This is a genomic window from Pseudomonas bharatica, assembly GCF_048586865.1.
Lineage (GTDB): Bacteria > Pseudomonadota > Gammaproteobacteria > Pseudomonadales > Pseudomonadaceae > Aquipseudomonas > Aquipseudomonas bharatica.
The window spans coordinates 1-56,750 of record NZ_JBMAWR010000004.1 but is presented as its reverse complement, the minus strand read 5'-3'; the positions used below and the strand labels follow the sequence as shown (position 1 = coordinate 56,750).

The following is a 56,750-nucleotide window of genomic DNA, read 5'->3' as shown; positions in this document are numbered from 1 at the left end:
ATTGTGAACTCACTACCGCAATCGCGGGTGAACCTGCTCCCACAGGGTACGCAACGTCCTGGCTTTTACTTCTTGTGCTTGCGGAACGCCGCCTCCAGCGCTTCGTTGATGGTGCGCAGCACCTTCACCCGCGCCCAGCGCTTGTCGTTGGCCTCGACCAGGGTCCAGGCCGCGATCTCGGTGCTGGTGCGGTCGACCATATCCCCCACCGCCTGGGCATACAGGTCCCATTTGTCGCGGTTGCGCCAGTCTTCCTCGGTGATCTTGAAGCGCTTGAAGGGAATGTTCTCGCGCTCCTGGAAACGCTCAAGCTGGGTCTGCTGGTCGATCGCCAGCCAGAACTTGACCACCACCACCCCGGCGTTGCTGATCTGCTCCTCGAAATCATTGATCTCGCCGTAGGCACGCATCCAGTCGGCCTGGCTGCAGAAGCCCTCGACCCGCTCCACCAGCACCCGGCCATACCAGGAGCGGTCGAAGATGGTGAACTTGCCGAACGCCGGCAGGTGTCGCCAGAACCGCCACAGGTACGGGTGCGCCCGCTCTTCCTCGGTGGGTGCGGCGATCGGCACGATGTTGTACTGGCGCGGGTCCAGTGCTGCCGCCACCCGGCGGATCGCCCCGCCCTTACCCGCCGCGTCGTTGCCTTCGAAAACGGCCACCAGCGAGTGATGCTTCATGCGCTTGTCGCGCAGCAAACCGGCCAGGCGCGCCTGTTCGGTCAGCAGTTGTTCCTGGTAGTCGTTCTTGTCGAGGTGGACGCTGAGGTCGAGGCTTTCCAGCAGGCTGCGGTCGTCGATGCTGGCCCCCAGCGGGGCGATCGGCGTCGGCTCCTTGAGGGTCTTGGCCTTCAAGGCATTCTGCAGCCCTTCCAGAAGCAGCTTGCCCACGGCCAGGCTGCGGTAATGCGGATCGAACCCTTCGATGATGTGCCAGGGCGCGTACTCGCGGCTGGTGCGGCGGATCACCCGCTCGCCGAAGCGCACGAAGCGGTCGTAGGTTTCCGATTGCTGCCAGTCCAGCGGGCTGATGCGCCAGCGGTGCACCGGGTCATCCTTGAGCGCCTTGAGCCGCGCCTTCATCTGCTTCTTGGACAGGTGGAACCAGAACTTGAAGATCAGCGCGCCTTCATCGCAGAGCATCTGCTCCAGGCGCTCGGCGCCGCTGATGGCCTGGTCCAGCACGGCGTCCTTGAAATGCCCGTGGACCCGGCCCTGGAGCATCTGGCTGTACCAGTTACCGAAGAACACGCCCATCCGCCCCTTGGCCGGCAACGCCCGCCAATAGCGCCAGGCCGGCGGACGCGCCAGTTCTTCGTCGGTCTGCTGGTCGAAGGTGCGTACTTCGATCAGCCGCGGGTCCATCCATTCGTTCAGCAGCTTGACCGTCTCGCCCTTGCCGGCACCTTCGATGCCGTTGATCAGCACGATCACCGGGAAGCGTGCCTGCTGCTTGAGTTCGAACTGGGCTTCGAGCAAGGCTTCACGTAGCGCGGGCACTTCGGCGTCGTAGGTTTCTTTGTCGATCGAGTGACCGATTTCAGCGGATTCGAACATACCAGGCTCCCTTCATGGATAAGCAAGACTAGCGGATCGCCACGGGTTTTGTCCGGGATCAAACAGCGTTTCGGCGATCGGCTAGAATGCCGGTTCCGCTGTTGCCGAGCCCTTTCATGACCGACTCACCTGCTCCACGCCATGCCCAGATCGACTGGGATGAACTGGGCCGCCCCCATTCGCGGCAGTACGACGACATCTATTTCTCCAAGGACCAGAGCCTGGAGGAAACCCACCACGTGTTCATCGAGCAGAACGACCTGCGCCAGCGCTTCGCCGCGCTGGCTGCCGGCGAGTGCCTGGTGATCGGCGAGACCGGGTTCGGTACCGGGATGAATTTCCTCTGCGCCTGGCAGTTGTTCGACAAGCACGCCCGGACCGGCGCCCGCCTGCACTTCATCAGCGCCGAGAAGTTTCCCCTGACCCGCAGCGACCTGGCCCGTGCCCTGGCCCTGTGGCCGCAATTGGCAAGCCAGGGCCAGGCACTGCTGGAGCGCTATGTGGCGGTGCACGAGGGCTACCAGCAGTTCCTGTTCGAGGATGGCCGGATCAGCCTGACGCTGATGATCGGCGACGCCCGGGAGCAGTTCGAAAAGCTCGACGGGCGCATCGACGCCTGGTTCCTCGACGGTTTCGCGCCAGCGAAGAACCCGGACATGTGGACCCCGGAACTGTTCGCCCAACTGGGCCGGCTGTCGGTGCCGGGGACCACCCTAGGCACCTTCACCAGCACCGGCTGGGTACGCCGCGCCCTGATCGCGGTGGGTTTCACCATGAAGCGGATCCCGGGGATCGGCAAGAAATGGGAGATCCTGCGCGGCCTGTACAGCGCCGGCCCGGAACAACAGGCGCTGCCAGCGGCAGTGCCGCCCTGGTATCGACGCCCTGCGCCGCCAGGCGGTCCTCGTCATGCACTGGTGGTCGGTGCCGGGCTGGCCGGTTGTGCCAGCGCCGCCAGCCTCGCTGCGCGGGGTTGGCAGGTCAGCCTGCTTGAGCGCCACGGGCAACCGGCCAGCGAGGCCTCGGGCAACCCCCAGGGCGTGCTTTACCTCAAGCTTTCCGCCCATGGCACGCTGTTGTCGCAATTGATCGTCAGCGGTTTCGGCCATACCCGGCGCCTGCTCGAACGCCTGCAGCGGGGCACCGACTGGGACGCTTGCGGTGTACTGCAACTGGCGTTCGATGACCAGGAAGACCAGCGCCAGGCACAGCTGGCCGGGGCGTTCAGCGATGAGTTGCTGCAACGGCTGGATCGCCAGCAGGCCGAAGCCATTGCCGGCGTCGCCCTGCCCGCCGGCGGCTTGTTCTATCCCGAAGGCGGCTGGGTGCATCCTCCGGCGCTGTGTCGCTGGCAGGCGGAACAGGCCAAGGTGAAGCTGCTGCCCCATCACAACGTGCTGCAACTGCGCCGGGTCGATGGCTTGTGGCAGGCGCTGGACGGCGAGCGAGTGCTGGCCGAAGCGCCGGTGGTAGTGCTGGCCGGGGCGGCGGAGATTCGGCAGTTCGAAGCCTGTGCCGGCCTGCCGCTCAAGCGCATTCGCGGGCAGATCAGCAAATTGCCGGCGACTGCCGCCAGCCGGGCCTTGCATACGGTGGTGTGCGCCGACGGCTATGTGGCGCCGCCGCGCCAGGGGGAACACACCCTGGGCGCCAGCTTCGATTTCCACAGTAGCGATACCGTGCCGACCGTCGAGGAACACCGCAGCAATCTCGAGTTGCTGCGGGAAATCTCGCCGGACCTGGACCAACGGCTGGAGATCGACCGGCTGGATACGCAGCACCTGGAAGGCCGGGCGGCGTTTCGCTGCACCAGCCCGGATTACCTGCCGCTGGTCGGGCCACTGGCGGATGCCGCGGCCTTTGCCGAGACCTACGCGGCACTGGCGAAGAATGCGCGGCAGGTGCCCGATGAACCCTGCCCGTGGCTGGAGGGGCTCTATATCAACAGCGGGCATGGCTCGCGGGGCCTGATCACCGCACCGCTGTGCGGCGAGCTGCTGGCCGCCTGGGTCAATGGCGACGCCCTGCCGGTGCCGCGGGAGATCGCGGAGGCCTGTCACCCGAACCGCTTCATGTTGCGTGAGCTGAAGCGCAACAAATCCTGAAGCTGATTCGGCCCCTGTGGGAGCGGGTTCACCCGCGATTGCGTAGGTGAATTCACTACCGCAATCGCGGGTGAACCCGCTCCCACAGAGGCCGAGTCGCTCCGGCCGTCGACCTCCCTTATTCCATATCGATCTAAAACTCCCACAACCTCACCCGGTCAGTTTCTGAGTGCCCCCTATTCGGGCACTTTCCCCAACGGCAAAACCGGTAAGGACTTATGTGCGGATTAGCTGGAGAGTTTCGTTTCACCCCTGTAGCAACCCCCTCGCGCCCGGCAGACCTCGCCGCGGTCGAGCGGATCACCCATCACCTGGCCCCTCGCGGCCCCGATGCCTGGGGCTTCCATAGCCAGGGCCCGATCGCCCTCGGCCACCGTCGCCTGAAGATCATGGACCTGTCCGACGGCTCGGCCCAGCCCATGGTCGACCCGCAACTCGGTCTGTCCCTGGCCTTCAACGGCGCCATCTACAACTTCCCGGAACTGCGCGCCGAGCTGGAAAGCCTCGGCTACAGCTTCTATTCCGGCGGCGACACCGAAGTGCTGCTCAAGGGCTATCACGCCTGGGGCGAGCAATTGCTGCCACGCCTGAACGGCATGTTCGCCCTGGCCATCTGGGAACGCGACAAGCAGCAGTTGTTCCTCGCCCGCGACCGCCTCGGCGTCAAGCCGCTGTACCTGTCGCGTACCAACGAGCGCCTGCGCTTCGCCTCGACCCTCCCGGCCCTGCTCAAGGGCGGTGACATCGATCCGGTGCTGGATCCGGTGGCCCTCAATCACTACCTGAATTTCCATGCCGTGGTCCCCGCGCCACGCACCCTGCTGGCCAACATTGAAAAGCTGCCGCCCGCCACCTGGATGCGCATCGACGCCCAGGGCCGCAGCCAGCAGCAGCAATGGTGGAGCCTGCACTACGGGCCACGCACCGATGAACAGGACCTGACCCTGGAGGACTGGCGCGACCGCGTGCTCGACAGCACCCGCGAAGCCGTGGCCATCCGCCAGCGAGCAGCGGTCGATGTCGGTGTGCTGCTGTCCGGCGGCGTCGATTCCAGTTTGCTGGTCGGCCTGCTGCGCGAGGTCGGTGTGGAAGACCTGTCGACCTTCTCCATCGGTTTCGAAGATGCCGGCGGCGAGCGCGGCGACGAGTTCCAGTACTCCGATCTCATCGCCCGGCACTACGGCACCCGCCACCACCAGTTGCGCATCGACGAACGCGAGATCATCACCCGGTTGCCGGCAGCCTTCCGTGCCATGAGCGAGCCGATGGTCAGCCACGACTGCATCGCCTTCTACCTGCTGTCGCGGGAAGTGGCCAAGCACTGCAAAGTGGTGCAGAGCGGCCAGGGCGCCGACGAGCTGTTCGCCGGCTACCACTGGTACCCGCAGGTGGATGGCGCCGCCGACCCGGTGGCGGCGTATCGCGCGGCATTCTTCGACCGCAGTTTCGAGGAATACCGCGACACCGTGCAGTTGCCATGGCTGGTGGACAGCGACGTGGCCGGCGACTTCGTCCGCCAGCACTTCGCCCAGCCGGGCGCCCGCGAAGCCGTGGACAAGGCGCTGCGCCTGGACAGCACGGTGATGCTGGTGGACGACCCGGTCAAGCGCGTCGACAACATGACCATGGCCTGGGGCCTGGAGGCGCGCACGCCGTTCCTCGATTACCGCCTGGTGGAGCTGTCGGCACGCATTCCGGCGCGCTTCAAGCTGCCGGACGGCGGCAAGCAGGTGTTGAAGGAAGCGGCGCGACTGGTCATTCCCAACGAGGTGATCGATCGCAAGAAGGGCTACTTCCCGGTACCCGGCCTCAAGCACCTGCAAGGCGCGACCCTGGATTGGGTGCGCGAACTGCTGCTGGACCCCAGCCAGGACCGCGGTCTGTTCAACCCGGCAATGCTCGACCGCCTGCTGAGCGACCCGCACGGCCAGCTCACGCCGTTGCGCGGTTCGAAACTGTGGCAACTGGCGGCCCTGAACCTGTGGCTCAGCGAACAAGGAATCTGACCGATGAAAGCCCATGCATCCACCTATGGCCAGCGCCTGCTGCGCGGCCAGGTGCCGTCCTATGAACGCCTGCAGGCGCGCCTGGCCGATGAAGGCAGCGAGCCCCATGAAGAGCCGCGTTCGCTGCACTGCGGCTGGGGACGCCTGCTGATCGGCCATACCTATGCCGAGCCTGGCCAACTGGCCCGGGCGCTGCTGGAGGAACAACCGGGCGAGCGGGATATCGCCTTGTATGTCGCCGCACCACAGCAGGTCCTGGCCCAGGCCCCGCAGCAGTTGTTCCTCGATCCTTCCGACACCCTGCGCCTGTGGTTCAGCGATTACCGCCCGGCCAGCCGGGTGTTTCGCGGCTTCCGCATCCGCCGGGCGCAAAGCGACGAGGACTGGCAGGCGATCAATACCCTGTACCAGACCCGCGGCATGCTGCCGGTCAAGACCGAGCTGCTGACGCCGCGCCATCTGGGCGGTCCGGTGTATTGGCTGGCGGAGGACGAGGACACTGGCGCGGTGATCGGCAGCGTGATGGGCCTGAACCACCTCAAGGCCTTCGAAGACCCCGAGGGCGGCAGCAGCCTCTGGTGCCTGGCGGTGGACCCCAACACCACCCGGCCTGGCGTGGGCGAGGTGCTGGTGCGCCATCTGGTGGAGCATTTCATGAGTCGCGGCCTCAACTACCTCGACCTCTCTGTGCTGCATGACAACCGCCAGGCCAAGCGGCTCTATACCAAGCTCGGCTTCCGCAACCTGCCAACCTTCGCGGTCAAGCGCAAGAACGGCATCAACCAGCCACTGTTCCTCGGCCCGGGGCCGCAGGACGGGCTCAACCCGTATGCGCGGATCATCGTCGAGGAAGCCTACCGGCGCGGAATCGACGTTCAGGTGGACGATGCCGACAGCGGCCTGTTCACCCTCAGCCATGGCGGACGCCGGGTGCGCTGCCGCGAGTCGCTGAGCGACCTGACCACGGCCGTGAGCATGACCCTGTGCCAGGACAAACGCCTGACCCAGCGCACCCTCGCCGCTGCCGGGCTTAACGTGCCGGCGCAGCAATTGGCGGGCAATGCCGACGACAACCTGGCCTTTCTCGAGGACCACGGCGCAGTGGTGGTCAAGCCGGTGGATGGCGAACAGGGCCATGGCGTGGCGGTCAACCTCACCACCCTGGACGAGGTCACCCAGGCCATCGAGCAGGCTCGGCGCTTCGACAGCCGGGTGTTGCTAGAGAGCTTCCACGAAGGCCATGACCTGCGCATCCTGGTGATCGGCTTCGAAGTGGTGGCGGCGGCGATCCGGCATCCGGCCCAGGTGATCGGTGATGGCCAGCACAGCATCGGGCGCCTGATCGACGCGCAAAGCCGGCGCCGGCAGGCGGCCACCGGCGGGGAAAGCCGGATTCCCAAGGATGAGGAAACCCTGCGCACGCTCCAGGCCGCCGGCTTCGATTACGACAGCATCCTCCCCGCCGGCCAGCGCCTGGCGGTGCGGCGTACTGCCAACCTGCATACGGGCGGCTGCCTGGAAGACGTCACCGCGCGCCTGCACCCGACCCTGGCCGAGGCCGCGATCCAGGCCGCCCGCGCCCTGGATATCCCGGTGGTCGGCCTCGACCTGATGGTGCGCGCCGCCGACCAGCCGGAGTATGTGTTCATCGAGGCCAACGAACGCGCCGGCCTGGCCAACCATGAACCGCAACCCGTTGCCGAACGTTTCGTCGACCTGCTGTTTCCCCTGAGCCGGACGACGAACTGATCCAAACCGTGCACCAGGAGTATCCATGACTGCCCCGCTACCCGAACCGGACCTGACATACCTGCAGAAAGTCCTTCTGGAAATGCTGGCGATCCCGAGTCCCACCGGCTTTACCGACACCATCGTGCGCTATGTCGCCGAACGCCTGGAGGAACTGGGCATCCCCTTCGAACTGACCCGGCGCGGCACCATCCGCGCCACCCTCAAGGGCCGCAAGAATTCACCCGATCGCGCCGTCTCAGCGCACCTCGACACCATCGGTGCCAGCGTCCGCGCCCTGCAGGACAATGGCCGCCTGGGGCTGGCGGCGGTGGGTTGCTGGTCGAGCCGTTTTGCCGAGGGCAGCCGGGTCAGCGTGTTCACCGACAACGGCGTGCTGCGCGGCAGTGTGTTGCCGCTGATGGCCAGCGGTCATGCATTCAATACCGCCATCGACCAGATGCCGGTGAGCTGGGAACACATCGAGGTGCGCCTGGACGCCTATTGCGCGACGCGGGCCGACTGCGAATCGCTGGGGATCAATATCGGTGACTTCGTCGCGTTCGATCCGTTGCCCGAGTTCACCGAAAGCGGGCATATCAGCGCCCGCCACCTGGACGACAAGGCCGGCGTGGCCGCGCTGCTGGCGGCGCTCAAGGCGGTGGTGGAAAGCGGCCGGACGCCGGAGATCGACTGTCATCCGCTGTTCACCATCACCGAGGAAACCGGCTCCGGCGCGGCAGGTGCCCTGCCCTGGGATGTCAGCGAATTCGTCGGCATCGATATCGCCCCGGTCGCGCCGGGGCAGCATTCCAGCGAGCACGCGGTCAGCGTGGCGATGCAGGACTCGTCCGGGCCCTATGACTACCATCTGTCGCGCCACCTGCTGCATCTGGCCAACGAGCACAACCTGCCGGTGCGGCGCGACCTGTTCCGCTATTACTTCAGCGATGCGCACTCGGCGATCACCGCCGGGCACGATATCCGCACCGCGTTGCTGGCATTCGGCTGCGACGCGACCCATGGCTACGAGCGGACCCATATCGATAGCCTGGCGGCATTGAGTCGCCTGCTCGGCGCCTACCTGCTGAGCCCGCCTGTATTCGCGGCGGATTCGCACCCGGCGGGGAGCTCGCTGGAGAGGTTCAGTCATCAGCTTGAGCATGATGCTCAGATGGAGAGTGATACCCGGGTGCCGACGGTGGATGAGGTGCTTGGTCGAAGAGATTGATCTAAGAGCGCCGCGGACCCTGTGGGAGCGGGTTCACCCGCGATTACGATGGTGAATTCACCACGGCAATCGCGGGTGAACCCGCTCCCACAGGGTCCGCGGTGATCCGCAAAAGCAGGTAGCATATGCCATCAATTCAAAGCAGACCCAGCCCCATGCTCATCCCCTACGACCAGCTCGAAGCCGACACCCTGACCCGCCTGATCGAGGACTTCGTCACCCGCGACGGCACCGACAACGGCGACGATACCCCGCTGGAAACCCGCGTCCTGCGGGTACGCCAGGCATTGGCCAAGGGACAGGCGTTCATCCTCTTCGATATGGACAGCCAGCAATGCCAATTGCTGGCCAGGCACGATATCCCCAAGGAGCTGTTCGACTGATCAGCCCGCCTTCTGCTTCTGCGCTTCCTCCGCCAGGCGCCGATAGATTTCGGCGCGGTGAATTTCCACGTCGCGCGGCGCACTGATGCCGAAGCGCACCGTACCGCCGTCCACGGCGATCACCTTGAGCTTGATGTCGTTACCGATGTTGATGACCTCGCCAATCTCGCGTCCTATGACCAGCATCGCCAAATCCTCCATATCCGGGTGAATCTGGAGACTGTCTGTCGGCGTAGTCCGCTTCAATGGTCTGGCAGACAAATAGAGTTGCCCTACAACAGCGCAGGAAGTGACCTACTGAAATTTCCTACAAAATCAGCCTGCGCTCTGCAACCGCGGGCCCAGCAGGATGACCGTCGCGCCTAGCACGCAGAGCGCTGCACCGAGCCAGTCGCTGGTCAAGGGGCGGCCTTTCTCGACGAAGGCCAGCCACAGCAGCGAGGTGACGATATAGATTCCGCCGTAGGCGGCATAGGCGCGACCGGCGTAGGCGGCCTCGACCCGGGTCAGCAGCAGGGCGAACAGGGTCAGGCTGAACAGTGCCGGGGCGATCCACCAGGCGCTCTTGGCGAGCCGCAGCCACATGTAGAAGGCGTAGCACCCGGCGATCTCGAACACGGCGGCGAGGAAAAACAGCAGGTAATTGATCACAGGTATCCCCGGAGCTGGCAAAACGCCGAGGATACCTGATGGTGCGGCTCAGGATTGGCTCGAACGGCCCTTGGCGCGCATTTTCTCGGCCATGCTGGCCATCTCGTCGTAGAGCGCCTGCGGGTCATGCTGCTTGAGGTGCCAGGCCATGCGCCCCTGTTCGTGGGGCAGGATCATGAACTGGCCAGCGGCGACCTGCCGGAAGATGTAATCGGCGATATCCGCCGCGCTGATCGGCGAGCTTTCCAGCAGTTTGCCGACCTGGGCCTTCATTGCCGGCGTCGGGCCGCGGAAGGAGTCGAGCAGGTTGGTCTGGAAGAACGACGGGCAGACCACATGTACGTCGACTTCGAGCTGGCGCAGTTCCACCAGCAGGCTTTCCGAAAGCGCCACCACCCCGGCCTTGGCCACGTTGTAGTTGCTCATGGCCGGGCCCTGCATCAAGGCGGCCATGGAGGCAATGTTGATGATCCTTCCCTTGCTCCGCTCCAGCAGCGGCAGGAAGGCCTTGCAGCCCTTGACCACGCCCATCAGGTTGATTGCGATCTGCCAGTCCCAGTCTTCCAGCGACAGCTCGGCGAAGAAGCCGCCGGAAGCGACGCCTGCGTTGTTGACGATCACATCGACGCCGCCCAGGTGTTCCTCGCAGGCCTGGGCCAAGGCGATCAGCTGGCTGTAGTCGCGCACATCGCAGCGTTGGGTGAAGCCGTCGCCGCCGGCTTCACGAACCAGGGCCAGGGTCTGTTTCAGGCCCTCCTCGTTAACGTCGCTCAATGCCAGTTGCCAGCCTTCGCGCGCCCAGCGCAGGGCGATCTCGCGCCCCAGTCCGGAGCCCGCGCCGGTGATCATCATGCGGTTCTGCATAGCGCCTGCCTTGTGTGTTTCGTGATGGTGACGGGCAGTGTAGCGAAGGGTTTGCGGGGGCCGGAGGGGTATCAGGTTGCTGAATGGTGGTGACCTCGCGGGCGCTATCGCTGGCCAGCTCCCACAGCCCCCTGTGGGAGCTGGCCAGCGATAGCGCCCGCGAGAGCGACCCGATTAAACTTTCTGCCCAGGCCCGCAATCACACTAAGTAAGCGGACCTGACCAGCAGGTCTGCCCATCCGACCGAAACCAGAGGAATCCGTCATGGGCACAATTCTCATCATCATCCTGATCCTGCTGCTGATCGGCGGCCTGCCGGTCTTCCCGCACTCCAGGAGCTGGGGCTACGGGCCATCCGGCGTCATCGGGACCGTGTTGATCGTGCTGCTGATCCTGCTATTGCTCGGCTACATATGACCCGCGACTGAATCGCAGGCAAAAAAAAATGGCCCTTCATCGAAGGGCCGTTTTTTTTTGACGCTCAGGACTCAGTGGGAAACCGCACCACTGGCGCCCAGGCCGGTCTGCGAACGCACGAACTGCGGGAAGAACAGCGCACGCTCGTCTTCGGCGGCCTTGGACTTGTCGGTGATCGAGAAGAACCAGATACCGATGAAGGCAATGATCATCGAGAACAGCGCCGGGTATTCGTACGGGTAGATCGGCTTCTCGTGATGCAGGATCTGCACCCAGATGGTCGGGCCGAGGATCATCAGCGCGACCGCACTGATCAGGCCCATCCAGCCGCCGATCATGGCGCCGCGGGTGGTCAGCTTCTTCCAGTACATCGAGAGCAGCAGTACCGGGAAGTTGCAGCTCGCCGCGATGGAGAACGCCAGGCCGACCATGAAGGCGATGTTCTGGCTTTCGAAGAGAATGCCCAGGCCGATGGCCAGCACGGCCAGGGCGATGGTGGTGATCTTCGAAACGCGGATCTCGTCCTTCTCGTTGGCCTTGCCCTTGCGCCAGACGCTGGCGTACAGGTCGTGGGATACCGCCGAGGCACCGGCCAGGGTCAGGCCTGCTACCACCGCGAGGATGGTGGCGAAGGCCACGGCCGAGATGAAGCCGAGGAAGACGCTGCCGCCTACTGCGTCGGCCAGGTGCACCGCCGCCATGTTGTTGCCGCCGATCAGGGCGCCGGCAGCGTCCTTGAAGGCAGGGTTGGTGCTGACCAGCAGGATCGCGCCGAAGCCGATGATGAAGGTCAGGATGTAGAAGTAACCGATGAAGCCAGTGGCGTAGAACACCGACTTGCGTGCTTCCTTGGCGTCGCTCACGGTGAAGAAGCGCATCAGGATGTGCGGCAGGCCGGCGGTACCGAACATCAGCGCCAGGCCCAGGGAGAAGGCCGAGATCGGGTCCTTCACCAGGCCGCCGGGGCTCATGATCGCCTCGCCTTTCGGGTGCACGGCGATGGCCTGGGAGAACAGCTGGCTGAAGTCGAAGTTGACGTGCTTCATCACCATCAACGCCATGAAGCTGGCACCGGAGAGCAGCAGCACTGCCTTGATGATCTGTACCCAGGTGGTCGCCAGCATGCCGCCGAACAGCACGTACAGGCACATCAGGATACCGACCAGGATCACCGCGATGTGGTAGTCGAGGCCGAACAGCAGCTGGATCAGCTTGCCGGCACCGACCATCTGGGCGATCAGGTAGAAGGCCACCACCACCAGCGAGCCGGAGGCGGACAGGGTACGGATTTCCTTCTGGCCAAGGCGGTAGGAAGCCACGTCGGCGAAGGTGTATTTACCCAGGTTGCGCAGGCGTTCGGCGATCAGGAAGAGGATGATCGGCCAGCCGACGAGGAAGCCGATCGAGTAGATCAGGCCGTCGTAGCCGGAGGTGAACACCAGGGCGGAAATCCCCAGGAAGGACGCTGCGGACATGTAGTCGCCGGCGATCGCCAGGCCGTTCTGGAAGCCGGTGATCTTGCCGCCGGCGGCGTAGTAGTCGGACGCCGAGTTATTTTTCTTCGAGGCCCAGTAGGTGATGCACAGGGTGGCACCGACGAAGGCGACGAACATCAGGATCGCCGCTACGTTCAGCGGTTGTTTCTGCACCTCGCCGGTGAGGGCGTCGGCGGCCCAGACGGCGGGTGCGAACGCGCCGATGGCCAGGGTTGCCAGTACACGCCGGATCATTGCTGAACCTCCTTGAGGATTGCGTTGTTCAGCTCGTCGAACTCACCGTTGGCACGACGTACGTAGATGCCGGTGAGAATGAAAGCCGACAGGATCAGGCCGACGCCGAGGGGAATACCCCAGGTGATCGACGAGCCGGGACTGATCTTGGCGCCCAGTACTTGCGGGCCATAGGCAATCAGGAGAATGAAAGCAGAGTAGAGACCGAGCATGATCACCGAGAGAATCCAGGCGAATCGTTCCCGTTTTGACACCAGCTCCTTGAACCGCGGGCTGTTTTGTATCGATAGGTAAATGCTGTCGTTCATTGTTTTTGTCCTCGCAGCACAGATTAGGTAGAACCCGTCACCACTTTATGCTGCCCATGAACGCGCTCCAGACGACCTTAGTCTTAGATGTAAAAGGCTTTTGCGAAATGGGTAACAACCCGGAAATGCAAAGGCCGCCCACCGGAAAAACCGGGGGCGGCCCTGGCGAGGCTCAGGATAGAGGCATCAAGCCATCATGCTGGCCTTATTTACCGGTCCATTCGGCGACGCGCTCGGGGTGCTTGGCAACCCAGTCCTTGGCGGCGGCGTCGGGTTTTGCACCCTCTTGAATGGCCAACATGACCTCGCCGATCTCGTCTTTCGACTGCCAGGAGAACTTCTTCAGGAACTCGGCCACTTCCGGCGCCTTGGTCGCCAGTTCCTTGCTGCCGATGCTGTTGACGGTCTCGGCGGCGCCGTACACGCCTTTCGGGTCTTCGAGGAAGCGCAGTTTCCACTTGGCGAACATCCAGTGCGGTACCCAGCCGGTCACCGCGATGGATTGCTGCTTGGCATAGGCGCGGCCCAGTTCGGCGGTCATCGCCGCGCCGGAGCTGGCCTGCAGCTTGTAGCCGTCCAGCGCGTAGTCCTTGATCGCCTGGTCGGTCTTGAGCATCACCCCGGAGCCGGCGTCGATACCCACGATCTTTTTCTTGAAGCTGTCATCGGTCTTGAGATCGGCGATCGATTGCGCCTTCACGTATTCCGGCACGATCAGGCCGATCTTGGCGTCCTTGAAGTTGGGGCCGTAATCGACGACCTCATCCTTGTTCTTGGCCCAGTACTCACCGTGGGTGACCGGCAGCCAGGCGGAAAGCATGGCGTCCAGCTTGCCGGTGGCCACGCCCTGCCACATGATCCCGGTCGCCACGGGCATCAGCTTCACGTCATAGCCCAGTTTCTGTTTGATGACCTCGGCCGCCACATGAGTGGTCGCCACACTGTCGGACCAGCCATCGACATAGCCGATGCTCACTTCCTTGGCCATCGCCTGCCCGGCGCTCATCGCCAATACCAGGGCGGCACCCGCCCCCAGGAGTCGTCGCATTTTCATCAAGCTTCCCCTTGTCGCTTAAACGGATAGTCACTTCACGGGACATCACGTGCCCGACATAGATCGGGCCATGTCTTGTTCTGGTGCAAGGCGCCCCCTTCACGCCTGGATTCTCTACAGCAGGAACGGGACCGGAATCGCATCAGCGGAGCACTGATGGCTGTCATCATCAACCCCGGACCGCCACGATCCTGTTTTGTCTGCGACCTTGAAACACCGAGAAACGACATCAGCTGGCCAGCAGTGCCCCGGCCTGCCGGGCTTGCGGGAAAACCCGCCCGAACTTTGCATGCCAAGGAAAAATCCCCGGGCGTTTGCAGGTAGTATTGGCGGCTTTGTTTCCTCAGCCGGATCGTTCCATGTCCTCGACTGCCCGCTTTGCGCTGCCGCCCTACCTGTTCGCTTGCCTGCTCGGCCTGCTCGCCCTCGCCGGGCTCTGGTACGGGCTCGGCAAGCCGGTGCTGCTGCCTGACGCCGCCAGCGCCACGCATAAATTGCAATGCGCTTCCTATACGCCGTTCGACAAGGACCAGTCGCCGTTCGACCAGCCTTTCACCCTGCGTCCGGAGCGTATCGATGCCGACCTGGCGCTGCTTTCGAAGCGTTTCGAGTGCATTCGCACCTATTCCATGACCGGGCTTGAAGACATCCCGGCCATTGCTCGCAAACATGGGTTGAAAGTCATGCTCGGGGCCTGGGTCAACGGCAATCCGGTGGATACCGACAAGGAAGTCCGCGCCCTGATCGCCTCGGCCAACGCCAACCCGGACGTGGTCCGCGCGGTGATCGTCGGCAACGAGACCCTGCTGCGCAAGGAAGTCACCGGCGACCGCCTGGCTGCGTTGATCGGCCAGGTGAAAAGCCAGGTGCAGGTACCGGTGACCTATGCTGACGTCTGGGAGTTCTGGCTGCAGCATCCGCAGATCGCCCCGGCCGTGGACTTCCTGACCATCCACCTGCTGCCGTACTGGGAAGATGATCCGCGCGGCATCGACGATGCCCTGGCCCATGTCGGCGAGATCCGCCAGGTGTTCGGCAACACATTCGCCCCCAAGGACATCCTGATCGGCGAGACCGGCTGGCCCAGCGAAGGCCGCCAGCGCGAAACCGCAGTGCCGAGCCGGGTCAACGAGGCGCGCTTCATTCGCGGCTTCGTGGCCATGGCCGAGGAGCATGGCTGGCATTACAACCTGATCGAAGCCTTCGACCAGCCGTGGAAGCGTGCCAGCGAAGGGGCCGTTGGCGGTTACTGGGGCCTGTATGACGCCGATCGCCAGGACAAGGGCGTGCTGGAAGGCCCGGTGAGCAACCTGCCGTTCTGGCCGCAGTGGCTGGTCGCCAGTGGTGTGCTGTTCTTCGCCACCTTGTTGGTGGCCGGGCCGGTGCGTACCACGCGCAATGCGCTGGCCTTGCCGCTGCTGGCGGCGATCGGCGCGGCGAGCATCGGCTTGTGGGGCGAACTGGCGCGGACCAACGCACGTTTCGTCGGCGAGTGGACCTGGGTGGTGTTGCTGACGTGCTTGAACCTGATCGTTCTCGCCCATGGCGCACTGGCCCTGGCGGCACGGGACGGCTGGCGCCAGCGGGCGTTCGCCTGGCTGGAGGCACGCGGCGCCTGGTGGGTGATCGCGGCAGGCTTCGCGGCAGCGGTAAGCATGCTGGCGCTGGTGTTCGATCCGCGCTACCGGAGCTTCCCGAGTGCAGCGTTCGTGGTGCCGGCGCTGGCTTACCTGGTGCGGCCGGTCAGGGTGGCGCGGGCCGAGGTGGCGTTGTTGACCCTGATCGTGGGTGCAGGGATTGCGCCGCAGTTGTATCGCGAAGGGCTGGTCAGTCAGCAGGCGTGGATCTGGGCGGGGGTCAGTGTGGTGATGACTGCTGCCTTGTGGCGCTGCCTGAGAACCCGCTAACGCTTCCGGGCCTCATCGCCGGCAACGCCGGCTCCCACAGGTATTGTATGCACCGCAGAACCTTGTGGGAGCCGGCGTTGCCGGCGATGAGGGCCTAAAGTTCACCGCAGAGACCGGCGAACCAGCCGCAACCCCGCCAGCACCACCGTAAACACCGCAATACTCGCGGTGTACAGCACCAAGGCCGGTATCCCCGCCACCAGCGCCAGCACCGCCAGCCACCAGCCAGCCTTGCGTGGTATCACGGTCGCCAGCAGCGCCAGCCCCAGGCCGATCCAGGCCAGGATCCGGAAGTGAATGGTCAGCCCCAGCATCGAGCGCACCGAACACTCCCACACCTGCACCTGCGCCGAGCACACCCCGACCCACTGCGGGTCCTCCATGAAGCCGTAGCGCACGGCATAACTGGCAGCCAGCCACGCCGGAATGAACAGCAGCAGTGCGATCAACGGCAAACGCTGGGACATCAGGAACTCCAAAGTTAGAAAATCGCCGGCCAGCATAATCCCTCGGACCGTGGGCGCAAGGCGAAAGCGCGGCCCTGGGCTACTTTTATCCTCAGGATAAATGGAACCAATTGTTGCAACGACCAAAGCAGGCGCGGCAACATTCGAAGCAACAAAGACAGTGGCACTTGGCAACTTCTTTCGTCATGCAAGTGTCCTAGGCTGCATCGTGCTTTAGCCTTTTTTCCGGGGACCCGTCATGTTTCGACCTCTGCGCCTTGCTGCCTTGCTGGGTGGCCTTTTGCTGTGTGCGGCCGCGTCGGCGGCGGATATCGATGCCGCCAGCTATGGCTACCCGCTGACCAACCCCTTCGAGGCGACCATCGCCACCACGCCGCCGGACCTGCGTCCCGAGCTGCCCACCGACGAGGACATCACCCAGAGCGACTACACCCTGAACATGCGTCCGGAACGGGAGTTCATCCTGCCGGACAATTTCTGGCCGGTGAAGAAACTCACCTACCGCCTGGCCCGGCAGGACCACGAGGCACCGTTGATCTTCCTGATCGCCGGTACCGGTGCCCCCTTCAACTCGAGCATCAACGAATACCTCAAGCGCCTGTACTACAAGGCCGGCTTCCATGTCGTGCTACTGTCCTCGCCGACCAGCTACGACTTCATGAGCGCCGCCTCGCGCTTCGCCACGCCGGGCGTCAGCAGCGAGGACGCCGAGGATCTGTACCGGGTCATGCAGGGTGTGCGCGCCCAGCATCCGCGCCTGGCGGTCAAGGAGTTCTACCTCAGCGGCTACAGCCTCGGCGCCCTCGACGCGGCGTTCGTCGCCCACCTCGACGAGACCCGGCGCAGCTTCAATTTCAAGCGTGTGCTGCTGCTCAACCCGCCGGTGAACCTGTACACCTCGATCACCAACCTCGACCGCCTGGTGCAGACCGAGGTCAAGGGGGTGACCAGCCATACCACCTTCTACGAGTTGATCCTCGCCAAGCTGACCCGCTACTTCCAGCAGAAAGGCTATATCGACCTCAACGACGCCCTGCTCTACGACTTCCAGCAATCGCGCCAGCACCTGAGCAACGAGCAGATGGCCATGCTGATCGGCAGTTCGTTCCGCTTCTCCGCCGCCGATATCGCCTTTACTTCGGACCTGATCAACCGCCGCGGCCTGATAATCCCGCCGAAATTCCCGATCACCGAAAGCAGCAGCCTGACGCCCTTCTTCAAGCGCGCCCTGCAATGCGACTTCGACTGCTACCTGACCGAGCAGGTGATCCCGATGTGGCGCGCCCGCACCGATGGCGGCAGCCTGCTGCAATTGATCGACCAGGTCAGCCTCTACGCGCTGAAGGACTACCTGAGCCAGTCGCCGAAGATCGCCGTGATGCACAACGCCGACGACCTGATACTCGGCCCTGGCGATATCGGTTTCCTGCGCAAGACCTTTGGCGACCGGCTGACCCTGTACCCCCATGGCGGCCATTGCGGCAACATCAATTACCGCGTCAACAGCGACGCCATGCTGGAGTTCTTCCGTGGTTAAACGTCTGCTGATCACCGCCCTGCTGCTGTCCGCCGCCCCGGCCTTCGCCGACGAAACCGCGCCTGCGGCCAGTGCCCTGGATACCGACGGCTTCACCGAGCCGTTGAAGGAGCTGAAATTCAACCCAGGGCTGGACCAGCGCGAATTCGAGCGCGCCACCCTCGACGCCCTGGAGGTCTACGACCCGATGGAGTCGTGGAACCGCCGCGTCTACCACTTCAACTACCGCTTCGACCAATGGGTGTTCCTGCCGGTGGTCAACGGTTATCGCTATATCACCCCGCAATTCGTGCGCAGCGGGGTCAGCAACTTCTTCAGCAACCTCGGCGACGTGCCGAACCTGCTCAACAGCCTGCTGCAGTTCAAGGGCAAGCGTTCGCTGGACATCACCGCGCGGCTGCTGGTGAACACCACCATCGGCGTCTTCGGCCTGTGGGACCCGGCAACCATGATGGGCGTGCCCAAGCAGAACGAGGATTTCGGCCAGACCCTGGGCGTCTGGGGCGTGCCGAGCGGGCCGTACGTGGTGTTGCCGATTCTCGGCCCGTCGAACCTGCGCGATACCGGCGGGCTGGTAGTGGACTATGGCGCGGAAAACCAGATCAACTTCCTCAATGTCGCGGAAGTCAGCAGCGATCACCCGGAAATCTGGGTGCTGCGGGCCGTGGACAAGCGCTATACCACCAACTTCCGTTACGGGCAGATGAACTCGCCGTTCGAGTACGAGAAGGTGCGGTATGTGTATACGGAGTCGCGCAAGCTTCAGATAGCCGAGTGATCAAAGCACGACACAGTCACCTGTGGGAGCGGGTTTACCCGCGATTGCGATGGTGGATTCACTGACGCAATCGCGGGTAAACCCGCTCCCACAGAGACCGCGTCCGCTTGTTACGGGTGATTTCCAGACAACCCCAGGAAACCGCAAAGCTGCGCCCGCTTGGCCAGCGCATCCCGCCGCCCCAGTTCGATCAGCTCGCTGCAATACCCTGCCTCGAACAGCAGGTAGCTGAGCACCCCTGCCCCACTGGTTTTGGTCGCCCCCGGCCCGCGCAGGAACATGCGCAAGGCCGGCGGCAGTTCACGGCGATGGCGCGCGGCGATCTCGTCCAGCGGCTGGCTGGGCGCTACCACCAGCACCTCGACCGGCGCCAGGCCGAGGCGCTGGGGATGATCCTGGGGCGGCACCAGGTGGCTGAGGTGGTTGAGTCGCTGGAGCAGCTCCAGGTCATCTTCCAGGCTGTCGATGAAAGTGCTGTTGAGCAGATGTCCGCCGATCTGCGCCAGGCTGGGCGGCTGGCCGCTGTAGACCCGGGCATGCGGCATGGTGTCCGCCGGCCCGCGCGGATTGCCGCTGACGCCCACCACCAGGATGCGGTTGGCTCCCAGGTGCAGCGCCGGGCTGATCGGCGCCGACTGGCGCACCGCACCGTCACCGTAGTACTCGTGGCCCAGCTTGACCGGCGCGAACAGCAGCGGGATCGCCGAGCTGGCCAGCAGGTGTTCGATGCTCAGGCGGGTCGGCAAGCCGATACGACGATGGCGCAACCACGGATCGATGGCGCCGCGCCCCTGGTAGAAGGTCACCGCCTGGCCCGACTCATAGCCGAAGGCTGTCACTGCCACCGCCCGCAGGTGGCGCTGCTCGATGGCATGGCCGATGCCGCTCAGGTCCAGATGCTCGGAAAGCAGCCCGCGCAAAGGGGAACTGTCGAGCAGGGCCACCGGCACCTGGCGCCCCAGGCCAAGCAGGCTGTGGCCGACGAAACGACTGGCCTGGCGCACTACCCCGGGCCAGTCGCTGCGCAATACATGGTGGCTGCGAAAGCCCTGCCAGAAGCCAGTGAGACGGCGTATCGCCTCGGCGAAATGCAGGGCGCCGCTGGCCAGGGTGACGGCATTGATCGCACCGGCCGAGGTGCCGACGATCACCGGAAAGGGATTGGCCGCGCCTTGCGGCAGCAGGTCGGCAATGCCCGCCAAAACCCCCACCTGGTAGGCGGCACGGGCGCCGCCGCCGGAAAGGATCAAGCCGGTGACCGGTTCTGCTGCCATGCACGCACTCCCTGGAATGACGGAAAAAGCGGGTTACTTCTTGTACAGCTTCGGTTCGCCCGGCGGCCGCGACTTGAAGCGCCGGTGCGCCCACAGGTACTGCTCGGGACACTCGCGCAGGGCCTGCTCGATCCACTGGTTGATGCGCAGGCAGTCGGCTTCCTCGGTCTCGCCCGGGAAGTCTTCGAGCGGCGGATGGATCACCAGGCGATAGCCACTGCCATCGGCCAGGCGCTCCTGGGTGAACGGAATGACCCGGGCGCGGCCCAGGCGGGCGAACTTGGTGGTGGCGGTGACCGTCGCCGCCGGAATACCGAACAGCGGCACGAACAGGCTCTGCTTGGCACCGTAGTCCTGGTCCGGTGCGTACCAGATGGCGCGTCCGGCGCGCAGCAGCTTGAGCATGCCGCGCACGTCCTCGCGTTCCACCGCCAAGGAATCGAGGTTATGCCGCTCGCGGCCACGGCGCTGGACGAAGTCGAACAGGGCGTTCTTGTGTTCGCGGTACATGCCGTCGATGGTGTGGACCTGGCCGAGCAGCGCGGCGCCGATTTCCAAGGTGGTGAAATGCAGGGCCATCAGGATGGCACCCTGGCCATCACGCTGCGCCGCCTGCAGATGCTCCAGCCCCTCGATGTGCGCCAAGCGCGCCAAACGGGCCTTTGGCCACCACCAGCTCATGGCCATTTCGAAGAACGCGATACCGGTGGAAGCGAAATTTTCCTTGAGCAGGCGGGTTCGCTCGACGGACGGCAAGTGCGGGAAGCACAGCTCCAGGTTGCGTGCGGCGATCGCCCGGCGCGCTCCGGCCACGCGGTACATCACCGCCCCCAGGGCACGGCCGATCCCCAGCAAAACCGGGTACGGCAGCTGAACGATCAGCCAGAGCAGGCCGAGCCCCAGCCACAGCGGCCAGAAACGCGGGTGCAGGAAGTACGGACGAAAACGCGGGCGATCCATTCAAGATTCCGGAAAGAAAAAGGCCGGGCATTCTACAACGGTTCGGCGCGGGTTGCGGCTAACCGGCGTTCTCGTTATAAGTCTGGGCACTTTTCGCAACGAAAGCCGCTTCGACGCAGACCATGAGCCAAAGCCAGACGCCAGACCCAGCCCCCGTGTTCCAGCTCAAGGGCAGCATGCTCGCCATCACGGTGCTCGAGCTTGCCCGCAACGACCTCGATGGTCTCGACCGGCAGTTGGCGGCCAAGGTCGCCCAAGCGCCGAACTTCTTCAGCAACACGCCGCTGGTGCTGGCGCTGGACAAGCTGCCGGCCAACGAAGGCAGCGTCGACCTGCCGGGGATGATGCGCATTTGCCGCCAGCACGGCCTGCGCACCCTGGCGATCCGTGCCAGCCGCATCGAGGACATCGCCGCCGCCATCGCCATCGACCTGCCGGTGCTGCCGCCGTCCGGCGCCCGCGAGCGCCCGGTGGACCCGGTGGAAATCGAGCCGGCGAAAAAAGCCGAACCCGCCCCGGCGCCACCGCCTCCGCCACCGGAGCCGACGGTACGCCCGACCAGGATCATCACCACGCCTGTACGCGGCGGCCAACAGATCTATGCTCAGGGGGGCGACCTGGTCGTGGTGTCGGCGGTCAGCCCGGGTGCGGAACTTCTCGCCGATGGCAATATCCATGTGTACGGGCCAATGCGCGGTCGCGCCCTCGCCGGTATCAAGGGCAACACCAAGGCACGGATCTTCTGCCAGCAGATGACCGCCGAACTGGTTTCGATCGCCGGACAGTACAAGGTCTCCGAAGACCTGCGCCGCGATCCGCTGTGGGGGGCCGGCGTGCAGGTCAGCCTGTCCGGGGACGTGTTGAACATCACCCGCCTTTAACGGATACTGCCGCCATTTTCCGTGCAACTTTAGTCAGTTAGTTGCCGTTTTTGCATTTAGGGACCGCACGTCCTTTTTCATCATTTTTAGGGGTGATACACCTTGGCCAAGATTCTCGTGGTGACTTCCGGCAAGGGTGGTGTGGGCAAGACCACCACCAGTGCCGCCATCGGTACCGGCCTCGCGCTGCGCGGGCACAAGACAGTGATCGTCGACTTCGACGTCGGCCTGCGTAACCTCGACCTGATCATGGGCTGCGAGCGCCGCGTGGTGTACGACTTCGTCAACGTCGTCAACAACGAGGCCAACCTGCAGCAGGCCCTGATCAAGGACAAGCGCCTGGAGAACCTCTACGTGCTGGCCGCCAGCCAGACCCGGGACAAGGACGCGCTGACCCAGGAAGGCGTGGAGAAGGTCCTGATGGAGCTGAAGGAGAACTTCGACTACGTGGTCTGCGATTCCCCGGCCGGCATCGAGAAGGGCGCGCACCTGGCGATGTACTTCGCCGACGAAGCCATCGTCGTGACCAACCCTGAAGTGTCCTCGGTACGCGACTCCGACCGCATGCTCGGCCTGCTGGCCAGCAAGTCGCGCCGCGCCGAACGCAACGAAGACCCGATCAAGGAACACCTGCTGATCACCCGTTACCACCCCGAGCGCGTGAGCAAGGGCGAGATGCTGGGCGTCGAAGACGTCAAGGAAATCCTCTCCGTCGCGCTGCTGGGTGTCATCCCCGAATCCCAGGCCGTGCTCAAGGCCTCCAACCAGGGCGTCCCGGTCATCCTCGACGACCAGAGCGATGCCGGCCAGGCGTACAGCGACACTGTCGACCGCCTGCTGGGCAAAACCGTGGAACACCGGTTCCTCGACGTACAGAAGAAGGGATTCTTCGAGCGCCTGTTTGGAGGCAATTGAACCATGAACCTTTTTGACTTCTTTCGTGCCAGCAAAAAACAGAGTTCCGCGTCGGTTGCGAAAGAGCGTCTACAGATCATCGTGGCGCACGAGCGCGGACAGCGCAGCACCCCGGACTACCTGCCGGCCCTGCAGAAAGAACTGCTGGAAGTGATCCGCAAGTACGTCAACATCGGCAACGATGACGTGCAGGTGGCGCTGGAGAACCAGGGCAGTTGCTCGATACTCGAACTCAACATCACCCTGCCCGAACGCCCCTGAGCGTCTGCGGGTAACCTGCCACGGCGACGGCCGGGCCCGGGCTGCACATGCCCGGGCCCGACCGTCGCCGTTGGCGTTTGCAGAGAACACGCAATGCCGCTGTCCAACGTCGAGATCCTCCACCAGGATGCCGCCATCCTGGTGGTCAACAAGCCAACCCTGCTGCTCTCCGTGCCTGGCCGGGCCGAGGACAACAAGGACTGCCTGATCACCCGCCTGCAGGAAAACGGCTACCCCGATGCGCTGATCGTCCACCGACTGGATTGGGAAACCTCGGGGATCATCCTGCTTGCCCGCGACGCCGACAGCCACCGCGAACTGTCCCGGCAATTCCACGACCGCGAGACCGAGAAAGCCTATACCGCCCTGTGCTGGGGCCAGCCGGAGCGCGACAGTGGCAGCATCGACCTGCCGCTGCGCTACGACCCGCCCACCAAGCCGCGGCACGTGGTGGACCACGAACAGGGCAAGCATGCCCTGACCTTCTGGCGCATCGTCGAGCGCTGCGGCGACTGGTGCCGGGTCGAACTGACGCCGATCACCGGGCGCTCGCACCAGTTGCGCGTGCACATGCTGTCGATCGGTCATCCATTGCTGGGTGACCGGCTGTATGCCAATCCCGAGGCACTGGCAGCCCATGAGCGGCTGTGCCTGCACGCCTCGATGCTGAGCTTCACCCACCCGGTGACGGGCGAGCGCCATACGTTCGAGTGTCCGGCGCCGTTCTGACGGGCCTCATCGCCGGCAACGCCGGCTCCCACAAGGATCGTGTGCACCGCGCCCCTGTGGGAGCCGGCGTTGCCGGCGATGGACCGCAAAGCGGTCCCAACGAGCGCAACATCTGCGCTAAACTCGCGCCCACTGCTGTCTGGAGTGACTTATGCGCGATGCCCTGAACCAAGGCCTGATTGATTTCCTCAAAGCCTCTCCCACGCCCTTCCATGCCACCGCCAGCCTGGCCCAGCGCCTCGAGGCGGCCGGCTACCAGCGCCTGGACGAGCGCGACAGCTGGGCCACGGTGCCTGGCGGTCGCTATTACCTGACCCGCAACGACTCCTCGATCATCGCCATCAAGCTCGGCCGCCATTCGCCGCTGCTGGACGGCATCCGCCTGGTCGGCGCCCATACCGACAGCCCGTGCCTGCGGGTCAAGCCGCAACCCGAGCTGCAGCGCCACGGTTTCTGGCAACTGGGGGTGGAGGTCTACGGCGGCGCCCTGCTCGCGCCCTGGTTCGACCGCGACCTGTCGCTGGCCGGCCGCGTCACCTTCCGCCGCGACGGCAAGGTGGAAAGCGCGCTGGTGGACTTCAAGCTGCCCATCGCGGTGATCCCCAACCTGGCGATCCACCTCAACCGTACCGCCAACGAAGGCTGGGCGATCAACCCGCAGACCGAGCTGCCGCCGATCCTGGCCCAGGTGGCCGGTGACGAGCGCGTCGATTTCCGCGCCCTGCTCACCGAGCAACTGGCCCGCGAACACGGCCTCAACGCCGATGTGGTGCTGGATTACGAACTGAGCTTCTACGACACCCAGGACGCCGCCCTGGTCGGCCTGCACGGCGAGTTCATCGCCGGCGCGCGCCTCGACAACCTGCTGTCCTGCTACGCCGGCCTGCGTGCCCTGCTCGACGCCGACAGCGACGAAACCTGCGTGCTGGTGTGCAACGACCACGAGGAAGTCGGCTCCTGCTCGGCCTGCGGTGCCGACGGCCCGATGCTGGAACAGACCCTGCGCCGCCTGCTGCCGGACGGCGACGAGTTCGTCCGCACCATCCAGCGCTCGCTGCTGGTCTCGGCGGACAACGCCCACGGCGTGCACCCCAACTATGCCGAGAAGCACGACGGCAACCACGGTCCCAAGCTCAACGCCGGCCCGGTGATCAAGGTCAACAACAACCAGCGCTACGCCACCAACAGCGAAACCGCCGGGTTCTTCCGCCACCTGTGCATGGCCGAGGAAGTCCCGGTGCAGAGCTTCGTGGTGCGCAGCGACATGGGTTGCGGCTCGACCATCGGCCCGATCACCGCCAGCCACCTGGGCGTGCGCACCGTCGATATCGGCCTGCCGACCTTCGCCATGCACTCGATCCGCGAGCTGTGCGGCAGCCAGGACCTGGCCCATCTGGTCAAGGTACTGACCGCGTTCTATCGCAGCCGCGAGCTGCCATGAAACCGTGGCGGGGCGCTCTGCCCCGCCACGCCCCCGCTGGCGGAGCCGGCGCTTTGTGACGCCAGTCAACCTCGCGCTGTCATTTAGCGCCTATGCTCAAGCCAGACTTTTCGCAGCAAGGAGAAGGATCTTGAGTCTGTCCACGTTCCAGTCGATGTTCCTGCCGGTCCTCGCGGGCCTGATTCTGTTGACCATCGGCTTCAACAAGCGGGAAAACAATTCCGGTGTGCTGATGATGTGGCTCGGCATGCTTTCCATACTTGGCATCATGGTCTGGAAGATCCTCGAGAAACTCGACTGACGGATGCTCTACACTGCGCCGATTACCTGTGTTCGAGGTTGATCGTCCAGTGTCCGCCCTTCTGCGCTGTTTCACTCTGCTACTGCTGATCTTCGCTGCCCAGGCCCAGGCCGCCGGCCTGCCGAGCCTGCTCGGCGGCAGCACGCCGGCCCAGCCCCAGGCCAGCGAACCCCTGGGCAAGTCCCTCGACGAAGTCATCACCACGCTGGAAAACGACCAGCAACGCACGCGCCTGCTCAACGACCTGAAGAAGCTCCGCGACAGCACCCGCCAGGCCCAGCCGGACCCTGAGCAGGGGGTGCTGGGCCTGATCGGCGGCACCTTCGCCGAACTGGAAAAGCAGTTCAGCGGCGACGCCAGCCCGTTCAAGCGCTGGGCCGACGAAATGGAACTGGCGGGCGTCGAACTCGCGGCGCTGAAAGTCCCGGTGCAGCAATTGCCGGGGCTGCTGTTCGGCTTCATCGCCATCCTCGCCTTGTGGAGCCTGCTGGCCTACGCCCTGAACTGGGCCAGCCACCGCTTGCGCGTGCGCTTCGGCCTGACCGAGGAACTGCCCCAGCATCCGCGCACCTGGGACCTGGTGCGCTTCGCCCTGCGCAAGCTGGGGCCCTGGCTGGTGGCGCTGATCATCACCGTGTACCTGAGCTTCGCCCTGCCCTCCTCGCTGGGCAAATCGATGGCCATGGTCATCGCCTACGCCCTGGTGGTGGGTACCCTGTTCTCGGCCATCTGCGTGATCGCCTTCTCCCTGCTCGACGGCCCGCACCGCCACCGTGCCCTGCATATCCTGCGGCACCGGGCCTTCCGCCCGCTGTGGCTGATCGGCAGCTTCGCCGCCTTCGGCGAGGCGATGAACGACCCGCGCCTGTACCTGGCCCTCGGCACCCACCTGGCCCATGCCCTGGCGACCCTGGCCAATATCCTCGCGGCCCTGTCCACGGCGCTGTTCATCCTGCGTTTCCGCCGCCCCATCGCCCACCTGATCCGCAACCAGCCGCTGGCCCATCGGCTCAAGCGCCGTGCCCTGAGCGACACGATCGAAGTCCTTGGCAGTTTCTGGTACCTGCCGGCCCTGGTGCTGGTGGGCATCTCGCTGTTCGCCACCTTCGTCTCCGCAGGCGATACCAGCACAGCCCTGCGCCAGTCGTTGATGTGCACGGTACTGGTGATCCTGTGCATGGTGATCAATGGCCTGGTCCGTCGCCACGCACTCCGGCAGCAGCGCAACAACCGGCGCCAGGCGGTGTACGCCGAGCGCCTGCGCAGCTTCGCCTACACCCTGGTGCACCTGGGCGTCTGGCTGGTATTCATCGAGCTGGGCCTGCGGGTCTGGGGCCTGTCGCTGATCAGCTTCGCCGAAGGCGAAGGCCATGAAGTGGCGATCCGCATGGGCGGCCTGGCCGGCACCCTGATCGCCGCCTGGCTGGTGTGGATCCTCGCCGATACCGCCGTGCACCACGCCCTGACCCGCTCCCGCAAGGGCCTGGCCAACGCCCGGGCGCAGACCATGATGCCGCTGATCCGCAACGTACTGTTCGTGACCATCGCCATCATCGCCCTGATCATCGCCCTGGCGAACATGGGCATGAACGTCACGCCACTGCTGGCCGGTGCCGGTGTGATCGGCCTGGCCATCGGTTTCGGCGCGCAATCGCTGGTGGCCGACCTGATCACCGGCCTGTTCATCATCATCGAGGACTCCCTGGCGATCGACGACTACGTCGATGTCGGTGGCCATCTCGGCACCGTCGAGGGCCTGACCATCCGCACCGTGCGCCTGCGCGATATCGACGGCATCGTCCACACCATCCCGTTCAGCGAGATCAAGAGCATCAAGAACTATTCCCGGGAGTTCGGCTACGCGATCTTCCGCATCGCCATTCCCTACAACATGGGCATCGACCAGGCCATCGCGCTGATTCGCGACGTCGGCCAGAAGATGCGCAGCGACCCGTTGCAGCGCCGCAATATCTGGTCGCCGCTGGAGTTGCAGGGCGTGGAGAGTTTCGAATCCGGCTCGGCGGTGCTGCGGGCGCGCTTCAAGACCGCGCCGATCAAGCAATGGGAGGTATCGAGGGCCTTCAACCTGGCGCTCAAGCGCCAGCTCGACGAGGCCGGGCTGGACCTCGCCACCCCGCGTCTGTCGGTACAGGTGCTGACCACCGCCGGCGGCACCGCGGCCGAGGGTAGCGAAAAGGCCTAGCCCGCATCGGCGCGGATGCGGATCGCATCGTGCCGCCAATACTCGAGGTCGCAGTCGATCAGTCGCCCCGACTGGTCGCTGTTGACCCGGGTGATATGCAGGCCGGCGCTGCCCGGTGACACCTTCAATGCCGAGGCCGCCGCGGTCGGCAGCGCGGTTGGCAGGATCTCGAAGCACACCCGCCCGTAGCGGATGCCATAGTGACGATCATAGATCTCGGTCAGCGACTGGCCCAGGTCGTGTTCGAGGATGCCGGGAAAGTAGTCCGGGTTCAGGTAATGCTCGGCATAGAGCACCGCACGCCCGTCGATGCGGCGCAGGCGGCAGATCTGGATCACGCTGGACAGTGGCGGCAGCTTCAGGCGCGCGCAGATCGCCGCGGCCGCCGGTTGCAGGCGCGCCGAGAGCAGTTCGGTAGCCGGGATGCGCCCTTGCTCGCGCACCATGGCATGGAAGTGACTGCGCTCGATCAGGTCGTAGGTCAGCCGTTGCGGGGCGACGAACCAGCCTCGCCGCTCCTCGCGGTAGATCAGGCCCTGGGCCTCCAGCTGGACCAGCGCTTCGCGCAGGGTAATCCGGGTGGTATCGAATACTTCACTGAGCTTGCGTTCAGCCGGCAGCTTGCCGCCGGGCGGGAGCAGGCCGTGTTCGATCTGCTCCTGCAAGGCGTGGCAAATGGCTGTAACGGCACGGGGCGGCGGTGCATGCATCAAGGGCTTCCTTCTGGACTAGTCCAGCCGCACCCGATGCCCTGCAAGGGTGCATCTGGCCTGGCCGGAAAAACGTGTTGAGCTTAGGCAAAGCAGATGAACCTGAGATGACAAGTGCGCCCAACGGTCATTCCCGCCCGGGCTGGAGGCCACGGCCATCGTGCGCTCAACCGTGGTCTACGCTGTATTTCCAGAGTCGGTCGGCAGCGCCCGGCAAGGCTGTGCGACATCAAACTGTCACGCAACATGCCTACCTTGGCTCAGGTATTGCTGACCTAGACCAACCGAAACGCAACAACGCCCCAACCTCTCATGTCGTGCAAGGCACCCATTAAGGAGCTTCGGATGAAACAGCTTTTCCTGGCCTCTCTGTTAGGCGCGAGCATTGCCCTGTCGCATGCGGCCGTGGCCGCCGACACCGACCTCAAGGCCCTGGAGGACGCCGCCCGCAAGGAAGGCACCGTCAATAGCGTGGGCATGCCCGATGCCTGGGCGAACTGGAAAGGAACCTGGGAAGACCTGGCGAAGAAATACGGCCTCAAGCATATGGACACCGACATGAGCTCGGCCCAGGAAGTGGCCAAGTTCGACGCCGAGAAGGACAACGCCAGCGCCGACATCGGCGATGTCGGCGCCGCCTTCGGCCCGATCGCCGTGGCCAAGGGCGTGACCCAGCCATACAAGCCGAGCACCTGGGACCAGGTCCCGGCCTGGGCGAAGGACCAGGACGGGCACTGGGCGCTGGCCTATACCGGCACCATCGCCTTCATCATCAACAAGCAACTGGTGAAGGAAGAGGACATGCCGAAAACCTGGCATGACCTGGAAAAAGGCAAGTACAAGGTCGCCATCGGCGACGTCGGCACTGCCGCACAAGCTGCCAATGGCGTACTGGCCGCCGCCATCGCCTACAAGGGCGACGAGAAGAACATCGAGCCGGGCCTGCAACTGTTCACCAAGCTGGCCCAGCAGAAGCGCCTGTCGCTGGCCAACCCGACCATCCAGACCCTGGAAAAGGGTGAAGTGGAAGTGGGCGTGGTATGGGACTTCAATGGCCTGAGCTACCGCGAGCAGATCGATCCCAAGCGCTTCGAAGTGCTGATTCCGGCCGATGGCTCGGTGATCTCCGGCTACACCACCATCATCAACAAGTACGCCAAGCACCCGAACGCCGCCAAGCTGACCCGCGAATACATCTTCAGCGATGCCGGGCAGACCAACCTGGCGATCGGCCATGCGCGCCCGATCCGTGCCGAGCACCTGAAGCTGCCGGCTGACGTCCAGGCCAAGCTGCTGCCGAACGAGCAATACCGCGCCGCCCAGCCGATCAAGGATGCGGCCGCGTGGGAGGCGACCTCCAAGGCACTGCCGCAGAAGTGGCAGGAGCAGGTCATCATCGAGATGGAGTGAGGCCTTAGCAGGGACCGTGTGGGAGCGGGTTCACCCGCGATTGCGTCGGTGGATTCACTATCGCAATCGCGGGTAAACCCGCTCCCACAGGGACCGCGCAAGGCTACACACACGGTCCCCGGAGCCTCACATGAAGCACAAAGTCATCCTGGTCCTGCTCGACGGCCTCAACCACCAGGTCGCGCACCATGCCATGGGCCACCTGCACGCCTGGGTCGAAGCCGACCGCGCCGCCCTCTATCGCCTGGAGTGCGAGCTGCCAGCCCTGTCCCGGCCGCTGTACGAATGCATCCTCACCGGCGTTGCGCCGATCGACAGCGGCATCGTGCACAACCAGGTGTCGCGCCTGTCGACCCAGCGCAGCATCTTCCACTACGCCCGTGACGCCGGCGTGCCCACTGCCGCCGCGGCCTATCACTGGGTCAGCGAGCTGTACAACCGCACGCCCTTCGACCCGGTCCGCGACCGCCATACCCACGCGCCGAAGCTGCCGATCCAGCACGGTCTGTTCTACTACGCCGACCATTACCCGGACTCGCACCTGTTCGCCGATGCCGAATACCTGCGGCGCAAGCACGACCCCGGTTTCCTCCTGATCCACCCGATGAACATCGACGACGCCGGCCACCGCCATGGCCTGGACAGCAGCCAGTACCGCAACAGCGCGCGCTCGGCCGACATCCTCCTGGCCGACTACCTGGCCACCTGGCTCGCCGAGGGTTACCAGGTGCTGGTGACCGCCGACCACGGCATGAACAACGACCGCTCGCACAACGGACTGCTCCCGGAAGAACGGGAAGTGCCGCTGTTCGTGTTCGGCGACGGTTTCAGCCTCGACCCCACGGCCAAACCCCTGCAGACCGAACTGTGCGGCACCGTCTGCCAGCTGCTGGGCGTGGCCCACGACAAACCGCTTTGCCGGGAGCTGCTCTCGTGAATCCGTTTTCCCGCGGCAAGTGGCTGGCATTGCTGTGCCTGCTGCCCTTCGCCCTGTTCTTCATCATCTTCCAGATCGCCCCGCTGGCCTGGGTGGCGATCCACAGCCTGCAAGCCGAGAGCGGCTGGGGCCTGGACAACTTCAGCAAGATCCTGGGCTCGAAGTTCTATCGCCAGGCCATCCAGCACAGCCTGGAGATCAGCTTCTGGTCGAGCCTGTTCGGCATCCTGGTGGCGGTGCTGGGCAGCTATTCGTTGCAACGGGTGGACTCGCGCCTGCGCGACTTCGTCAACGCCTTCGCCAACATGACCAGCAACTTCTCGGGGGTGCCGCTGGCCTTCGCCTTCATCATCCTGCTGGGCTTCAACGGCGCCCTGACCCTGGCCCTGAAACAGGCCGGGCTGATCGAGGATTTCAACCTGTATTCCAAGACCGGGCTGATCATCCTCTACACCTATTTCCAGATTCCCCTCGGCGTACTGCTGCTCTACCCGGCCTTCGACGCCCTGCGCGAAGACTGGCGCGAGTCCGCCGCCCTGCTCGGTGCGAGCCCCTGGCAGTACTGGCGGCATATCGGCCTGCCGGTGCTGACGCCGGCCCTGCTCGGTACCTTCGTCATCCTCCTGGCCAACGCCCTCGGTGCCTACGCCACGGTGTACGCGCTGACCACCGGCAATTTCAACGTCCTGCCGATCCGCATCGCCGCGCTGGTGGCCGGCGATATTTCCCTCGACCCGAACCTGGCCAGCGCACTGGCGATCATCCTGGTGGGCCTCATGACCCTGGTGACCCTGGTCCATCAATGGCTGCTGAAGAGGAGTTACCATGTCGCGCGCTGAACCCGCACGCAGTGCCGTCTACCACCGGCTGGTGGTCTGGGCCCTGTTCCTTGTCCTGCTGCTGCCCCTGGCCGGCACCCTGCTCTACTCCATTTCCACCAGTTGGTCGGCGAGCCTTCTGCCCAGCGGCCTGACCTTCAAATGGTACCTGGCGCTGTGGAGCGATCCGCGCTTCCTCACCGCTTTCGCCCAGTCGCTGCTGGTCTGCGTCGGCGCCCTGGTCCTGTCGGTGCTGCTGATCCTGCCGCTGCTGTTCGTCGTGCATTACCACTTCCCCAGGCTCGACGGACTAATGAACATCCTCATCCTGCTGCCGTTCGCGGTGCCGCCGGTGGTGTCCTCGGTGGGCCTGCTGCAGCTCTATGGCTCCGGGCCGATGGCCATGGTCGGCACGCCCTGGATCCTGATCGGCTGCTACTTCACCGTGGCCCTGCCGTTCATGTACCGGGCCATCACCAACAACCTCCAGGCCATCAACTTGCGCGACCTGATGGATGCCGCCCAACTGCTCGGCGCCAGCACCTGGCAGGCGGCGTTCCTGGTAGTGCTGCCGAACCTGCGCAAGGGCCTGATGGTCGCCCTGCTGCTGTCGTTCTCCTTCCTCTTCGGCGAGTTCGTGTTCGCCAACCTGCTGGTGGGTACCCGCTACGAAACCCTGCAGGTGTACCTGAACAACATGCGCAACAGCAGCGGCCACTTCAACAGTGCCCTGGTGATTTCCTACTTCCTCTTCGTGCTGGTGCTGACCTGGGCAGCCAACCGCCTGAACAAGGACAAAACCTGAAATGAGCTTCGTCAGCATCCAGAACCTGGAAAAGACCTACGCCGGCAGCCCGGTGTTCAAGGACATCAATTTCGACATCGCTCGCGGCGAATTCATCACCCTGCTCGGCCCGTCCGGCTGCGGCAAGTCGACCCTGCTGCGCTGCATCGCCGGCCTGACCCCGGTGGACAGCGGCAGGATCCTCCTCGACGGTACCGACCTGGTTCCGCTGAGCCCGCAAAAACGCGGGATCGGCATGGTGTTCCAGAGCTATGCGCTGTTTCCCAACATGACCGTGGCGCAGAACGTCGCCTTCGGCCTGCGCATGCAGAAGGTCGCCAGCCAGGACAGTCGGTCGCGGGTGGAGGAAGCCCTGCGCATGGTCGAGTTGCAGGACTTCGCCGCGCGCTATCCACACCAGCTGTCCGGCGGCCAGTGCCAGCGCGTGGCCCTGGCCCGCTCGCTGGTGACCCGCCCGCGCCTGCTGCTGCTCGACGAACCGCTGTCGGCCCTCGATGCACGCATTCGCAAGCACCTGCGCGAGCAGATCCGCAGCATCCAGCGCGAGCTGGGACTGACCACGGTGTTCGTCACCCACGACCAGGAGGAGGCGCTGACCCTGTCGGACCGCATCTTCCTGATGAACCAGGGCCGGATCGTCCAGAGCGGCGACGCCGAAACCCTCTACACCGCGCCGGTGGACGCCTTCGCCGCCGGGTTCATCGGCAACTACAACCTGCTCGACGCCGAAAGCGCCAGCCGCCTGCTCGAGCGCCCGGTGAGCTGCCGCCTGGCGATCCGCCCGGAAGCCATCGCCCTGAGCCTGGACGGAGCCCTCGACGGCCAGGTGCGCAGCCACAGCCTGCTCGGCAATATCATCCGCTACCGGGTCGAGGCCCGCGGCGTCGAGCTGTCGGTGGACGTGCTCAATCGCTCGTCCGCGGATCTCTATCCGGACGGGCAACGGGTATCCTTGTCGATCGATCCAACTGCCCTGCGCGAAGTCGCGTAGGGATGCACGGGAGTTTTGCGTTATGGCTTTAGCGATCTTCGATCTGGACGAAACCCTGATCCACGGCGACTGCGCTTCGCTGTGGAGCGAGCAGATGGCCCGCCTGGGCTGGGTCGATGGCCCGTCGTTCCTGCGTCGCGACCATGAGTTGATGGAGGCCTACGGCAAGGGCCACCTGGCGATGGAGGACTACATGGCCTTCAGCCTGGAGCCGGTGGCCGGGCGCACGCCGGAGGAAGTCGAGCATCTGGTCGAACCCTGGGTCGAGGACGTCATCGAGCCGATCATTTTCAGCGATGCCTGCCGGGCAATCGCCGAGCACCGGCGCCTGGGCGACCGGATCCTGGTGATCTCGGCCTCGGGCACCCACCTGGTGGGTCCGATCGCGGCGCGGCTGGGGATCGATGAGTTCCTGGCCATCGACCTCGAGGTAGTCAATGGAGTCTACAGCGGGCGCACCCAGGGTGTGCTGACCTACCGGGAAGGCAAGATCACCCGCCTGCTGGAGTGGCTGGATCAGGAAGAGGAGAACCTGGAGGGAGCGAGTTTCTATTCGGACTCGCGCAATGATCTGCCGCTGCTGCTGAAGGTGGACCACCCGCATGTGGTGAATCCGGATCCGGTGCTGCGCGAGCATGCCGAGAAGAATGGCTGGCCGATTCTGGCCTGGAGCTGAAGGGTTTAGCAGGGACCGTGTGGGAGCGGGTTCACCCGCGATTGCGGTAGTGAATTCAACGACGCAATCGCGGGTGAACCCGCTCCCACAGAGTCCGTGTAAGTCCTCAGGCTTTATACAAGGCTCGGATCAACCACCAGCACCAGCTTCCCGGAAACCTGGTTCCCCGCCAGTTCCTCGAACGCCGCCTGGGCATCCGCCACCGGATAACTGCCCACCAACTGCGGCTTCAGGCGCCCTTCGGTGAACAGCGGCCACACCTGCTGGTGCAGATCGCTGAGCAGGTCGGCCTTGAACTGGTCACTGCGGTTGCGCAAGGTCGAGCCGGTCAGTTGGATACGCTTGCCCAGTACCTGGGCCAGGTCCAGATTCGCCTCGCGTCCACCCATCAGGCCGATGATCACCCAGCGCCCGTCGCGGCCCAGCACCTTCAGGTTCAGCTCGGTGTAGCTGGCGCCCACCGGATCGAGCACCACATCGAAGGGCGCGAAGTCGTTCAGTGCCTCGAGATCGACACCGCGCACCACACCGCCGATGGCGCCCAGGCTTTCGCAATAGGCCAGGCGATCGGCGGAGCCGACACTGACCCAGCACGGGCTGCCGAACGCCTTGCACAACTGGATCGCCGCCGAGCCCACGCCGCTGGCACCGGCATGCAACAGCACCTTCTCGCCCGGGCGCAGGCCACCGAGCTGGAACAGGTTGAGCCAGGCCGTGGCATACACTTCGGGAATCGCGGCAGCCTCCTGCAGGCCCAGGCCTTGCGGCACCGGCAGCACATGGCGCGCATCGACCACCACTTCCTCGGCCATCCCGCCGCCGGCCAGCAGCGCACAGACCCGGTCACCCACCTGCCAGGACGCCCCGGCCCCCACCTCGGTAATCACCCCGGAGCACTCCAGGCCAAGGTACTCGCTGGCCCCGGGCGGCGGCGGATAAAGCCCGGCACGCTGCAACAGGTCGGCACGGTTGAGGCCCGCGGCGGCAACCCGGATTCGCACTTGACCTACATCGCAGGTTGGACTTGTCGCCTCAACCCACTCCACATGGCCTTCAACGCCTTGCAATGCCTTCACAGTGCCTCCATAGTTGATGTCAGACGGGGCCTGGAGCTGCTAGCTCCAGGCTTTTTGCATTCTGCGCCCGGCTCTTTGGAGCCGGCGAATCAAAGACGGCCCACTATGCGTTATCAATTGCCCCTGCGTCGAATCGGCATGAAGCACTTCTTCTCCAGCACCGCCCTCGCCTTGCTGATCGGCCTTGGCAATCTGCCGCTGGCAGATCATGCCCTGGCTGCTGCCACCGCCCCGGCGGCCAACAGCTGGGACTCGCTTCAGCCCGACCGCGACCAGGCGATGGCGAGCGTCAACATCGTCGAGCTGCTCAAGCGTCGTCACTACAGCAAGCCGCCGCTGGACGACGCCCGCTCGGTGATCATCTACGACAGCTACCTCAAGCTGCTGGATCCGGCGCGCAGCTACTTCCTCGCCAGCGATATCGCCGAATTCGACAAGTGGAAGACCCAGTTCGACGATTTCCTCAAGAGCGGCAACCTCGAACCCGGCTTCGATATCTACAAGCGCTACCTGGACCGGGTGAAGTCGCGTCTGGACTTCACCCTGGCCGAGCTGGACAAGGGCGTCGACAAGATCGACTTCACCACCCACGAAACCCTGCTGGTGGACCGCAAGGACGCCCCCTGGATCAAGACCGGTGCCGAGCTGGACGACCTCTGGCGCAAACGCCTGAAGGACGAGGTCCTGCGCCTGAAGATCGCCGGCAAGGAACCCAAGGCCATCCAGGAACTGCTGGTCAAGCGCTACAAGAACCAGCTGGCGCGCCTGGGGCAGACCCGCTCGGAAGATATCTTCCAGGCCTACATCAACACCTTCGCCCAGTCCTACGACCCGCACACCAACTACCTGTCGCCGGATAACGCGGAAAACTTCGACATCAACATGAGCCTGTCGCTGGAAGGCATCGGCGCCGTGCTGCAGAGCGATAACGACCAGGTCAAGATCGTCCGCCTGGTACCCGCCGGCCCGGCCGCCAAGACCAAGCAGGTCGCACCTGCCGACAAGATCGTCGGGGTTGCCCAGGGCGACGGCGAGATGGTCGACGTGATCGGGTGGCGCCTGGATGAAGTGGTCAAGAAGATCCGTGGCCCGAAAGGCTCGGTGGTGCGGCTCGAGGTGATTCCGGCGAGCAACGCGCCGAACGACCAGACCAGCAAGATCGTCACCATCACCCGCGAAGCGGTGAAGCTCGAAGAGCAGGCAGCGAAGAAATCCGTGCTGGAGCTCAAGCAGGACGGCCACACCTACAAGATCGGCATCATCGAACTGCCGGCCTTCTACCAGGACTTCAAGGCCATGCGTGCCGGCGACGCCGAGTACAAGAGCACTACGCGGGACGTGAAGAAACTGCTCGGCGAACTGAAGAAAGACAACGTCGACGGTGTGGTGATCGACCTGCGCAACAACGGCGGCGGTTCGCTGCAGGAAGCCCAGGAGCTGACCAGCCTGTTCATCGACAGTGGTCCGACCGTGCTGATCCGCAGCGCCGATGGCCGCCTGGCCGTGCTCGAGGACCAGAACCCCACCGGCGCCTACTACCGTGGCCCGCTGGCGGTGCTGGTCAATCGTCTGTCGGCCTCGGCGTCGGAAATCTTTGCCGGCGCCATGCAGGACTACCACCGGGCCCTGATCATCGGTGGCCAGACCTTCGGCAAGGGCACCGTGCAGAACCTCGAACCGCTCAATCACGGCGAGCTCAAGGTCACCATGGCCAAGTTCTATCGGGTTTCCGGCCAGAGCACCCAGCATCAAGGCGTACTGCCCGACATCGATTACCCGTCGATCATCGACACCAAGGAAATCGGCGAAAGCGCACTGCCCGAGGCCATGCCCTGGGACACCATCCGCGCCGCGATCAAGCCGACCAGCGATCCGTTCAAGCCGTACCTGGCCCAGCTCAAGGCTCGCCATGACGCCCGCAGCGCCAAGGACGCCGAGTTCGTCTACATCCGTGACCGCCTGGCCCTGACCCAGAAGCTGATGAGCGAGAAGACCGTCAGCCTCAACGAGGAAGAACGCCGCGCCAAGCACACCGCTATCGAGAACCAGCAACTGGCCCTGGAAAACACCCGGCGCAAGGCCAAGGGCGAAGAACCGCTCAAGGAGCTGAAGAAGGAAGACGAGGATGCGATCCCCGCCGAGCCGGACGACAGCAAACCGGAAGACGACGCCTACCTCAGCGAAACCGGGCGTATCCTGCTGGACTACCTGAGCCTCAACGCCTCGGTGGCGAAACACTGAAGAAAGGCTGAATCGATAATGGCGAAATACCATGATCGAGTAGCATTGCGTCATTAAACAGTCATCAAACTGTCGTGAAATAAGGGACTGAGCGCTATCGGCGCCCAGTCCCTTTTTTTCAAGGTAGCAGCGAGATGACCATGACCGAACAGCTCAGCGCATTGAGTTCCATCCTGACTCAAGGCGGCTTGCACAGCCTGTTCCAGCCCATCGTCTGCCTTTCCGAACGGCGCATCCTGGGTTACGAAGCCCTGAGCCGCGGCCCGTCCAACAGCCCCTTGCATTCACCGATCAACCTGTTCGCGGTGGCCCGTCATGCCGGGCGCCTGACCGAGCTGGAGATCGCCTGCCGGGAAAGTGCCTGTCGGCGTTTCAGCCAGCAGAAACTGGAAGGCAAGCTGTTCCTGAACGTCTCTCCCGAGTCGCTGCTCGAACCGCAGTACCAGTCCGGGCTGACCCTGAAGTTGCTGCAGAACCTTGGAATCCCGGCGAGCCGGGTGGTCATCGAACTTACCGAACAGACCCCGACCGACGATTTCCAGCTGCTCTACAACGCCCTGCACCACTACCGCGACATGGGATTCTCCATTGCCCTGGATGACCTCGGCGCCGGCTATTCGAGCCTGCGCCTGTGGTCGGAACTGCGCCCGGACTACGTGAAGATCGATCGCCATTTCATCGACGGCATTCATCTGGATGCGGTAAAGCGCGAGTTCGTCGGGTCCATCCTGCAGATCGCCAAGGCATCGCGGGCCAAGGTGGTTGCCGAGGGCATCGAGTTGCCCGAGGAGCTGGCGGTGCTGACCGAGATGGGCGTGGACCTGGTCCAGGGTTACCTGGTCTGCCGGCCCCAGGAGCATCCGCCGAAGGACGTCACGCTGCTGCTTCCCGGTTCGATGCTGAACAGCCTGCCGGTGCTTGGCGACGAAGCCTCCGATCTCGGCGCACTCCTTATCGACCAACCGGCCGTCACCCGCGATACCGCGACGCCGTTGGTGCTGGAAGCGTTCCGCCGACAGGCCAACCTCAACTCGCTGGCGGTGCTCGACGAGCAACAGCGACCTTGTGGCATCGTCCACCGCTATTCGCTCTCCGATGCCCTGCTCAAGCCCTTTGCCACCGAACTCTTCGCGCGCAAGCCGGTCAGCCGGCTGATGAGCGAGGATTTCCTTGCGGTAGAGTTGGGCCAGTCGCTGCAAAGTGTCAGCCGCCTGCTCACCAGCCGCGCACGGCAGCGTATCGAGGAAGACTTCATCATCACCGACCAGGGACGCTATGTCGGCCTGGGGCGGGTCATCGACGTGCTGAAACTGATCACCGAGCAGAAGATCCAGCAGGCCCGCTACGCCAACCCGCTGACCCTGCTGCCGGGCAACGTGCCGATCCAGCAATGCCTGGCGCGGTTGCTGCAACAGCGGCGCCAGGCGGCGATCTGCTATGTCGATATCGACAGTTTCAAACCGTTCAACGATATCTACGGCTACGCCCGCGGTGACGAAGTGTTGCTATGCCTGGCGCAGTGCCTGAACGAACGGGTCGACCCGAGCCGGGACTTCGTCGGGCACATCGGTGGCGACGATTTCATGCTGGTCTTGAGTTCGCAGGATTGGCAGCAGCGCCTGGATGTATTGCTGGCGGATTTCGAACAGCAGTGCCGGCGGTTCTACCGCAGCGAGCACGTGGAGGCGGGATGTTTCATTGCCCACAACCGGCTCGGGCAGCGCCAGGAGTTTCCATTGCTGTCGCTGTCGATCGGAGTGGTGCAGTTGCGTGCGGAAACCTGCGGCGAACTGGATGCGGACCAACTGGCGGACCTGGCGTCGCAGGCCAAGCATCATGCCAAGGAGGTTCAGGGGGCCAGTGTGTATCTCATAGATACTGCGGCGGCCTGAAAGGCCTCATCGCTGCGGTGCGGCGGTCCGACAAGCCAGCGATGAGGCCCTCGAAGACTCAAGCTTCTTCGGGATAGGAATACTCGAACACCCGCACCACCTCCGACGCATGCCACGACGCCGCCGCCATGCCGTCCGAAGGTCCGGAAAACCGTCCCAGCCGCTCCACGCATTCGAAGAACCCGGTGCGTGGCAGGCGGCTCGCCCCCTGGCTGATCACCAGCGAACTGCGCAACGGCTGTTCGGCGCGGGCATCCAGCACCGCCAGGTATTCCAGCGCTGCGGTGAGGGTCTGCATCGCCGGGCTCGGCAGTTGCAGACGCTCCAGCAGCGCGCGGTAGGTCAGCAGATGGCGTTGACGACGGGCCACATCCAGCTCGCCGAGCAAGCCCTCCCAGTGCTGCCGGCTGATCCGTACGGCGCTCATGACGGATCGCTCCAGCCGGATAATCCCAGCTCCCAGGCCAGGCTGCGGCGAATCGCCGAATCCGGCACGCGCTCGCCGCTTTCGATCATCGCCAGGTAGGCCGGGCTGATACCGACCTTGCGCGCCAGTTGCTCGGCAGGAATGCCCTTGGCCTCACGCAGTACGGCCAGCCTGCTCAGGGAGGGCACGCTGGCCGGGGAAGAAGCTGCTTCAGTGGTGGTTTGTGCTTCGGTGGACACCGCCTCCGGTTGCCCTGCCGCCTTGAGTAACGCCTGATATTGATCCCAGGGAACAACCGCGTACTCGGGTTGACCATCTCGGCTGATAACCTGAATAGCCATTACAACCCCCTTGTCGGACTTCTCGCATGTAATCTGTAGGCATAATCGTTATGCCAATAATATTACCAGCCATCCGGGGAATTGCAGCACGCTGCGGTAATCAGCTGTGGTTTTGCTCCAGACGCAGCGCCTCGGGCGTGTCCGGCAGGCGCTCGACCACCCGCAGCTTTTCCGGCGACTGGCGCTGGCGCCAGGCGCGGAAGGCGTCCAGTTCGTCGCTCACGGTCTTCAGCACCCAGCCGAGCACGGCGATGTCGTCGAGCATGCCCACGCCCAGCAACCAGTCCGGGATCGCGTCCAGCGGGCTGACGAAATACAGCAGGCCGGCGACGATGGTCACCAGTGCCTTCGGACTGATCGCCCGGTACTCGCCACGCCACCAGGCCACGCACAGCGCCTGCAGCAGGCGCACATCCTCCTTCAGTTGCCCCAGCCGCGGGCCTTTGCGCGCCACGGCGAACAACAGCGCCGGCAGGCGTCCGCGGCTGAGCAGACGCTCGGCGAGGGGCAGGAAGCGGGTGAAATTCCAGGGTGCTTTCATGGGACCTCCATCAGCGGTGGCGGGAAGGTTATCCACATTAATTGTGGATAACCTTGTGAACAGAGCTTCGTTTCCGGTCCGGGGCTCCCGGTAGACAAGGGCCGGGGTCGGATCGGGCGTTTTTTACACACTTGTGTCACTGCGCAATCGTTTTGCGGAACTTTTTGTGAACCCGGTCACAGCGGCCCCGACCACTCTACTCCGGCCCTCCGGCAAAAACGACAACGCCCCGTAGCCGTGAGGCTACGGGGCGTTGGACAACAGCGACAGCCAGATTACTTGGCTGGAGCAGCGTCGGCAGCCGGCGCTTCAGGAGCGGCATCGGCTTCAGGAGCTTCCAGCTTGGAAGCGTCCTTGATGCCCAGCAGTTCCAGATCGAAGACCAGCACCGAGTTGGCCGGGATCATCGGGCTAGGGCTCTGCGCGCCGTAGGCCAGTTCAGCCGGGATGAACAGCTTGACCTTCTCGCCCACGTGCATCAGTTGCAGGCCTTCGACCCAGCCCGGGATCACGCCGCTGACCGGCAGGTCGATCGGCGCACCGCGCTCGACCGAGCTGTCGAAGACCTTGCCGTCGATCAGCTTGCCTTCGTAATGGACGGTAACCACGTCGGTAGGCTTGGGCTGGGCGCCGTCGGCTTTCTTCACGACTTCGTACTGCAGGCCGGAAGCGGTGGTGACCACACCCGGCTTCTTGCCGTTTTCCTCGAGGAATTTCTTGCCTGCGGCAGCGGACTCTTCGCCCTGCTTGGCCAGGCGCTCTTCGGCACGCTTCTGCAGCGCGGCGAAGGCTTCGATCAGCTCGTCGTCCTTCAGGCGTTGCTCTTTCTTGCCGATGGCATCTTCGATGCCCTGGGCAACGGCCTTGGAATCGAGGTCGTCCATGCCTTCCTGGGCCAGGCTCTTGCCCATGTTCAGGCCGATACCGTAGGAGGCTTTCTGTGCCGGGGTTTTCAGCTCGACGCTGGTCTGCGAATCGCAACCCGCCAGGACCAGGCTAACCAGGGCAACCGCAGCCGCCAACCGATGCTGTTTCATGCTATTTCCTTGTTCATGCGCCAAAGGGGCAATCGGGGTAAAGCCGCGAGAATATCAGGCGGCCACGACCAATGGCTACCGGCAATAGGAACGAGAAAAGCCCCGGAAGTTCAGGACCATGAACAGTTCTTCATGCAGCCGGGCGGCACCAGGCCAGCAGGCGCGTCGCAGCCGGCCTCACGGGTAGTCGCCGTCCCGGTATTGTGCTGCAACTTCGCGCAACACTTCACATAGCCATTGCGCCGGCAGCGTGGCGGGCAAGGCCGCGTTGCTGCAAATCCCCACGGAACCACCGGGTTCGCTGACGCCCAGGTCGAGCTCGTGCAGCTCGCCGCGGTCCAGATCGACCCGCACCGCATCCCGGGGCGCGACCCAGACCGCATCGCTACCCTGCACATAACGCCGGCTCAGGGCCGGGGACAGGGTTTCCAGACGCTGGCGCGGCTGCTCGATGGCGCATTGCACGAACAGGCTGTCGGCATGCTTGCGGATCGTGGTGCCGGCCAGCGGCAGCACCAGCGGGTAGTCGGCAAGGCGCGCGCGCTCCAGCGGGTCGCTGGCCAGCAGTGGATGGCCCGGACGCACCACCAGCGACATCGACTCGCTGTACAGGTGCTCGAACAGCAGGCCCTGGATCTGCGGGCTGTCGGTCATGCGGCCGATCACCAGGTCCAGTTCGCCCACGTGCAACTGCGCCAGCAGATGGGCGCTGGGGCCGGTGGCGACGCTGACTACCAGGGCCGCATGGCGCTGGTGCAGGCGGCGGATGACCTCCGGCATGAGCAGGCTTTCGACAGTGGACAACACGCCGACCCTGACCTGCGGCGGCGCGTGCTCTTCGCCGCGCAGGCTGCTGACGCCTTCGCGCAGGGCCTGCACGCAAGGCCCTGCGTAGCGCATGAAACGCACGCCGGCCGGGGTCAGCTCGACGCCCTGGCGGCCGCGTTCGAACAGGCGGGTCTGGAGCAGGTCTTCGAGTTCCTTGAGGGTCTTGGAAATCGCCGGCTGGGTAATGGCCACGGCATCTGCGGCCTTGGCGAAACTGCCCTGGCGGGCGATTTCGAGAAAGCACAGGAGGTGGCGGAATTTGATGCGGGTGTCGAGGTTCATGAGGTGGGAGTGTATCTGTGTCCTGACATTTTTGTGCCGGGTTTGAGGGCCCTATCGCTGGCAAGCCAGCTCCCACAGGTTCACCAGTGTTCCCGAGAGCACCGCTGTACCTGTGGGGCAACCCGGTTACATGTCAGCCCGCGATTTCCACCCGCCCCTCGTTCACCCGTACCGGCCACACCCGCAAAGCCTGTTGTTCATCCTCCAGGCAGCGCCCATCGCGCAAGCAGAAATGCTGCTTGTACAACGGCGACGCCACCACCAACTCGCCCTTCAGGCTGCCGATCAACCCCCGCCCGATCACATTGGCCCCGGAGAGCGGATCGTGGTTGTCCAGTGCATGCACCTCGGTTTCGGCTCCCGGCACATAGAACAGCGCGACCTGGGCGCCCTGGTGCCAGACCACTACCCCGGAACGTGCAACCAGGTCGGTTTCGGCACAGACCGGCGTCCATTCGACCGGCGGGTTCACAACAGCATTCGTCTGGCTCATCAGAGCACCTCCTCGATGACGGGAATCAGGTGCAGCTCGGCAGCGGCAATCGGCCGGCGCTGCCCGCGTTCGCGGACGAAGTGCACGTCCGGGTCGGCTCGCTGGTCGTTGACGAAGGTACGGAAACGCTTGAGCTTTTCCGGGTCCTTGAGAGCGTTTGCCCATTCGCACTCATAACGATCGACCACGTGCTGCATCTGCGCTTCCAGTTCGGCCGCCAGGCCCAGGCTGTCGTCGAGGATCACCTGCTTGAGGTAGTCCAGCCCGCCCTCCAGGTTCTCGCGCCAGACCGACGTGCGCTGCAGCTTGTCGGCGGTACGGATGTAGAACATCAGCAAGCGATCGATCAGCCGCACCAGCGTGGCGTCATCCAGGTCGGTGGCGAACAGTTCGGCATGACGCGGACGCATGCCGCCATTACCGCAGACATAAAGGTTCCAGCCCTTCTCGGTAGCGATCACGCCGATATCCTTGCTCTGCGCCTCGGCGCATTCACGGGTGCAGCCGGACACGGCGAACTTGAGTTTGTGCGGCGAACGCAGGCCCTTGTAGCGGTCTTCCAGGTGCAGGGCCATCTTCACGCTGTCCTGCACCCCGTAGCGGCACCAGGTGCTGCCCACGCAGGACTTCACCGTGCGCGTCGACTTGCCATAGGCATGCCCGGTCTCGAAGCCGGCAGCAATCAGTTCTTCCCAGATCAGCGGCAGTTCGTGCAGTTGCGCGCCGAACAGGTCGATACGCTGGCCGCCGGTGATCTTGGTGTAGAGATCGTATTTCTTCGCCACCTCGCCGATCACGATCAGCTTGTCCGGGGTGATCTCGCCGCCAGGGATGCGCGGCACCACCGAGTAGGTGCCGTTCTTCTGCATGTTGGCCATGAAGGTGTCGTTGGTGTCCTGCAGCGGCACCAGCGCCGGGTCCATGATCGGCTGGTTCCAGCACGAAGCGAGGATCGAGCCGACCGTGGGTTTGCAGATGTCGCAGCCCAGGTGGCCCTTGCCGTGGCGGGCGAGCAGTTCGTCGAAATCGCGGATGCCTTCCACCCGCACCAGCGCATAAAGCTCCTGGCGGGTATAGGCGAAGTGTTCGCAAAGGCTCTTGTCCACGGCCACGCCGCGCGCCGTCAGTTCATGCTCGAACACCTGCTTGAGCAAGGCCGCGCAGCCGCCGCAACCGCTGGCCGCCTTGGTGCAGCCCTTGACCGCCGCGAGGTCGGCGCAACCGCTGTCGATGGCGGCGCAGATCGCCCCCTTGCTGACGTTGTGGCAGGAGCAGATGGTCGCACTGTCCGGCAGGGCATCGGCGCCCAGGGCGGGGGCACCGGAGGATTGCGGGAGGATCAGTGCCGAAGGATCGGCGGGTACGGCGATGCCGTTCTGGGCGTATTGCAGCAGGGTGTCGTAGTAGCTGTTGTCACCCACCAGCACTGCGCCGATCACCCGCTTGCCGCTGGCGTCCAGCACCAGCCGGCGATAGCTGCTGCCGCCTTCGTCGATGAAGCGGTAGCTGCGCGAGCCCGGGGTGGCGCCGTGGGCATCGCCGATGGAACCGACATCGACGCCCAGCAGCTTGAGCTTGGTCGACATATCGGCGCCAGCGAAGGCAACCGACGGTTGCCCGGCCAGGGCCGCCGCCAGGTTGCGCGCCATGCTGTAGCCCGGGGCGACCAGGCCGAATACGCTGCCATTCCACGACGCGCATTCGCCGATGGCGTAGATCTGCGGATCGCTGCTGCGGCACTCGCCATCGATCACCACGCCGCCACGGGGGGCTACGTCCAGACCGCAGGCGCGGGCCAGGGCGTCCTGGGGGCGGATACCGGCGGAGAACACGATCAGGTCGGTTTCGAGGAACTCGCCGCCGTCGAAGTTCATCCGGTAGCGGTACTCCTCGCCTGCAACGATGGCCTGGGTGGCGCGGGACAGGTGCACACCGACCCCAAGTGCCTCGATCCGCGCACGCAGCGCCGCTCCGCCTTCAGCGTCCAGTTGCACCGGCATCAGGCGCGGGGCGAATTCCACCACATGGGCTTCCAGGCCGAGGGACTTGAGGGCGTTGGCCGCTTCCAGGCCAAGCAGGCCACCACCGACCACCACCCCGCGCCGGGCGCTGGCGGCGGCGGCACGGATGTTGTCGAGGTCGTCGAGGGTGCGATAGACCAGGCGCGCCGCGCCTTCGGAACCCTCGATCGGCGGGACGAAGGGATAGGACCCGGTAGCGAGGATCAGACGGTCGTAGGCATAACGGCCGGCGCTGGTCACCACTTCGCGGCGCTCGCGGTCCACTTCCAGCACAGCCTCGTGCAGATGCAGGGCCACACCGTGTTCGGCGTACAGGCCGGCATCGCCCAGGGCCAGGGCTTCGGCGTCGCTGCCGCCGAAGTATTCGGACAGGTGCACGCGGTCATAGGCGCGCTGGCGCTCCTCGCCGAATACCCGCACCTCGAAACGCCCCAGGGCGCCGCGTTCGATCAATTGCTCGACGCAGTGATGGCCAACCATGCCGTTGCCGACGATAACCAGCTTTTCTCGTTGTTGGATGGACGCGAAAGCGTTCATGCGCGGTTCCTCACGGTGCGGGGCGTGCCCCGGAAAAAACACAAAAAAAGGCGCCTGGAGCCGAAGCTCCAGGCGCCTTTGCCTGGTCTTGATCGTTGTGGTCCGGTGCGGTGATCGACGTTGACCACCCGGGACGTTGTGGAAAGGTAAAAGCAGGGACTGTGCCAAGTGCTGGCAGGGCCTGATTTCCGGGGATTTCAGGGTTTAGCGGGTGAATTTTCTGAACCATGCTGGTGCGGGAGTCACCGTTTTGGAGCATGTCTTTTTGCAGACCTTCCCGGCCTCATCGCCGGCAACGCCGGCTCCCACAGTGTGGCGGTGCATGCAGAACCTTGTGGGAGCCGGCGTTGCCGGCGATGGGGACCGAGAGATCAATACACATCTCGCAGATACCGCTTGTCCTTCCCCATCTGCGCCACATACGCGGCAGCCTCATCGATACTCATCCCGCCATGCTCCGCTACCACCGCCTTCAACGCCACATCCACATCCCTGGCCATCCGCGAAGCATCGCCGCACACGTAGAAGAACGCCCCCTCCTGCAACCAGCGCCACAACTCCGCACCCTGCTCCTGCATGCGCTGCTGCACGTAGATCTTCCGTTCCTGGTCACGGGAGAACGCCGTGTCCAGCCGGGTCAGCAAGCCGGACTCGCACCAGGCCAGCAGTTCATCCCGGTAGTAGAAATCGCACGCCTGGTGCTGCTCGCCAAAGAACAGCCAGTTGCGCCCGTGCGCCTGTCGCGCCTCGCGTTCCTGGAGAAATGCACGAAACGGCGCGACGCCGGTGCCCGGCCCGACCATGATCACCGGCACCTCGTCGTTATCCGGCAAACGGAAGCTGGCCGTCGGTTGCGGGAAGATGTCGACGTGCAGGCCCTGTGCGCGGTCGGCGAGGAAACTCGAACACACGCCCTTGCGCTGCCCGTAGCGTACGGTGGACATCGTCAGGTGGACCTGCGTCGGGTGCCGCCTCGGGCTGGAACTGATCGAGTACAGGCGCGGCTGCAAGGGCTTGAGCAGCGCCAGCCACTGGTCCTGGGAAAGCGCCAGGGGAAACTCGGCAAGCAGGTCCACCAGTTGCCGCCCCCACAGCCAGTCATCGAGCGCAGCCTTGTCCGTGGGCAGGCCGGTAACCTTCTGCAGGATCCGCGGGGTGATGCGGGTGATGTCCAGTCGTTCGGCCAGCGCGGTGGCCAGCGGCATCCGGCCTTTGCAATCGACTTCGGCGTCACCATCGAGGCCGGTGCGCCGCAGGAATTCATCCACCAGTTCCGGGCAGTTGCGCGGCCACACACCGAGAGCATCGCCGGCCTGGTAGCTCAGCCCACAGTCGCCCAGGTCGAAGACGATCTGCCGGGTTTCCTTGCTGGCACCCGGCCCGCTGAGCAGGCGGTTGTCCAGCAGGCGAGCAGGCACCGGGTTGTACTTGCCGACCACCGGTGTCTCGCTCTCGGCGACCGCCAGCGGTGCTTGCCCATTCGCCAGCGTGGCCGTCAGCGCCGCCAACCATTCGGCGAAAGGCTCGTCGAACTCCGGCTCGCAGTCCACCCGCTCCAGCATGCGCTGGCCGCCCAGCTCGGCCAGGCGCTGGTCCAGCTTGCGCCCGAAGCCACAGAACCGGTCGTAGCTGGAGTCACCCAGCGCCAGCACCGCGTAGGGCCGCCTGGTCCAATCCCCGGCTTCGCCTTGCAGCACCTGCCAGAACGCCACGCCGCTGTCCGGCGCCTCGCCATCGCCGAAGGTGCTGGCGATCAACAGCAGGCTGGCGGCCGCACCGACCTGCTCCGGCCGCGCGGCATCCATGCATTCCAGTTGCACCGCCAGGCCGGCCGCCCGCAAATGTCTGGCGCAACGCTCGGCGAGGGTCTGGCTGTTGCCGGTCTGCGAGGCCCAAAGCACCAAATGGCGCTGGCGGTCGTCAGGGGGCTCGGTGACGGCGGGTTGCAGTTCCAGGGCGTCTATCCGCTCGCCAGCGACCCGGGTCAGGGCTACGGCGCAGTGCTTGAAGGCCGGCTGCAGGGAAAGCGGATCGACCGCATCGCAAGTCAGTGCATTGATTGCCAGTTGCTCACCATACAGATCGTTCCAGTGAAACGGCGCAAAGCAGTTGCCCGGCATCACCCGGGTAGTGATCCGCGCCGGCAGTACCGCCTGGCCACGACGGGAGCGAATCTGTACCTGGTCCTTGTCGATGATTCCGAGATCGGCTGCGTCGGCCGGGTGGATTTCAACGAAGGGCCCCGGATCCAGCCTGTTGAGGCTGGCAACCTTGCCGGTCTTGGTAAGGGTGTGCCACTGGTGCTGCACACGTCCGGTATTGAGCACCAGCGGATAGGATTCATCCGGCAATTCGGCAGGCGGCAACCAGGGACGAGCGAAGAAACGTGCCTTGCCCGACGCGGTGGGGAAGCTGATTGCCGGGCGCTCACCCGCTGCGTTTTCCCGCAGGGCCTGGCTCAGGCCGTCATTCAGGTAGCGCAGCGGGCTGCGGGAGGTCGCGCGCCCCGGCTCGAACGGCCACTGTTGCGGGCCTGCGCGCAGTTTCGGGTAGTCCAGACCGCGCAGGTCGTAGCCAGTGGCCGGGTTCCAGGCCTGGCGGATTTCGTCGAAGACCTGCTCGGCGCTGGTGTAGCTGAAACCCTCCTCATAGCCCATGGCACAGGCGACCCGGGCAATGATCTGCCAGTCCGCCAGGCTGTCGCCCGGCGCATCGACCGCCTTGGCGGCAAGGGTCAGGTTGCGCTCGGAATTGATCATCACCCCTTCGGATTCGGCCCACAGGGCGGCCGGCAGGAGGATATCGGCGTAGCGGTTGGTTTCCGTGTCGAGGAAGGCGTCCTGGCTGATGACCAGTTCCGCCGCTTGTAGCCCGTCGATCACCGTCTGGCGGTTGGCGACGCTGGCCACCGGGTTGCTGCAGATGATCCAGCAGGCCTTGACCTGCCCCGCTGCCATCTGCCGGAACAGATCGACGGTGCCTTCGCCCGCCTCGGCACGCAGGCTGCCGGCGGGGATGCGCCAAAGCGCCTCGATGAACCGGCGATCGGCTTCGACCAGCGCCGAACGTTGCCCCGGCAGGCCCGGGCCCATGTAGCCCATTTCCCGTCCGCCCATGGCGTTGGGCTGACCGGTGAGGGAGAAGGGGCCGCTCCCCGGGCGACAGATGGCGCCGGTGGCCAGGTGCAGGTTGCACACGGCGTTGCTGTGCCAGGTGCCGTGGATGCTCTGGTTCAGGCCCATGGTCCAGCAGCTCATCCAGTCTTTCGCGCCGCCGATCAAGGCTGCCGCCTGGCGGATATCGGCCTCGGTCAGGCCAGTGATCTGCGCAACACGGGCGGGTGTGTAGTCGGCGAGAAAGGCCGGCATCTCTTCCCAGCCTTCGGTGTAGCGCTCGATGAACGCATTGTCGGTATGGCCGTTTTCCAGCAGCAGGTGCAGCAGGCCGTTGAGCAACGCCAGGTCGGTGCCTGGACGAACCTGGAGGAACAGGTCGGCCTTGTCGGCGGTGGCACTGCGCCGCGGATCGACCACGATCAGGCGTGCACCCGCCTTGAGCCGGTCGAGCAGGCGCAGGAAGAGAATCGGGTGACAATCGGCCATGTTGGCGCCGATCACCAGAAAGACCTCGGCCCGGTCGAAATCCTCGTAGCTGCCCGGCGGTCCGTCGGCGCCCAGGGACAGCTTGTAGCCACTCCCGGCACTGGCCATGCACAGGCGCGAATTGGATTCGATATGGCGGCTGCGGATGTAGCCCTTGACCAGCTTGTTGGCGAGGTACTGGGCTTCCAGGGACATCTGCCCCGAGACGTACAGCGCGACGGCGTCGGGGCCGTGGGTATCGATGATGGCGCGCAGGCGCCGGGCGGTCTGCCCAATGGCCTGGTCGATACCAAGACGCACCGGGTCGCGCTGGCGCTGGTCGCGCAGCCAGGCCCATTGCATGCGTCCGGACTCGCGCAGCGGTTGGTGGCAGGTCAGGCCCTTGGTGCACAACCGGCCGAGATTGCTCGGGTGCTGCTTGTCTCCGCTGACCCGGGTGACCTGGTTATCGGTCACGCTCATGACGATGCCGCATCCGACACCGCAATATGGACAGACACTGCGCACCGTCGTGCTGGTCATGATCCCGCCTCCCCTGCCTTTTCCGCAAAAACAAAAAAGCGCCCTGCCGCCCGACCTGAATGAACAGGGGAGCAGCACGGCGCCTTTGTCGTGAATGGGGCAATCGACGTTGATTGCCTGATAGGCGGGTTTAAGCAAGGGGCGCGCCAGAGTGCTCGGGGTCGACAGCGCTGTCGCATGAACCCCTCTCCAAAACACAACGCGGCCCCTGTGGGAGCGGGTTTACCCGCGATGACGTCGCTGGATTCACCATCGCGATCGCGGGTGAACCCGCTCCCACAGGATCCGCGTCCGCCTGCACCGTCCTGGTGAGCCTCGCACCAAAGCGCGACAGACATGGTCGTAGCCTCTAACGCCTGGTTACAATTCGCCTCCTGCCCGTCCCCGGAGTGCTTCATGGAAGAGATCGAACAGCGCTGGCTCTATGCCCTGTCGGCGCCAATGGCCGCGCTCAACGGCGCGAGCTACACCTCGCCGTACTATTACGACGAAGAAGGCAAGATCAACCTGGGCGAGTCGTGGAACGTCGACTCCCGCCAACAGTTGCTCGATATCGTTATGCGCATGGCCGACAACGGCCACGCTACCGACCTCAATACCGCCTACTGGCGCTATCAGCGGGCACTGCCCGGCGAGTGGCAGACGCTGCTGGAGCAGTTGAGCCTGCGCGAGCGCATCCTCCACGATTACGCCGCGCGCACCTTCCTCGATTGCGGCTTCGGCGGCACCCGATCCTGGGACCTGGGCCGCATGGGCTTCCTGCTGCGCTGCGGGCTGCGCAACGAATGGATCAGCTTCGATGAAAGCCTCTGGCTGCAAGGGCGCCTGGCCGCCCGGGCACGGCATTACTACGGCAGCTGGTCGTCCTACGTCTCGGGTTATGTGATCGGCCGCGGCCTGTGGGCCTGCTCCGACCTGCCCGACGAGCAATTCAGCCGACAACTGGAGCGCCAGGGTTCCGAACACTGGAACCAGCACATCGTTGCCAGCCTGAGCAACGACCCCGACTCGCCGCTGGTCAACCTGCCCTGGCACCTGGAGCTGAACCTGCCGGAGCAACCCGCCTCCCTCGACTTGGGTAACTGGTCATGAGCTGCTGGATCCGCCTTGGCATCGAACCGACCAAGGATCAGAACACCATTCGCGGCGCCTACCGCGCGCGCCTGCCGGAGCATCACCCGGAGACCGATCCGGAAGGTTTCCAGGCCCTGCGCGAAGCCTATGAAAGCGCCCTGCGCCACGCCCGCGAGGAGCCACAAACGCCGCGCGAAGAGCCCGCAGCCGCAGCCGCGCCGGGCATCCTCGACGAATTCCGCGCCTTGCTCGAAGACAGCACCCGGCGCTACGACCCGCCAGCCTGGCAGGCCTTCGTCCGCCAACTGGATCAATTGCCGCTGGAAACCCTCGAGGACGTCAGCTGGTCGCTGCTGCAAGGTGTGCGCAGCTGCGGAATGATTTCCCGCGAGTGCGTGCGCATCCTCGCCAAGCGCCTGGCCTGGTCGCAGCAACTGCTGCGCCTGGACTTCGAGGCCGCACGGGAGATCGAAGGCTTCCTTGATCATCTGGAGCAACCCGACCCCTTCCCCACCGGCCTGATGGGCCAGTGGTCAGCGATCGCCCAGCAGGAAACCCTGTGGTACCTCAACTCCCTGGAGTACCTGTTCCACCAGCGTCCGTTGTTCGAATACGCCAGCTTCGCCAACCTGCATACCTGCCTGCCGTTGCCGGCGGATGATGCGCTGATCCAGCGCCTGATGGTGCAGTTCGCCATCGCTGAAGTACCCAGCCCGAGCCTGTATGAGCGCTGCGCCGGGCAGCAGGCTGCCGATCCGGAGAATATCGATCTGCTGTTCCTCCTGGCGCAGCACGCGACCATCCTGGAACGGATTCCCGAGGCGCTCAGCAGTTGGGCAATGCTGCATTGGCAGTTCCACCATCCACAGGCTCCCCGCCGGCTGATCGAGCTGTGCCATGGGCAGCAACCGCAGTTCGTGCCACTGTTGATCCAGGCCTTCGATCGCCAGCAGGACGTCGATGCCTGGCCGCAAGGCCTGGAGGAACAGGGCCAGCTGTTCGGCAGCTTCGCCCAGTCGCCGGAGACGCTGTCGCGCTGGTACATCGCCAGGCGCACGGAACCGGACGGTTTAGCCGCCGCGTTCGTCAATTGGCGCCTCGACGACGAGTGCGAAACAAACCTGCTGGCCTTGCTGCTCGACGACCACCCGCAACCCGCACTGCAACGCCTTTACCGTTATGCCTGGGGCCTGTCCCGAGGTAACGAGAGGCTGCTGCGGGAAATCAGCGAAGCACCCGTCAGCACCGACCTGTACGAGGAACTGGTGCTCAGGGAATTCCGCCGCCAGGCCGCACAACGCCTGCGCTGGCTGGCCGAGGCGCCGGTGCCCCTGGCCTTGGGCGGCTATCTCGCCAGCGAGGAACGCTATCCGGACTTTCCGCGCCCGCTCGGCAAGGAATTCGGCCCCCTCGCTTGCCGCAACTGGCTGCGACACATGCGCGCCTTCGACCAGCGCGCGCTGTACCGGGTCTTCGAGCAGTTCGCCCCGCGGCAGATGTATCCCCGCCCTTTCGCCCTGGACCACCAGGCACGGCTGGCCAAGCGTGGCCTGGAACTGCCGCCGGAAGACGACATGGCGCCAGCCTGGACCTGGCATGCACAGGGCCTGTTCATCCTCGCCCTGCTGGAAAAACCCGAACGCTGGCTGGGCCTGATCAGCCCGTCGATGCTGCGCAACCTCGACTACCCGGCCGGGCATCCGTTTGCCGCAACCCGCGATCTGCTCGGGCAATGGCTGGCGTCAGGGACGCCGGTCGAAGCGCTGCTGAGCCAACTCGACCACGCCAACCCGGTCCAGGCACTGCTCGCCGATGAACTCTGCACGCTCGACAGCGTGATGGCCGGCGAACACCTGCCGCGCCCGGCGCTGCTGATCAAGACCTTCGCCAATGACCGTGAAGCCTTCGCCGGCGACCGCTACAGCATGACCCTGTTCCTCGGCGCCCTGTTCCTCGACCCGGAGCTCAGCGATGAGGATCGCGGCTACCTGCTCGAACAGATGAAGAGCGTGGCCGACGACGACCCGTGGTGCGAGAAATTCCGCCAGTACCTGCCCAAGCGCAAGATCCAGCGGCCAGCGCGCAAGGTCCTGGAGCGCCAGGGCATCGACAGCGATGCCTTCTACCTGGCCCTGGATGCCCTGGAGAAAATGGCCGCCGTGTACAGTGCCTGGCCGGCGTCCCGCGCCTTGGCGACCTTGCAGATGAGCAAGGATGACCCGGCCAACGGCAACGGCCTGCGCCTGGCGCTGACGGCGGTGCTGGCGCTGGCCGAGCGCCTGATGGCGCTCAAGACCCCGGTTACCGCTGTCGCGCCCTGGCAGTTCTGGCGTATCGACCGGCGCCTGGGCCGGCGCAGCTATGGCCTGATGATGGGGCTCTGCGCCGGACTGCTGGCGAGCATTGCTTTGATGCCCAGCGAGCTGCATGTGCTTGCCGCGCTGTTCTTCATCGGCGCCGGGCTGGGCACCTGGGTACGCCGCCTGCGGGACCGCGAACAGCCACTGTGGCTGTGGATTGCCATGGTGATCTTCCCGGTGCTGATCCCGCTGTACATGCTGGCGTTGCTGGTGCTGCCCAGCGATGTCCTGCCCAACCGCTTCGGGCGGCCGGGCGACGGACAGGCAGCGCCGACCGGTGGTCTGCAAGCGCTGCTGCGCCAGTTGAAACCTAAGCGCCGAGCTCGTCCAGCAAGCGTGTTAGAGCCTGGCGACGGCTGGTGATCTCTTCGCCGCGCTGGCTGGCGAGTACCGCATTGAACTCGTCCAGCCAGGCGCCGATACGCTCGCGCTCCTCGCCCAGGCTGTGCATCCAGGCCCGCTCAAGACGGGCCGTGAGGGCGCGGTTGGGCAAGGTGTCGCGGGGGTGGATCTTCAATGCGGCGAGGCGCGCGCGGCTGTTGGCCCGGGCCTGCTCGTCGAGCCCGGTGGGGCTGCGGTCGATACTGTGGCTGTGGCGCTCGCCGGTTTCCAGCAACGTCACGTCCACTTCCAGCAAGCCGTTGATGTCATAGCTGAAGCGCACGTCGAGGTCCTGCTGGCGCCCGACCTGGGGCAACTGCACCTCGAAGGCATCGATGAAGATGTTGTCGCGCACCCACGGACGCTCACCCTGGTACACCTCGATACGGATCACCTTCTGCTCGGGGTGGGTGCTGTAGAAGCGCTGTACCTTCGAGGTGGGGATCACCGTATTGCGCTCGATGATCGGCGAGAAGGCGCCGCGCACATCATCGCCACGGGTGGTCGAGATGCCCAGGGTATAGGGGCACACGTCCGTCAGGATCAGCTCCTCGATGGCCGCGTCCCGCGCCTTGCAGGCTGCCTGGCTGGCAGCGCCGAGGGCGACGATGGTATCCGGGTCGAGGTGCCGGTACGGCAGGCGCCCGAATAACGTGGCAACCATCTGCTGCACCGCCGGCATGCGCGTGGCACCACCAACCAGCACCAGGCTGTCGAGGTCACGCGGGCTCAGGCGGGCATCACGCAAGGCCTGCTCGATCGGTGCACGCAGGCGCGCCAGCAGTGGTTCCCAGATCGACTGGGCACGGCTTTCGTCCAGTCGCCATTCGCGCAGCTCGCCCGCGCCTTTCCAGCTCAGTGACTGCGGGCCTTGGGCCAGACGGCACTTGAGCTGTTCAAGGGCATCGCACAGGGTGGCCAGGGCCTGGGGCTCGATCTTCGCGATATCGAGCTGCCAGTCCTTCAGGCAGGCCTGCAGCAAGGCGGCAGTGAAATCTTCGCCGCCGAGGAAATTGTCGCCGGTGGAGGCATGCACCTCGATCAGTGGCAGGGAATACTCCAGCACGGTGACGTCAAAGGTGCCGCCGCCCAGGTCGAAGATCAGCGTGCGCTCGAACTTCTGCTCATGCAGGCCGTAGGCCATGGCCGCGGCGGTCGGTTCGTTGATCAGGCGCTGCACCTTGAGTCCAGCCAGCTCGGCGGCGAAAACCGTGCGTTTGCGCTGTTCATCGCTGAAATAGGCCGGGACCGAGATGACAGCCTCGTTGACCGGGACGCCGAGGAAGGCTTCGGCGTCCTGTTTCAGCGCGCCCAGCACCAGGGCCGAGAGCTCTTCCGGGCTGAACGACTGGCCGCCCAGCTCGAAGCGCTTGTCGCTGCCCATGAAACGCTTGAACGCTGCGGCGCTGCGCTCGGGGTGGGTAGTCAGGCGCGAACGGGCGGCGCGGCCGACCAGGATGCTGCCGTCTTCGTCGACACTGACCGCCGACGGGGTCAGCACCTCGCCGAGGGCGTTGGGAATGAGTTGGGCACGACCTTCCTGCCAGACGGCGATCAGGCTGTTGGTGGTACCGAGGTCAATGCCCAGCAACGGGGCGGAGGAAATACTGGCGTCCTGCATGGTCGATCTCTTGCTCAGAAAAGGTGCTGGCAAGTGACACCAGCGCGCTGGTTTGATTCTGGACGAACGACGGAAACAAAAAAAGCGACCCTAAGGTCGCTTTCTTTGTAACTTCCGGGTGTTCAGTGGGCCCTGGAAGTTGAATATGGCGCAGCGGACGGGACTCGAACCCGCGACCCCCGGCGTGACAGGCCGGTATTCTAACCGACTGAACTACCGCTGCGCGTAACACTGAGAAGTGGTGGGTGATGACGGGATCGAACCGCCGACCCTCTGCTTGTAAGGCAGATGCTCTCCCGGCTGAGCTAATCACCCATCGTCTCGGTGTGGCGCGCATTCTACGGAGCACCCCAAGGTCTGTAAAGCACTTTTTGAAAAAAAATTTTCAGGCGTTCCAACGACTTAGCGGACTTGGCCTGGAAGCGTCCGCCGGAGAATAATGCCCCCCTTATATAGAGAGGAGAGATCCGCCCCATGTGGTTCAAAAACCTGCTGAGCTACCGCCTGACCCAGGACATTCCGTTCGATGCCGAAGCACTGGAAACCGCACTGGCCAGCAAGCCCGCCCGCCCTTGCGCCAGCCAGGAGTTGACCACCTATGGCTTCGTCGCTCCGTTCGGCAAAGGCGAGGACGCTCCCCTGGTGCATGTCAGCGGTGACTTCCTGCTGATCGCCGCGCGCAAGGAAGAGCGCATCCTGCCAGGCAGCGTCGTGCGCGACGCAGTCAAGGAGAAGGTCGAGGAGATCGAGGCCGAGCAGATGCGCAAGGTCTACAAAAAGGAACGCGACCAGATCAAGGACGAGATCGTCCAGGCCTTCCTGCCCCGGGCCTTCATTCGCCGGGCAATGATCTTCGCCGCCATCGCGCCGAAGCTCGGCCTGATCCTGGTCAACTCGGCCAGCGCCAAGCGTGCCGAAGACCTGCTCTCGACCCTGCGTGAAGTGATGGGGTCGCTGCCGGTGCGTCCGGTGACCGTGAAGATCGCGCCGAGCGCGACCATGACCGACTGGGTGAAGAACCAGCAGGCAGCCCCGGACTTCCACGTGCTGGACGAATGCGAACTGCGCGACACCCACGAAGACGGTGGCATCGTGCGCTGCAAGCGCCAGGACCTGACCAGCGAAGAAATCCAGATGCACCTGGGCACCGGCAAGCAGGTCACCCAACTGGCCCTGGCCTGGCAGGACAAGCTGTCGTTCGTGCTGGACGACAAGACGGTGATCAAGCGCCTGAAGTTCGAGGAACTGCTGCAGGACCAGGCCGAGGAAGACGGCGGCGAGGAAGCGCTGGGCCAGCTGGATGCCAGCTTCACCCTGATGATGCTGACCTTCACCGAATTCCTCCCGGCGCTGTTCGAGGCGCTGGGTGGGGAAGAGATTCCGCAGGGGATCTGAGGTCCCCGGGACCGCTTTGCGGTCCAGGGGCGGGGCCCCCCGGCG

At 64.7% G+C, this 56,750-nt stretch carries 48 protein-coding genes and 2 tRNA genes; 27 read left to right on the top strand and 23 right to left on the bottom strand.

Annotation, left to right across the window (positions count from 1 at the left end; all coding sequences use genetic code 11):
• Positions 1-65: 65 nt before the first annotated feature.
• A complete protein-coding gene (gene pap, locus ACKLLE_RS06830; RefSeq protein WP_009407529.1) occupies positions 66-1,556 on the bottom strand; it encodes a polyphosphate:AMP phosphotransferase in 1,491 nt (496 codons plus the stop codon).
• A gap of 116 nt (positions 1,557-1,672) precedes the next feature.
• Between pap and mnmC the strand changes: the two genes are divergently transcribed.
• From mnmC to ACKLLE_RS06805, 5 genes are all read left to right on the top strand, one after another.
• Complete coding sequence (gene mnmC / locus ACKLLE_RS06825; protein ID WP_420057339.1) at positions 1,673-3,661, top strand: bifunctional tRNA (5-methylaminomethyl-2-thiouridine)(34)-methyltransferase MnmC2/FAD-dependent 5-carboxymethylaminomethyl-2-thiouridine(34) oxidoreductase MnmC1; 1,989 nt, start codon at positions 1,673-1,675, stop codon at positions 3,659-3,661.
• A gap of 218 nt (positions 3,662-3,879) precedes the next feature.
• Complete coding sequence (locus tag ACKLLE_RS06820) at positions 3,880-5,667, top strand: N-acetylglutaminylglutamine amidotransferase (protein WP_420057338.1); 1,788 nt, start codon at positions 3,880-3,882, stop codon at positions 5,665-5,667.
• Positions 5,668-5,670: 3 nt separating this feature from the next.
• Complete coding sequence (gene ngg / locus ACKLLE_RS06815; RefSeq protein ID WP_420057336.1) at positions 5,671-7,416, top strand: N-acetylglutaminylglutamine synthetase; 1,746 nt, start codon at positions 5,671-5,673, stop codon at positions 7,414-7,416.
• Positions 7,417-7,441: 25 nt separating this feature from the next.
• Positions 7,442-8,626, top strand: a complete 1,185-nt coding sequence (locus ACKLLE_RS06810) for an osmoprotectant NAGGN system M42 family peptidase (RefSeq protein ID WP_420057335.1) — start codon at positions 7,442-7,444, stop codon at positions 8,624-8,626.
• Positions 8,627-8,781: 155 nt separating this feature from the next.
• Positions 8,782-9,009, top strand: coding sequence for a YheU family protein (locus ACKLLE_RS06805; protein WP_009407519.1), 228 nt, complete (start codon positions 8,782-8,784; stop codon positions 9,007-9,009).
• Here ACKLLE_RS06805 and csrA read toward each other — a convergent pair whose 3' ends face one another.
• The 3 genes from csrA to ACKLLE_RS06790 all read right to left on the bottom strand — a co-directional run bounded on the left by csrA (position 9,010) and on the right by ACKLLE_RS06790 (position 10,524).
• A complete protein-coding gene (csrA, locus tag ACKLLE_RS06800) occupies positions 9,010-9,195 on the bottom strand; it encodes a carbon storage regulator CsrA (protein ID WP_064304968.1) in 186 nt (61 codons plus the stop codon). It abuts the gene before it with no gap.
• 129 nt (positions 9,196-9,324) lie between these two features.
• Positions 9,325-9,660, bottom strand: a complete 336-nt coding sequence (locus tag ACKLLE_RS06795; RefSeq protein ID WP_064304969.1) for a YnfA family protein — start codon at positions 9,658-9,660, stop codon at positions 9,325-9,327.
• A 48-nt stretch (positions 9,661-9,708) separates the two neighbouring features.
• Complete coding sequence (locus ACKLLE_RS06790) at positions 9,709-10,524, bottom strand: SDR family oxidoreductase (protein WP_009407512.1); 816 nt, start codon at positions 10,522-10,524, stop codon at positions 9,709-9,711.
• Positions 10,525-10,788: 264 nt separating this feature from the next.
• Here ACKLLE_RS06790 and ACKLLE_RS06785 point away from each other — a divergent pair, with 264 nt between their 5' ends.
• Positions 10,789-10,941 carry a DUF3309 family protein gene (locus tag ACKLLE_RS06785; RefSeq protein WP_009407510.1) on the top strand — a complete coding sequence of 51 codons (153 nt, stop codon included), beginning with the start codon at positions 10,789-10,791 and terminating at the stop codon, positions 10,939-10,941.
• Between the two features lie 71 nt (positions 10,942-11,012).
• Here ACKLLE_RS06785 and ACKLLE_RS06780 read toward each other — a convergent pair whose 3' ends face one another.
• The 3 genes from ACKLLE_RS06780 to ACKLLE_RS06770 form a co-directional block, all read right to left on the bottom strand.
• Entirely contained in the window at positions 11,013-12,671 is a 1,659-nt protein-coding gene (locus ACKLLE_RS06780) for a cation acetate symporter (protein ID WP_009407507.1), read from the bottom strand.
• A complete protein-coding gene (locus ACKLLE_RS06775) occupies positions 12,668-12,979 on the bottom strand; it encodes a DUF485 domain-containing protein (RefSeq protein WP_009407505.1) in 312 nt (103 codons plus the stop codon). Before ACKLLE_RS06775 ends, ACKLLE_RS06780 begins: the two co-directional genes overlap by 4 nt.
• Before the next feature lie 205 nt (positions 12,980-13,184).
• Positions 13,185-14,033, bottom strand: a complete 849-nt coding sequence (locus ACKLLE_RS06770) for a glycine betaine ABC transporter substrate-binding protein (RefSeq protein WP_420057334.1) — start codon at positions 14,031-14,033, stop codon at positions 13,185-13,187.
• Between the two features lie 359 nt (positions 14,034-14,392).
• On the opposite strand from ACKLLE_RS06770, the gene ACKLLE_RS06765 reads away from it, so the two are divergent.
• Positions 14,393-15,940 (top strand): glycoside hydrolase family 17 protein, encoded by a 1,548-nt coding sequence (locus ACKLLE_RS06765; RefSeq protein ID WP_420057332.1) that lies wholly within the window; start codon positions 14,393-14,395, stop codon positions 15,938-15,940.
• A gap of 101 nt (positions 15,941-16,041) precedes the next feature.
• On the opposite strand, the gene ACKLLE_RS06760 is transcribed toward ACKLLE_RS06765, so the two are convergent.
• Positions 16,042-16,407: a hypothetical protein gene (locus ACKLLE_RS06760; RefSeq protein ID WP_064304972.1), complete on the bottom strand. Its 366-nt coding sequence runs from the start codon at positions 16,405-16,407 to the stop codon at positions 16,042-16,044.
• 238 nt (positions 16,408-16,645) lie between these two features.
• Between ACKLLE_RS06760 and ACKLLE_RS06755 the strand changes: the two genes are divergently transcribed.
• A complete protein-coding gene (locus ACKLLE_RS06755) occupies positions 16,646-17,944 on the top strand; it encodes an alpha/beta fold hydrolase family protein (protein WP_420057331.1) in 1,299 nt (432 codons plus the stop codon).
• Positions 17,937-18,722 carry an MlaA family lipoprotein gene (locus ACKLLE_RS06750; protein WP_420057330.1) on the top strand — a complete coding sequence of 262 codons (786 nt, stop codon included), beginning with the start codon at positions 17,937-17,939 and terminating at the stop codon, positions 18,720-18,722. The genes ACKLLE_RS06755 and ACKLLE_RS06750 overlap by 8 nt, the downstream gene beginning before the upstream one ends.
• A gap of 110 nt (positions 18,723-18,832) precedes the next feature.
• Here ACKLLE_RS06750 and ACKLLE_RS06745 read toward each other — a convergent pair whose 3' ends face one another.
• Both ACKLLE_RS06745 and ACKLLE_RS06740 read right to left on the bottom strand, forming a co-directional pair.
• The gene (locus tag ACKLLE_RS06745; RefSeq protein WP_064304974.1) at positions 18,833-19,996 is read right to left on the bottom strand and encodes a patatin-like phospholipase family protein; all 1,164 of its coding nucleotides are present in this window, start codon (positions 19,994-19,996) and stop codon (positions 18,833-18,835) included.
• A 33-nt stretch (positions 19,997-20,029) separates the two neighbouring features.
• Positions 20,030-20,956, bottom strand: a complete 927-nt coding sequence (locus ACKLLE_RS06740; protein ID WP_009407491.1) for a lipid A biosynthesis lauroyl acyltransferase — start codon at positions 20,954-20,956, stop codon at positions 20,030-20,032.
• A 122-nt stretch (positions 20,957-21,078) separates the two neighbouring features.
• On the opposite strand from ACKLLE_RS06740, the gene minC reads away from it, so the two are divergent.
• From minC to ACKLLE_RS06705, 7 genes are all read left to right on the top strand, one after another.
• Positions 21,079-21,837 (top strand): septum site-determining protein MinC, encoded by a 759-nt coding sequence (minC, locus tag ACKLLE_RS06735; protein ID WP_279897992.1) that lies wholly within the window; start codon positions 21,079-21,081, stop codon positions 21,835-21,837.
• Positions 21,838-21,939: 102 nt separating this feature from the next.
• Positions 21,940-22,752, top strand: a complete 813-nt coding sequence (gene minD, locus ACKLLE_RS06730; protein WP_009407487.1) for a septum site-determining protein MinD — start codon at positions 21,940-21,942, stop codon at positions 22,750-22,752.
• Between the two features lie 3 nt (positions 22,753-22,755).
• Entirely contained in the window at positions 22,756-23,013 is a 258-nt protein-coding gene (gene minE, locus ACKLLE_RS06725; protein ID WP_009407485.1) for a cell division topological specificity factor MinE, read from the top strand.
• A gap of 93 nt (positions 23,014-23,106) precedes the next feature.
• On the top strand, positions 23,107-23,742 hold the full coding sequence (locus ACKLLE_RS06720) for an RluA family pseudouridine synthase (RefSeq protein ID WP_420057328.1): 636 nt from the start codon (positions 23,107-23,109) through the stop codon (positions 23,740-23,742).
• A 151-nt stretch (positions 23,743-23,893) separates the two neighbouring features.
• Positions 23,894-25,183: a M18 family aminopeptidase gene (locus ACKLLE_RS06715; protein ID WP_009407481.1), complete on the top strand. Its 1,290-nt coding sequence runs from the start codon at positions 23,894-23,896 to the stop codon at positions 25,181-25,183.
• 130 nt (positions 25,184-25,313) lie between these two features.
• Positions 25,314-25,484 (top strand): hypothetical protein, encoded by a 171-nt coding sequence (locus tag ACKLLE_RS06710; protein WP_009407479.1) that lies wholly within the window; start codon positions 25,314-25,316, stop codon positions 25,482-25,484.
• 49 nt (positions 25,485-25,533) lie between these two features.
• Positions 25,534-27,687, top strand: coding sequence for a mechanosensitive ion channel family protein (locus tag ACKLLE_RS06705; RefSeq protein WP_009407477.1), 2,154 nt, complete (start codon positions 25,534-25,536; stop codon positions 27,685-27,687).
• Here the strand turns inward: ACKLLE_RS06705 and ACKLLE_RS06700 are convergent.
• The gene (locus ACKLLE_RS06700; protein ID WP_064304978.1) at positions 27,684-28,397 is read right to left on the bottom strand and encodes a UTRA domain-containing protein; all 714 of its coding nucleotides are present in this window, start codon (positions 28,395-28,397) and stop codon (positions 27,684-27,686) included. The two genes, ACKLLE_RS06705 and ACKLLE_RS06700, sit on opposite strands and share 4 nt — an antisense overlap.
• Positions 28,398-28,742: 345 nt before the next feature.
• Between ACKLLE_RS06700 and ACKLLE_RS06695 the strand changes: the two genes are divergently transcribed.
• The 6 genes from ACKLLE_RS06695 (at position 28,743) to ACKLLE_RS06670 (ending at position 34,034) form a co-directional block, all read left to right on the top strand.
• Entirely contained in the window at positions 28,743-29,807 is a 1,065-nt protein-coding gene (locus tag ACKLLE_RS06695) for an ABC transporter substrate-binding protein (RefSeq protein ID WP_009407473.1), read from the top strand.
• Between the two features lie 130 nt (positions 29,808-29,937).
• A complete protein-coding gene (locus tag ACKLLE_RS06690; protein WP_064304979.1) occupies positions 29,938-30,744 on the top strand; it encodes an alkaline phosphatase family protein in 807 nt (268 codons plus the stop codon).
• Entirely contained in the window at positions 30,741-31,583 is an 843-nt protein-coding gene (locus tag ACKLLE_RS06685; protein WP_009407469.1) for an ABC transporter permease, read from the top strand. Before ACKLLE_RS06690 ends, ACKLLE_RS06685 begins: the two co-directional genes overlap by 4 nt.
• A complete protein-coding gene (locus ACKLLE_RS06680; protein ID WP_009407467.1) occupies positions 31,570-32,367 on the top strand; it encodes an ABC transporter permease in 798 nt (265 codons plus the stop codon). Before ACKLLE_RS06685 ends, ACKLLE_RS06680 begins: the two co-directional genes overlap by 14 nt.
• A 1-nt stretch (position 32,368) precedes the next feature.
• A complete protein-coding gene (locus ACKLLE_RS06675) occupies positions 32,369-33,358 on the top strand; it encodes an ABC transporter ATP-binding protein (protein WP_064304980.1) in 990 nt (329 codons plus the stop codon).
• Between the two features lie 22 nt (positions 33,359-33,380).
• A complete protein-coding gene (locus tag ACKLLE_RS06670) occupies positions 33,381-34,034 on the top strand; it encodes an HAD family hydrolase (RefSeq protein WP_009407463.1) in 654 nt (217 codons plus the stop codon).
• Between the two features lie 113 nt (positions 34,035-34,147).
• On the opposite strand, the gene ACKLLE_RS06665 is transcribed toward ACKLLE_RS06670, so the two are convergent.
• Complete coding sequence (locus tag ACKLLE_RS06665) at positions 34,148-35,110, bottom strand: NAD(P)H-quinone oxidoreductase (protein ID WP_064304982.1); 963 nt, start codon at positions 35,108-35,110, stop codon at positions 34,148-34,150.
• A 138-nt stretch (positions 35,111-35,248) separates the two neighbouring features.
• Between ACKLLE_RS06665 and ACKLLE_RS06660 the strand changes: the two genes are divergently transcribed.
• Together ACKLLE_RS06660 and ACKLLE_RS06655 are read left to right on the top strand one after the other, a co-directional pair.
• Positions 35,249-37,351 (top strand): carboxy terminal-processing peptidase, encoded by a 2,103-nt coding sequence (locus ACKLLE_RS06660; protein WP_420057532.1) that lies wholly within the window; start codon positions 35,249-35,251, stop codon positions 37,349-37,351.
• Positions 37,352-37,485: 134 nt separating this feature from the next.
• Complete coding sequence (locus ACKLLE_RS06655) at positions 37,486-39,243, top strand: bifunctional diguanylate cyclase/phosphodiesterase (RefSeq protein ID WP_064304984.1); 1,758 nt, start codon at positions 37,486-37,488, stop codon at positions 39,241-39,243.
• A gap of 58 nt (positions 39,244-39,301) precedes the next feature.
• On the opposite strand, the gene ACKLLE_RS06650 is transcribed toward ACKLLE_RS06655, so the two are convergent.
• The 8 genes from ACKLLE_RS06650 to ACKLLE_RS06615 form a co-directional block, all read right to left on the bottom strand.
• Entirely contained in the window at positions 39,302-39,670 is a 369-nt protein-coding gene (locus ACKLLE_RS06650) for a hypothetical protein (protein ID WP_009407455.1), read from the bottom strand.
• A complete protein-coding gene (locus ACKLLE_RS06645) occupies positions 39,667-40,011 on the bottom strand; it encodes a helix-turn-helix domain-containing protein (RefSeq protein ID WP_064304985.1) in 345 nt (114 codons plus the stop codon). Before ACKLLE_RS06645 ends, ACKLLE_RS06650 begins: the two co-directional genes overlap by 4 nt.
• A 100-nt stretch (positions 40,012-40,111) precedes the next feature.
• Positions 40,112-40,552 carry a YkvA family protein gene (locus tag ACKLLE_RS06640; RefSeq protein ID WP_064304986.1) on the bottom strand — a complete coding sequence of 147 codons (441 nt, stop codon included), beginning with the start codon at positions 40,550-40,552 and terminating at the stop codon, positions 40,112-40,114.
• Positions 40,553-40,827: 275 nt separating this feature from the next.
• Positions 40,828-41,589, bottom strand: coding sequence for a BamJ family beta-barrel-assembly machinery protein (locus tag ACKLLE_RS06635; protein WP_009407449.1), 762 nt, complete (start codon positions 41,587-41,589; stop codon positions 40,828-40,830).
• A 177-nt stretch (positions 41,590-41,766) separates the two neighbouring features.
• Positions 41,767-42,699, bottom strand: a complete 933-nt coding sequence (gene pcaQ / locus ACKLLE_RS06630) for a pca operon transcription factor PcaQ (RefSeq protein WP_009407447.1) — start codon at positions 42,697-42,699, stop codon at positions 41,767-41,769.
• 133 nt (positions 42,700-42,832) lie between these two features.
• A complete protein-coding gene (nirD, locus tag ACKLLE_RS06625) occupies positions 42,833-43,192 on the bottom strand; it encodes a nitrite reductase small subunit NirD (protein WP_064304987.1) in 360 nt (119 codons plus the stop codon).
• Complete coding sequence (gene nirB, locus ACKLLE_RS06620; protein ID WP_420057324.1) at positions 43,192-45,750, bottom strand: nitrite reductase large subunit NirB; 2,559 nt, start codon at positions 45,748-45,750, stop codon at positions 43,192-43,194. The genes nirD and nirB overlap by 1 nt, the downstream gene beginning before the upstream one ends.
• 371 nt (positions 45,751-46,121) lie before the next feature.
• The gene (locus tag ACKLLE_RS06615; protein ID WP_420057323.1) at positions 46,122-49,874 is read right to left on the bottom strand and encodes a bifunctional nitrate reductase/sulfite reductase flavoprotein subunit alpha; all 3,753 of its coding nucleotides are present in this window, start codon (positions 49,872-49,874) and stop codon (positions 46,122-46,124) included.
• 396 nt (positions 49,875-50,270) lie between these two features.
• Between ACKLLE_RS06615 and ACKLLE_RS06610 the strand changes: the two genes are divergently transcribed.
• Positions 50,271-50,966: a DUF1266 domain-containing protein gene (locus tag ACKLLE_RS06610; RefSeq protein ID WP_420057322.1), complete on the top strand. Its 696-nt coding sequence runs from the start codon at positions 50,271-50,273 to the stop codon at positions 50,964-50,966.
• On the top strand, positions 50,963-53,671 hold the full coding sequence (locus ACKLLE_RS06605) for a DUF805 domain-containing protein (protein ID WP_420057321.1): 2,709 nt from the start codon (positions 50,963-50,965) through the stop codon (positions 53,669-53,671). The genes ACKLLE_RS06610 and ACKLLE_RS06605 overlap by 4 nt, the downstream gene beginning before the upstream one ends.
• On the opposite strand, the gene ACKLLE_RS06600 is transcribed toward ACKLLE_RS06605, so the two are convergent.
• The 3 genes from ACKLLE_RS06600 to ACKLLE_RS06590 form a co-directional block, all read right to left on the bottom strand.
• Positions 53,619-55,310, bottom strand: a complete 1,692-nt coding sequence (locus ACKLLE_RS06600; protein ID WP_279897977.1) for an Hsp70 family protein — start codon at positions 55,308-55,310, stop codon at positions 53,619-53,621. The genes ACKLLE_RS06605 and ACKLLE_RS06600 overlap by 53 nt on opposite strands.
• A gap of 146 nt (positions 55,311-55,456) precedes the next feature.
• Positions 55,457-55,533: transfer RNA gene (locus ACKLLE_RS06595), tRNA-Asp, on the bottom strand.
• A 16-nt stretch (positions 55,534-55,549) separates the two neighbouring features.
• Positions 55,550-55,625, bottom strand: a tRNA-Val gene (locus tag ACKLLE_RS06590).
• 159 nt (positions 55,626-55,784) lie between these two features.
• On the opposite strand from ACKLLE_RS06590, the gene rdgC reads away from it, so the two are divergent.
• Positions 55,785-56,705: a recombination-associated protein RdgC gene (rdgC, locus tag ACKLLE_RS06585; protein ID WP_009407434.1), complete on the top strand. Its 921-nt coding sequence runs from the start codon at positions 55,785-55,787 to the stop codon at positions 56,703-56,705.
• Positions 56,706-56,750 lie beyond the last annotated feature (45 nt).

Excerpts from the sequence above, each read along its gene's own strand:
- pap (WP_009407529.1), bottom strand. The coding sequence starts at position 1,556 with ATGTTCGAATCCGCTGAAATCGGTCACTCGATCGACAAAGAAACCTAC.
- mnmC (WP_420057339.1), top strand. The coding sequence starts at position 1,673 with ATGACCGACTCACCTGCTCCACGCCATGCCCAGATCGACTGGGATGAA.
- ACKLLE_RS06820 (WP_420057338.1), top strand. The coding sequence starts at position 3,880 with ATGTGCGGATTAGCTGGAGAGTTTCGTTTCACCCCTGTAGCAACCCCC.
- ngg (WP_420057336.1), top strand. The coding sequence starts at position 5,671 with ATGAAAGCCCATGCATCCACCTATGGCCAGCGCCTGCTGCGCGGCCAG.
- ACKLLE_RS06810 (WP_420057335.1), top strand. The coding sequence starts at position 7,442 with ATGACTGCCCCGCTACCCGAACCGGACCTGACATACCTGCAGAAAGTC.
- ACKLLE_RS06805 (WP_009407519.1), top strand. The coding sequence starts at position 8,782 with ATGCTCATCCCCTACGACCAGCTCGAAGCCGACACCCTGACCCGCCTG.
- csrA (WP_064304968.1), bottom strand. The coding sequence starts at position 9,195 with ATGCTGGTCATAGGACGCGAGATTGGCGAGGTCATCAACATCGGTAAC.
- ACKLLE_RS06790 (WP_009407512.1), bottom strand. The coding sequence starts at position 10,524 with ATGCAGAACCGCATGATGATCACCGGCGCGGGCTCCGGACTGGGGCGC.
- ACKLLE_RS06785 (WP_009407510.1), top strand. The coding sequence starts at position 10,789 with ATGGGCACAATTCTCATCATCATCCTGATCCTGCTGCTGATCGGCGGC.
- ACKLLE_RS06780 (WP_009407507.1), bottom strand. The coding sequence starts at position 12,671 with ATGATCCGGCGTGTACTGGCAACCCTGGCCATCGGCGCGTTCGCACCC.
- ACKLLE_RS06775 (WP_009407505.1), bottom strand. The coding sequence starts at position 12,979 with ATGAACGACAGCATTTACCTATCGATACAAAACAGCCCGCGGTTCAAG.
- ACKLLE_RS06770 (WP_420057334.1), bottom strand. The coding sequence starts at position 14,033 with ATGAAAATGCGACGACTCCTGGGGGCGGGTGCCGCCCTGGTATTGGCG.
- ACKLLE_RS06765 (WP_420057332.1), top strand. The coding sequence starts at position 14,393 with ATGTCCTCGACTGCCCGCTTTGCGCTGCCGCCCTACCTGTTCGCTTGC.
- ACKLLE_RS06760 (WP_064304972.1), bottom strand. The coding sequence starts at position 16,407 with ATGTCCCAGCGTTTGCCGTTGATCGCACTGCTGCTGTTCATTCCGGCG.
- ACKLLE_RS06755 (WP_420057331.1), top strand. The coding sequence starts at position 16,646 with ATGTTTCGACCTCTGCGCCTTGCTGCCTTGCTGGGTGGCCTTTTGCTG.
- ACKLLE_RS06745 (WP_064304974.1), bottom strand. The coding sequence starts at position 19,996 with ATGGCAGCAGAACCGGTCACCGGCTTGATCCTTTCCGGCGGCGGCGCC.
- ACKLLE_RS06740 (WP_009407491.1), bottom strand. The coding sequence starts at position 20,956 with ATGGATCGCCCGCGTTTTCGTCCGTACTTCCTGCACCCGCGTTTCTGG.
- minC (WP_279897992.1), top strand. The coding sequence starts at position 21,079 with ATGAGCCAAAGCCAGACGCCAGACCCAGCCCCCGTGTTCCAGCTCAAG.
- minE (WP_009407485.1), top strand. The coding sequence starts at position 22,756 with ATGAACCTTTTTGACTTCTTTCGTGCCAGCAAAAAACAGAGTTCCGCG.
- ACKLLE_RS06720 (WP_420057328.1), top strand. The coding sequence starts at position 23,107 with ATGCCGCTGTCCAACGTCGAGATCCTCCACCAGGATGCCGCCATCCTG.
- ACKLLE_RS06715 (WP_009407481.1), top strand. The coding sequence starts at position 23,894 with ATGCGCGATGCCCTGAACCAAGGCCTGATTGATTTCCTCAAAGCCTCT.
- ACKLLE_RS06700 (WP_064304978.1), bottom strand. The coding sequence starts at position 28,397 with ATGCATGCACCGCCGCCCCGTGCCGTTACAGCCATTTGCCACGCCTTG.
- ACKLLE_RS06695 (WP_009407473.1), top strand. The coding sequence starts at position 28,743 with ATGAAACAGCTTTTCCTGGCCTCTCTGTTAGGCGCGAGCATTGCCCTG.
- ACKLLE_RS06690 (WP_064304979.1), top strand. The coding sequence starts at position 29,938 with ATGAAGCACAAAGTCATCCTGGTCCTGCTCGACGGCCTCAACCACCAG.
- ACKLLE_RS06680 (WP_009407467.1), top strand. The coding sequence starts at position 31,570 with ATGTCGCGCGCTGAACCCGCACGCAGTGCCGTCTACCACCGGCTGGTG.
- ACKLLE_RS06675 (WP_064304980.1), top strand. The coding sequence starts at position 32,369 with ATGAGCTTCGTCAGCATCCAGAACCTGGAAAAGACCTACGCCGGCAGC.
- ACKLLE_RS06670 (WP_009407463.1), top strand. The coding sequence starts at position 33,381 with ATGGCTTTAGCGATCTTCGATCTGGACGAAACCCTGATCCACGGCGAC.
- ACKLLE_RS06660 (WP_420057532.1), top strand. The coding sequence starts at position 35,249 with ATGAAGCACTTCTTCTCCAGCACCGCCCTCGCCTTGCTGATCGGCCTT.
- ACKLLE_RS06655 (WP_064304984.1), top strand. The coding sequence starts at position 37,486 with ATGACCATGACCGAACAGCTCAGCGCATTGAGTTCCATCCTGACTCAA.
- ACKLLE_RS06650 (WP_009407455.1), bottom strand. The coding sequence starts at position 39,670 with ATGAGCGCCGTACGGATCAGCCGGCAGCACTGGGAGGGCTTGCTCGGC.
- ACKLLE_RS06645 (WP_064304985.1), bottom strand. The coding sequence starts at position 40,011 with ATGGCTATTCAGGTTATCAGCCGAGATGGTCAACCCGAGTACGCGGTT.
- ACKLLE_RS06640 (WP_064304986.1), bottom strand. The coding sequence starts at position 40,552 with ATGAAAGCACCCTGGAATTTCACCCGCTTCCTGCCCCTCGCCGAGCGT.
- ACKLLE_RS06635 (WP_009407449.1), bottom strand. The coding sequence starts at position 41,589 with ATGAAACAGCATCGGTTGGCGGCTGCGGTTGCCCTGGTTAGCCTGGTC.
- pcaQ (WP_009407447.1), bottom strand. The coding sequence starts at position 42,699 with ATGAACCTCGACACCCGCATCAAATTCCGCCACCTCCTGTGCTTTCTC.
- nirD (WP_064304987.1), bottom strand. The coding sequence starts at position 43,192 with ATGAGCCAGACGAATGCTGTTGTGAACCCGCCGGTCGAATGGACGCCG.
- nirB (WP_420057324.1), bottom strand. The coding sequence starts at position 45,750 with ATGAACGCTTTCGCGTCCATCCAACAACGAGAAAAGCTGGTTATCGTC.
- ACKLLE_RS06615 (WP_420057323.1), bottom strand. The coding sequence starts at position 49,874 with ATGACCAGCACGACGGTGCGCAGTGTCTGTCCATATTGCGGTGTCGGA.
- ACKLLE_RS06610 (WP_420057322.1), top strand. The coding sequence starts at position 50,271 with ATGGAAGAGATCGAACAGCGCTGGCTCTATGCCCTGTCGGCGCCAATG.
- ACKLLE_RS06605 (WP_420057321.1), top strand. The coding sequence starts at position 50,963 with ATGAGCTGCTGGATCCGCCTTGGCATCGAACCGACCAAGGATCAGAAC.
- ACKLLE_RS06600 (WP_279897977.1), bottom strand. The coding sequence starts at position 55,310 with ATGCAGGACGCCAGTATTTCCTCCGCCCCGTTGCTGGGCATTGACCTC.
- rdgC (WP_009407434.1), top strand. The coding sequence starts at position 55,785 with ATGTGGTTCAAAAACCTGCTGAGCTACCGCCTGACCCAGGACATTCCG.